The organism is Burkholderia sp. 22088 (assembly GCF_052045915.1).
GTDB lineage: Bacteria > Pseudomonadota > Gammaproteobacteria > Burkholderiales > Burkholderiaceae > Burkholderia > Burkholderia cepacia.
This window is the reverse complement of record NZ_JBQEPY010000011.1, coordinates 218,999-274,780: the sequence shown is the minus strand read 5'-3', so window position 1 is coordinate 274,780 and position 55,782 is coordinate 218,999. Positions and strand designations below refer to the sequence as shown.

Here is a 55,782-nt window from a genome sequence, read left to right as displayed (position 1 = left end):
CAGAACCGGAAACTTGCCGGCGCGTCGCCTGCGCGCTTTCGGCTGCTGAGCGAATCATGGGGACATGACGACCGTTACCTGTATCACTACGGCAAGCGCATGCGCGGCGCGGATCCCGCGACGCTGCGTTGGGTCGGCGCGTATCTGGTCGACGCACAGCGCGTCTGGTACGGCGGGCGGGCACTGGAAGGCGCCGATGCGGCGAGCTTTGTCAGCGCGGATGAAGTGGCGCAGGATCAGGCGACCGACCGCGCGCGTCCCTACCGTTACGGCCATGCGGATGATCCCGGCCCGCGCGAGCAATGGGAACGCAACTGGTCGCCGTTCTTCGCCGCGCGTCCCGAATTGCAGGGGTACTGGTGGCATGCGCTGATCGGGCAGGCCGTGGCGGACGTATCGACGCGGGAACTCGGCGGCGGATACCGGGTGGTCGGCGATCAGGTGTACCTGCACGACCTGCCGCTGCTCGAACCGGACGCGGGGACGGTCCGATGGCTCGGCGATTCATTCATCGCGGACCGCTCGCGGCTCTATTCGTATTCGGCGTACCACAAGGGCTTTCTTCGCGGAGGGCCGCTTCCGGGCGATCCTGCGCAGTGGCGGCATCTTGGCGGGCCGTGGTATCAGGCCGGCGATCATTGCTATCGGCAGCAATGGCGCGGCCATGCGGAGGCCGCGAAGGTCGACGGCAAGACGTTCGAGATCCTGAACGATACCTATGCGAAGGATCGCAATGGCGTGCTGTGCATGCTGGTACGCAAGCGCGGCATCGATCCCGCACGAATCGAAGTCGTCGGCGACGACCATCTGCGGGAGGGAGACCGGCTGTTCTATTTCGGCAAGGAAGTGAAGGCCAGGTTCGATGCCCCGACGGCCGAACCGGTCGGTCACGGCTTTCTGCGCGACGGGCAGGGGCGATTGCTGCACTACAACCAGCCGTATCGGCGCGGCGTCGACGGAGCGACGCTCACGTTCCTGTCCGAGTATTTCGCACGGGACCGCGCGCGGGCCTACGTCTATTGCAACGGCGCCGAACTCGTGCCGCTGCCCGGCGTCGATCCGGCCGCCTTTCATCTGGAGCAACCCGATATCGGCACGGACGGCAGTCGTCGCTACGTGTATCAGGCATGGCTGGCTGCGTGGCGCGCGCGTGACAGGTCACCGATGCCCGACTACGTGCCGCCGGACTACGTGGCGCCCGAAGCGGGAGCACGGGCCGATGCCGGACCGGCGCCCGAATCGGTGTCGGCGAACGGGTTCCGGCACGCGTCGCCCGCCGGGCCGGACGCCGCCCGCCGGGCGTGCGTGATCGAATGGGCGCGCGACGAGACGGGCGAACCGCGACTCGTCGTGGCCGGCGACGGATTCTGCGACATCTGGGATCTGGCGCAGCGGCAAGTGGTCGCGTCGTTTGCGCTGCCTCGTCCGTTCGTGCCCGACGAGACGGAGGCGACGGCCATGGACCGACTGCGCAACGTGCCGGTGAGCGCGTCGGCCGATGCGTCGTTGTCGACGCTGATTGTCGCGTACTGGGACAACACGACACTTTACCGGGTCGATGCCGCGAGCGGTGCAGCGGACGCGTGCTGGCGGGCGGACAGCCGTTATGACGATCCGGAACGGGTTCATCTGTCGCCCGACGCGCGCGAAGCGTGGGTGCGCATCCGCAACCGGCTCTATCGCGTGCCGCTCGCCGGCGACGGCACGCTCGACGTGCTCGATTACGATCTGGCCGACCAGCGTTTCCAGGACGCTCCGTTCGCGGTGAGCGCCAGCCGGCATCGCCGTGCATTCGCGCGGGACGCGGCACTGACGGTGCGCACGGACGGCGCGACCGATTGCGACATACCCGGCGCGGACAACGGTTTTCCATGCGCGTTTTCGGACGACGGCACGCGCGTGCTGGCGCGCGACGCGAAATTCGTGTTGCGCGAGTTCGACGTCGACAGCGGCAAGCGCCTCGCGTTGCATCGTGGCGGCTGGTGCGAGCGCAAGTGGTTCAAGAGCCAGGCCGGCTGGATCGGCGGGCGCCCCGTGTTCGTCGGCCTGCCGATGGGCGGGCAGGGCGAGGTCGACATCTGGGATGTGCTCGACAACCGGCTGCTGTTTCGCATCGAGGCCGCCGCACGCGTGCCCGAGCCGGACGCGGGCTGACACCGTCGCGACGCTGCGGCCGGTCGCGGGAAGAACGCCGGGCGATTCCGAAGCCGATGCGAGCGGCCGACGCGATCGCGCCGCGATACGGCGCATGCATCCTCCAACCCGACGACGACGGTGCAGCGCAGGCGGCCGGTGACCGGAGCAACCGGCCGCGTGTACTGAACGGCCGCGTGCCATCGCGGCCGGTGCAGGCTTACCGCGGAATGGTGTCGCGCGCCTTCTGCTTGATGCACGCGATCCGGTACACGCCGTCCTCGACTTCGACACCGTGCGTGTCGTGCGTGAAGCCCGGGAAGCGCAGGTCGTACTGCTCGAGCGCCTTGAGGTAGCCGAGCAGCGGGCCGTCGGCCGGCCCCGCGTTCTCGCCGGGCATCAGCAGCGGAATGCCGGGCGGATAGGGCACGACGCCCGTCGCGACGGTGCGGCCTTCCATCTCCGACAGCTCCAGCATCTCGATGTCGTTGTGCACGAGATGCTCGAACGCCTCGGCCGGGCTGTAATCGGGCTTCGGCAGCGTCGAGAAGCCGCGCGACATCATCTCGGTCGTCTTCAGGTCGCTCATCGCGCTGAACATCAGGTCGCACAGGTCGCGCAGGCCGAGCTTGCCGTAGCGTTCCGGATAGCGCGCGACGAGTTCGGGCAACGCCTGTTCTAGCGACACGTTCGCATCGTAGTCGCGCTTGAAGTCGAGCAGCGTGTTGACGAGCGTGCCCCACTTGCCCTTCGTCACGCCGAGCGAGAACAGGAACAGGATCGTGAAGTCGGTCGTCTTCTCGACGACGATCCCGTGCCGGTCGAGATACGCGGTGACGACCGATGCCGGAATGCCGACCGGCATCAGCCCGCCGTGCGATGCGACGCCCGGCGTGACGATCGACACCTTGATCGGGTCGAGCATGCAGTAGTCGTCCTCGATTTCGCCGAAGCCGTGCCACGTGTCGCCCGGATGCAGTACCCAGCACGACGGGTCGGTGGCGAGCAGCGTCTCGTCCGCTTCGTGGAAGCGCACGCGGCGGCCCGTCTTGCGATCGACGACGTTGTCGGGCTGCCAGCCGTTGAAGAACCAGTCGTTGTTTTCCGCGCATTCCGCATGCAGGCGCGCAAGCATCTGGCGGAACGCGACGGCCTCGCGGATCGCGTCGGTCGTCAGCGCCTCGCCGCCGGGGCCGTCCATCATCGCGGCGCTCACGTCGTTCGACGCGATGATCGCGTAGTTCGGCGACGTCGACGCATGCATCATGTACGCCTCGTTGAAGCGCGCATGCTCGATCGGGTTGCGGCCGTCGCGGACGTGGATGAACGACGCCTGCGACAGCGCGGCGAGCAGCTTGTGCGTCGATTGCGTCGCGAACACCGTCGGCTTGCTCGCGTCGTGCTGCGACGGATCGCCGTGCATCGCGTGACGGTCGCGGTAGATCGGGTTGAAGCGCGCGTAGCCGTACCACGCCTCGTCGAAGTGCAATCGGTCGACGCTCTGCCCGAGCAGTTCCTCGACGCGCGCGACGTTGTAGCAGAGGCCGTCGTACGTCGAGTTCGTGATCAGCGCATGCACGGGCGTCGGGTCGATGCCGTCGCGGCCGCGCACGAGCGGGTTCGCGTCGATCGCGAGCCGCACGGCGGCGGCCGTCAGCCGTTCCGGCATGATCGGCCCGATGATCCCGTAGTGGTTGCGCGACGGAATCAGGTAGGTCGGAATCGCGCCGGACATCGTCATCGCGTGCTCGGCCGACTTGTGGCAGTTGCGGTCGCACAGCGCGACCTGGTTGCGCGTGACGCTCGCCATCAGGATCACGCGGTTCGACATCGACGAGCCGTTCGTCACGTGATACGTGCGGTGCGCGCCGAACACGCGCGCCGCGTAGCGTTCGCTTTCGCCGATCGGGCCGGAGTGGTCGAGCAGCGAGCCGAGTTCGCCGACCGAGATCGACAGGTCCGAGCGGAACAGCGCCTCGCCGAAGAATTCGAAGTACGCGCGGCCGACCGGCGATTTCAGGAACGCGGTGCCGCCGGTGTGACCGGGTGTGTGCCACGAGTATTCGTACACGCGCGAGAATTTCGCGAGCGCGCGGAACATCGGCGGCAGCACGGTCTCGCGGTAGCGTTCGATCGCGGCGACGATCCGCCCGCCGATGAACGCGGTGGTGTCCTCCAGCATCCAGATGAAGTCGTCGGCCTTGCGCATCGCGTCGACGGGAATCGCGGATGCGCTGGCACGGCTCGCGAGCAGGAACACGGGCACGGTTGCATTGCGCGCGCGCATCGCGTCGAGCACGGCCTGCGCGGGCGCGTGGCCGGCGTCGTTGCCGAGTTCCCAGTTGAGCAGCAGGCACTGGATCGCCGGATCGGCGGCGACGACCGCGCAGGCATCGTCGGCGGACGTCGCGATCACGACGTCGACGAGCCGGGTGCGCAGCTCCTCGGCGAGCGCCGTCGCGGCGCGCCCGGTGGCCGTGCGTTCGTCGATGTCGTGCTGCACGAGCAGCGCCTTCATGCCGAGGCGGCGGAAGGCCGGTTGGGTCAAGGAAGCGGTCATGTGTCATTCCCCCGTTTGCTGGGTTGCCTGGACGCTCGCGGCAACGGCCGGCGAGCGCGCGTGAAGGGTGTCGGCCTGGTGACGGCCCACGGAAATCCAGAAGGTCGCGGCGAGCGCGGCGATGGTCACACCGAGCGCGAGATAGCGCACCCAGCGCGGCGAGCGGCCGCCCGGATGCACGTGGGTTTCCTCGATCTCGCGCTGGCGGTTGATCGACAGCTCGTAGAAGACGATCGTCGCGACGACGAAGATCAGCGACCAGCGCGTCTGCTGGCCGTCGGAGCCGACCATCGCCCACAGCGCGTAGACGGCGCCGATCAGGCCGACGATCGTGTAGAACGTGAACTGGTGCGACGGCATCTTGCCGTAGCCGAGCACCTTGATCGCGATGCACGAATAGATGTACGGCAGCAGCGTCATGATCACGGCGATTGACGCGATCTTGCCGAACTGCTCGCTGGCGCTCGGCGACATCGTCGCGAGCACCTGCACCGACATGATCAGCGCGACGATCGCGAGGCCGGCCGACGGCACGTTCTTCGAGTTGACGCGCGCGAACACGCTGGCGAACAGGCCGTCGTCGGCCGCGGCCTTCGCGGTCTGGCCGACCAGCAGCGTCCAGCCCGCGAGCGAGCCGAGGCAGCCGAGCGCCGCGCACAGCGCGACCGCGTTCGCGGCCGTATTGCCGAGCGCGAGGCGCGCGGCATCCGCGAACGGCGCGCTCGACGCGAGCAGCGCCTTGTTCGGGATCATCCCCATGATCACGGTCGAGCTGAGCACGTAGCAGACGGCCGCGAGCACCACGCCGCCGACGGTCGCGATCGGCACGTTGCGCGACGGGTTCTCGACGACGCCGGCCGACACCGATGCGCTTTCCACGCCGATGAACGCCCACAGCGTGAAGTTCAGCGTCGCGCCGATCGCGCTGAAGCTGTTGGTGCCCGACACGTTCCAGCCGGCGAAATACACGTCCTTGCTGAACCAGAACCAGCCGAACACGGCCATTCCGAGGATCGGCACGAGCGCGAAGACCGTCGTGACCGACTGCACGCGGCCGACGACGTTCGGCCCGAGGATGTTCGCGTACGTGAACAGCCAGATCACGAAGATCTGCGCGAGCGCGAACACGAGCGGGTCCTTCAGTACCGGGAAGAAATGCGTGAGGTAGCCGAGGCCGGCGACCGCGAGGCCGACGTTGCCGAGCACGTTCGCGAGCCAGTAGATCAGGTTGGTCTGGTAGCCCATGTACGGGCCGAACGACTTGCGCGCATACGCGTACGGGCCGCCGGCGGCCGGGTCGATCGCGGCGAGCTTCGCGAACACGAGCGCGAGCGACACGGCGCCGACGACGGTGATCAGCCAGCCGAAGATCGCGATGCCGCCGGTCGCGGCGAGGTTCGCGGGCAGCATGAAGACGCCGGAGCCCATCATGTTGCCCGCGACCATCAGCGTGGCGGGAATGACGCCGATTTTCGGCGCGGAAGCCGCGTCCGGCGTGGCGGCGGCGCGGGAGGAGGACGAGCTGGCATCGGACATGCGACGCTCCTTGAGAAGGCGTGTTTCGGTTGAGGTAACGCGGTGTGGCGCCAGTCGACGATTCCGGTGTGGTTCGTCGTTTTAATTGACGCGTTCATGTTATCGCTCGGGGCGATTATTAATAAGGGTAAACGCTTGTGTTTAATAACTTGAATATTGATCAATGTCATTGAAGCCGGTGAAACGGTGTTTGGCTTCGGGTTCGGCGGCCCGTGTGGAAAGGCCGGAGCGCGTTTTTGCCGATTCCGGTCCGGACGGGTTGGATCGTGCCGCGGAAGCTTCGACGAATAATCGCTTTTACTAACCGGTTAAATCAATTCGTGACGCAAATGGCGCGGAAATCGGAGTTTGAGTTTGTCGGTTATTATCGGGCGCATTAAATGCGTGCCGCCGGCGCGCGCGACCACCGCTTCTTCCCCGAGGATGATTCCGATGACGACGCTGCCTTCCCGTTTGCCGCTGATCCAGGCCCCGATGGTCGGTTCACTGAGCCCGCTCGCGATCGCCGTGTGCGAAGCCGGCGGGCTCGGCTCGCTCGCCTGCGCGGCACTGGGTCCGCAGCAATTGCGCGACGAGATCGCGGCGATCCGGGCGCGCACGCCCGCCCCGTTCAACGTGAACTTCTTCTGCCATACGCCGCCGGCACCCGATGCCGCGGTCGACGCGCGTTGGCGCGCGGCGCTCGCGGGCTACTACGCGGAAGTCGGGCTCGATCCGGCCGACGTGAAGGGCGGCCCCGGACGCGCGCCGTTCGACGATGCGATGTGCGCGGTCGTCGAAGAGCTGCGGCCGGCCGTCGTGAGCTTTCACTTCGGGCTCCCGGACGATCCGCTGCTCGATCGCGTGCGGCGCACGGGCGCGCAGGTCGTCTCGTCCGCGACAACCGTCGAGGAAGCGCGCTGGCTGGATGCGCGCGGCGTCGACGCGATCGTCGCGCAGGGCGCGGAGGCCGGCGGCCATCGCGGCATGTTCCTGACCGACGACATCCATGCGCAGCCGGGCCTGTTCGCGTTGCTGCCGCAGATCGTCGACGCGGTGCGCGCGCCGGTGATCGCCGCCGGCGCGATCGCCGACGGGCGCGGCATCGCAGCCGCGTTCGCGCTCGGCGCGCGCGCGGTGCAGATCGGCACCGGTTACCTGCTGACGCCGCAGGCCGGCCGCTCGGCGCAGCATCGCGCGGCGGTGCGCGCCGCGCGCGACGACGGCACGCGCCTGACCAACCTGTACACGGGCCGCCCCGCGCGCGGGCTGCTGACGCGCTTCATGCGCGAACAGGGGCCGATGAGCGCGCTCGCGCCGGCGTTTCCGCTCGCGACGGCCGTGGTCGATCCGCTGCGCGGCGCGTTCGAGCGGCAGGGCCGCGACGACTTCTCGGTGCTGTGGTCGGGCGAGGCCGCGGCGCTCGCGCGTGAAGAGGATGCGGGCGAGCTGACGCAGCGCCTGTGGCGCGATGCGCTGGCATGTGCGGCGGGGCTGCACGACGCGTTTCCGCAGGCGCGCTGAGCGACCGGGAAGGGGGCGCCGGCGCGGGAGCATCGGCGTATCATCTGGGTTTTCGTCAGCCCGATCCAGGCACCCCCCACCATGACCTCCGTCGACACTACCCCCGTCCTCGACCATGACAAGCTCGTTACCTTCATCGAGCGCAAGTGGAACGATGAAATCCTCCACGCACTGACCGACTACATCGCGATCCCCGCGAAGAGCCCTGCATTCGACCCCGACTGGGCGAAGCGCGGTTATCTCGAGCGCGTCGTCACCGATGCCGCGCAGTGGGCCGAGCGACAGCCCGTGAAAGGCCTGAAGCTCGAGATCGTGCGCCTGCCGGGCCGCACGCCGGTGATCTTCTTCGAATCGCCCGCCACGCGCTCGGGCAGCACCGACACGATCCTGCTGTACGGCCACCTCGACAAGCAGCCCGAATTCGACGGCTGGCGCGCGGACCTCGGCCCGTGGACGCCGAAGTACGAGAACGGCAAGCTGTACGGCCGCGGCGGCGCGGACGACGGTTACGCGATCTACGCGAGCCTCGCCGCGCTCGGCGCGCTCGACGAGCAGGGCATCGAGCGGCCGCGTTGCGTCGGCCTGATCGAGACCTGCGAGGAGTCGGGCAGCTACGACCTGCTGCCGTACGTCGACGCGCTGCGCGACCGGCTCGGCCAGGTGTCGCTCGTCGTGTGCCTCGATTCGGGCGCCGGCAACTACGACCAGATGTGGCTCACCACGTCGCTGCGCGGGCTGGTGTCCGGCGACCTGCAGGTCGAGGTGCTCGAGGAAGGCGTGCATTCGGGCGTGTTCGGCGGCATCGCGCCGTCGAGCTTCCGCGTGATGCGCCAGCTGTTCGAGCGCCTGGAAGATGCGAAGAACGGCAACCTGCTGCCGGGCGTGTTCCATTGCGAGATTCCCGACAGCCGCGTGCGCGAAGCCGACGCAGCCGCCGCCATCCTCGGCGACGCCGTGTGGAAGGGGCTGCCGTGGGCCTGCGGCGCGGACGGCAAGCCGGTGCTGCCGACCACCACCGATCCGCGCGAGGCGCTGCTGAATTCGACGTGGCGCCCGTCGCTGTCGGTGACCGGCGCGGCCGGCATGCCGGCGCTCGCGGATGCGGGCAACGTGCTGCGTCCGCGCACCGCGTTCAAGCTGTCGCTGCGCCTGCCGCCGCTCGTCGACGCCGCGCAGGCCGTGCAGCAACTGAAGGAACTGCTCGAACTCGATCCGCCGTATAACGCGAAGGTCACGTTCAAGCCGGACGCGGGTGCCGCGACGGGCTGGAGCGCTCCGGATCTCGCGCCGTGGCTCGCGTCGTCGCTCGATGCCGCGTCGCGCCGCCACTTCGGCGCCGATTGCGCGTACATGGGCCTCGGCGGCACGATCCCGCTGATGAACGTGCTGCAGGAAGGTTTCCCGTCCGCCCAGTTCATGGTGTGCGGCGTGCTCGGGCCGAAGTCGAACGCGCACGGCCCGAACGAGTTCCTGCACGTGCCGTACGCGAAGAAGCTGACGGCGGCGGTCGCGGACGTGATCGCGACCGCGCGCTGAGCGCCACGACTGCCCGACCCGACCCGACCTGACCTGACGGAACCTTGCCGATGACCGCCTTGCCGACGCCCGATACCGAACCGCTGCGCATGCGCGCCGAACCGCTGCATGCATTCGTCGCGGCACTCTGGGAACGGGCCGGCAGCAGCGAGCGGGAGGCACGGCTCGTCGCCGATCACCTGGTCGGCGCGAATCTCGCGGGTCACGATTCGCACGGGGTCGGGATGATCCCGAACTACGTCGCGTCGTGGCGGGAAGGGCAGTTGCAGCTGAACGGGCACGCGTCGATCGTCCGCGACGGCGGCGCGGTGCTGACGATCGACGGCGGGCGCGGCTTCGGCCAGGTGATCGCGTTCGAGGCGATGGTCGAAGGGATCGAGCGTGCGCGGCGCATGGGCATCTGCGCGATCGGGCTGCGCGACGTGCATCATCTCGGCCGCATCGGACACTGGGCCGAGCAGTGCGCGCGCGCGGGGCTCGTGTCGTTCCATTTCGTCAACGTGCCGGGCGACCTGCTGGTCGCGCCGCTGCACGGCACGGATCCGCGCTTCGGCACGAACCCGTTCTGCGCCGCGTATCCGCGTGCGGGCAGGCCGCCGCTGCTGCTCGATTTCGCGACGAGCGCGATCGCGTACGGCAAGACGCGCGTCGCGCACAACCAGCGCAAGCGCGTGCCGGCCGGGTCGCTGATCGACCATCGCGGCCAGCCGACCGACGATCCGGCCGTGATGCACGAGCAGCCGTTCGGCGCGCTGCTGCCGTTCGGGCTGCACAAGGGGTACGCGCTGGCGGCGATGTGCGAGATTTTCGGCGGTGCGCTCGTCGGCGGGCATACGACCTACGGCGACACGCTGCAGAAGACGAGCGCGATCGTCAACGGGATGCTGTCGGTGCTGATCGACCCGAAGGCATTCGATGCGGCCGATGCGGAGCGTGAGGCCGATGCGTTCGTCGCATGGGCCAAGGCGTCGCCGCAGGCCGGTGACGCGCCGGTACAGGTGCCGGGCGAGCCGGAAGAGACGAGCCGCGCGGCGCGCGGGGCCGGCGGCATTCCGGTCGATCGCGCGACGTGGCGGCAGATCCGCGAGAGCGCGGCGGCGGTCGGCTTCGACGACGCGGCGCTCGACGCGTGGACGCAGCGTTGCATGGAGCGTGCATGAGCTGGCAGTCGGAGAAGGCACACGGCGAGGAGATCGCATATCAGCTCGCGCCGCTCGGCAAGGTCGAGGTCGCGCGGTTCTTCAGCGGGGCGGCGATGCGGCTCGATGGCGTGATGTTCGGCTTCATGTCGCGCGGGTCGCTGTTCCTGCGTGTCGACGACGTGAACCGTCCGGCATTCGTCGCGGCGGGGATGGGGCCGTTCTCGTATGCGAGGCCCACGCGTACCGTCGCGCTGGAGGGCTACTACGAAACCCCGGCCGACGTGCTCGAGGATGCGGGTGCGCTGTTCGACTGGTGCCGCAGCGCGTATCGCGCGGCGCTGCTGGCGGGGCCGCCGAAGCGAAAGGCGAGGGTGGCGGAGAAGTCTGCGGCAAAGCCGGCAGTGAAGCGGGCAACGAAACCGGCGGCCAAGCCAGCGGCAAAGGCGGCAGCGAAACCGACAGCAAAACCAGCAACTAAACCACCGGCGAAGCGCAAGCAAACCTGATGCCGGTCGAGCGAAGCGACACTTTCGCAAATTTCGCTTCCCTTTCTTTCGATCTCGAACGTGCCGGGGCGATTCGCGCGACACGCGGCGCATGACGGGTGCCAGGCGGTGCGCCCGCGCAGGTGCGTAAAGTCATGCGGCTTGCCGCACCGCACATCCCCCGTGCTTCACAACGGCGGCCCCGGCGTTTATGATCGGCGCGGGTTGCACCCGTGACTGGCGCGACCCGCGCCGGCCTCGCCGCCGGCTCCAACGAACGGCGCATCGTATGCCGCGCGGGACATTTCCCCACCCATCATTCCAGACGGAGACAACCGATGCTCGTCCTGATTCTCGGTTTAGCGATCTTCCTCGGTGTGCACTCGATCCGGATCGTCGCGGACGGCTGGCGGTCGGCGACGATCGAGCGAATCGGCGAGAAAGGCTGGAAGGGCACCTATGCGATCGCATCGATCATCGGCTTCGTGCTGATCGTCTGGGGTTACGGCATCGCGCGCCAGGGCGCGACGCTGCTGTGGGTGTCGCCGGTCGGTGTGCGCCACCTCACCGGCATGCTGACCGCGATCGCATTCGTGCTGATCGCCGCCTCCTACGTGCCCGGCAACCGTATCAAGACGCTCGTCGGCCATCCGATGGTGGCCGGCGTGGCGGTCTGGGCGATCGCGCACCTGCTCGCGAACGGCACGCTGCACGCCGTCGTGCTGTTCGGCGCCTTCTTCGTCTGGTCGCTCGTCGATTTCGTCGTGTGGCGCGCGCGTGACCGCCGCGAAGGCGTTCGTTATCCGGCGGGCAGGCTGTCGGGCGACGTCGTGGCGATCATGGCCGGGCTCGTCGTCTGGGCCGTCTTCGTGCTGTTCCTGCACGGCTGGCTGATCGGCGTGCGGCCGTTCGGCTAAGCCGCCAGGCACTTGCGCGGCCGAGCGGCTGAAAAACTGAGCGGCCGAGCGGCCGAGAAGCCGAGAAGCCAAGCGGTTGAGCAACTGACTGGCCGAGCGGCGCCGGCCAGCGCGCCGCCCGCCGAGGGCGACGGTCAGCGCAGCTTCGCGCCGGCCGTTTCGCCGAGTTGCGCCGGCTTGCGGCGCAGGAAATACGCCGCGACGATCGCGAGCGCCGTCGATACCGTGAACCAGAACTGGAAGCGCGAATCCGGGTTGAATGCCTGCGAGCCGAGCACGGCGACGAGCGCCAGCAGCGCGACCCAGTTCGACACCGGATAGAACCACGCGCGGAACGCCGCCGGGTCGCGTCGCTCGTGCTTCGTCTGCCGGCGCATCGCGAAGTGCGCGACGATGATGAAGATCCACACGATCATCACGAACGCGCCGCTGCTCTTCGCGAGCATCAGGAACAGGTCGCCGCCGCTCACGAAGTGAACGCCGAGGATCGACACGCAGATCGCGAGGCACAGCACGAGCGCGTTCATCGGCACGCCTTTCGCGTTGGTACGGCCGAACATCGCGGGCGCGTGACCGCGCTGGCTGAGCGAGAACAGCATGCGCGAGTTCGAGAACAGGAACGAGTTCATCACCGACATGAACGACACGAACAGCACGATCTTCATCGCGACGGCCGCGCCCGTGAAGCCCGCCATGCCGAACAGCGACACGTACGGCGATTTCAGGTTGGCCTTGTCCGTCCACGGCATGCACAGGATCAGGATCGACACCGAGCCGACGTAGAACACCATCACGCGCACGATCACGCTCTTGATCGCGCGGATCACGTTCTTGCTCGGGTTCTCGGATTCGCCCGCCGCCACGGCCGCGATTTCGCTGCCGCCGAGCGAGAAGATCACGACCATCACGCCGGCAAGCACGGGCGAAATGCCGTTCGGCATGAAGCCGCCGTGATCCGTGAGGTTCACGAGCCCGGGCGCCGGAATGCGCGGCTGGAAGCCGAGCAGGATCGATGCGCCGAGCGCCATGAACACGACGATCGTCGCGACCTTCGCGAACGACAGCCAGTATTCCGCTTCGCCGAACGAGCGCACCGAGTACGCGTTGCTCGCGATCAGCGTCACGAGCATGAACAGTGCGCCGGCCCACACGGGCAGCCACGGCAGGAAATCGTTGAGGATCGCGCCGAGCAGGATCGCCTCGACGGTGATCGTCATCATCGACTTGAACCAGTACAGCCAGCCGACCGCGAAGCCGGCCCATTCGCCGAGATAGCTGCTCGCGTAGGTGGAGAACGAGCCGCTGTCGGGATTGCGGGACGCCATTTCGCCGAGCATGAACATGACGAGCGTGACGATCACGCCGCCGATCAGGTACGACAGGATCGCCGCGGGGCCGGCGGTCGCGATGATCGCGCCGGAGCCGACGAACAGGCCTGCGCCGATCACGCCGCCAAGCGCGATCATCGTGATGTGCCGTTGCTTGAGGCTTTGCCTCAAAGAATTGTCCTGCATCTCCTACCTCTAGTTATTGTTGGCCGGGAACGCATCGGGCAGCGGCGGCAACGTTCTGCCGCCGCAGGGGCGCCGATGTCGGGGGAGCGTGTGTGACGCGATGTGCCGGGCCGCCGGCGGTGAGTCGGAATGGCGGCCGCGAAGTGCCGGTCGGTGCCCGCGAGAGGGCGATGACGACGGCAACCCGGATTGTGGGCGGACACCGCCGTCACCGCAAACGAGATATGAGAAAGACGTCTTGCGGTTTGCTCATCAATTGCCGTGGTGGCGACAAGCGTGTGCGTGGGTCAGATCGGCTTGACGAACAACCCGATGGTCAGCAATGCGCCGATGCAGACGATCCCGATCCGCAGCACGCGTTCGTTCACGCGATGCAGCGCCCACGTGCCGAGCAGCCCGCCGACGACCGCGCCGCCGCCGAGCGCGAGCGCCTTGCCCCAGTGCAGGTGCGGCGACGTCAGGAACAGCACGACGGCCGATGCGTTCATCACGCCTGCGAGCGCGTTCTTCGTCGACATCGCGTGACGCGGCGACAGGCCGGCCATCGTCAGCACGGCCATCATCAGGAAGCCGAGCCCGCCGCCGAAGTAGCCGCCGTAGATCGCGATCATGAATTGCGAGAACGCGGCCGGGACGGTGCCGAGGTGGGCCGTGCCTTCGCCCGGCTTGCGGAAGAAACTGCCCCACGCGAATACGATCGTCGCGAACAGCACGAGCCACGGCACGAGGCGCGAGAAGATCGACGAAGGCGTCTTCAGCAACAGCAGCCCGCCGAGCGCGCCGCCGACCACGCTGATCGCGAACATCGCCCGAAACGACAGCTTGCCGACGCCGCGCACCATGTTGCGGCTCGCCCAGCCGGTCGTGACCTGAGCGGGAAACAGCGCGACCGTCGACGTGATGTTCGCCGAGAGCGGCGACATGCCCGACACGATCAGCGCGGGCAGTGTGACGAACGAGCCGCCGCCCGCGAGGGTGTTCTGCAGTCCGGCCCACAGGCCGGCGAGGATGACGAGAGCGAGCATGGGTGCGCGAACGGGGAGGTGGCTGGACGCCCGCTTGCCGGAGGCGGGCAGGCGCGGCGGACGCTCGATGGTAATGCAGGATCGCGGACGCAGGAAGGCAGGCCGGGCGTTCTGCGCGATGCGGTGCAGGTCGTGGTGTGTCGACGCGCTGTTGCGCGGCCCGTCGATGGCGGCCGCGCCGATTGCAATCCCGGCGGCGACACCCGGACGACGCATGTCCGCTCACGTGGGAGATCGCCATGGGAAGCCGGATTTAACGCTTCATTACGATAGGTTTACCGGAAAGGTGCTAAATTCGCGCATCGATATCTCGAAAAGTGGCGAGGGTAGACAGATGCTGAAGAAATGGGCCGGAATGGCAGCGATGGTCGGCGCGATGGTGGCGGTCTCGGCGCCTGCCGTGGCAGGTGACACGAACAACGCACTGGGCGGCGCGCTCGGCGGTGTCGCGGGCGCGGCGGTCGGCAACGCGGTCGGCGGGAGCACGGGCGCGATCATCGGCGGGGCCGTGGGCGGCGGCGCAGGTGGCGCGGTGACGTCGAACAAGCGCGAACGCACGGGCGCCATCGTCGGCGGCGCACTGGGCGGCGGCGCGGGCACCGCGGCGGGCCACGCGATGGGCGGCACGGCGGGCGGGCTCGTGGGCGCAGCCGTCGGCGGCGGCGCGGGGGCGGCGCTGGGCGGCCACGTGTCGCGCAACAACTCGCGCTCCGACGATTACTATCGCGGCGGCAAGCACAAGAAAAAGAAGCACCACAAGCACAACGACTGACCGGCGGTTCCCGACGCCTCCGATGGCGCCGGGTTACCGTGCGCGAACGGCAACGGCGGCGCTCGAGCCGCCGTTGCCGTTTTCGGTGATCAGCGCCCGGAGCACCAGGTCCGAGATCGTGCGATAGGCCGCGTCGAAATCGTCGCTCCCCAGCGCGCGCTTGCCGAGCACCAGCAGCATCTGCGACGCGAAATCCGCATACGACTGCGTCGCTGCCCAGATCAGGAAGAACAGGTGCTCGGCATCGACCTGCCGGACCTTGCCTTCGTCGATCCAGCGTTCGAGCACCCGGATGTCGTCCCGCAGCACCGGGATCAGTTGCTTGCGGATCTCCTTTCCGTAGGTCTTCGCGCCGCCGATGATCTCCAGCGCGAACACCCGTGATCCATGCGGGCGGTTCCGGGAAAATTCGAGTTTGGCGCGGATATAGGCCGACATCGCTTCCGCCGGCTCGCGCTCGGGCGCCGCGAACTCCCGCATCCTGCCGAGCCAGTCCCGCAGGACGTCGTCCAGCACGCGTCTGTAGAGCGCCAGTTTCGTCGGGAAGTAGTACATCAGGTTCTGCTTCGACAAGCCGGCCGCCGCCGCGATCGCCGCAACCGAACTCCCTTCGAATCCATACGTGGAAAACGATTCCTCGGCGGCGGCGAGAATGGCCGCCTCGAGGGTATCGCGCAGCGCTTCCCGCCGGCCGGGTGGCCGGGCGGGCGGTTCTGCGGTCGGCGCGGACGGGTTCATCGCTCGATCCTCCACCAGCATGTCGGGCCGGAGCCGCCGTCCGCTCAACGCGCGTTCGCTTCGGGATAGGTGATGTGTTCCGGCGCGCGCTGCATGATGACCTTCCCGCCGCGCAGCGACGTACGCACCCTGGCCTGCTTGCGAATCACTTCGTAGTCGCTATCGGCGTCGAGGATCAGCAGATTGGCCGGCCGCCCGACGGCGAGGCCGTACCGGTCGCCGAGGGACATCGCGTTCGCGCTGTGCTCGGTGACGAAATCGAGGCACCGCTGCAGGTCTTCGTATCCGAGCATGTGGCACACGTGCAGGCCCACGTCGAGAATGCGCAGGATGTTGCCGTTGCCGACGGGGTACCACGGGTCCTTGATCGAATCCTGCCCGAAGCACACGTTGATGCCGGCGCGATCGAGCTCCGCCACACGCGTGATGCCGCGCCGCTTCGGGTAGGTGTCGAAACGCCCCTGCAGGTGGATGCTTTCGGTCGGACACGAAATGAAATGAATCTCCGAGCGCTTCAGCAGCCGGAACAGCTTCGAGCAATAAGCGTTGTCGTAGGAGCCCATCGCGGTCGTGTGGCTCGCGGTGACGCGCTTGCCCATCCCGCGTACCCGCGCTTCCTCGGCGAGCACTTCCAGGAAGCGCGATTGCGGATCGTCGGTTTCGTCGCAATGGACGTCGACGAGGCAGCCCTTGCGCTCCGCGAGATCCATCAGGAACTTGATGGAGCTCACGCCCTGGTCGCGCGTGTTCTCGAAATGCGGAATGCCGCCGACGACGTCGGCGCCCATCTCGATCGCGCGCTCCATCAACGCGCGGCCGTTGTCGAACGACTCGATGCCTTCCTGCGGAAACGCAACGATCTGCAGGTCGATGAGATCGCGCGCCTCTTCCCTGACCTCGACCATCGCCTTCAACGCGGCGAGCGTTGGATCGGTGACGTCCACGTGCGTGCGCACGTGCTGGATGCCGTTGTCGCGCAGCATCCCGATCGTCGTGTGCGCGCGGGCTTTCGTATCGTCGTGCGTGATCGTGGCCTTGCGCTGCCCCCATCGCTCGATGCCTTCGAACAGCGTGCCGCTCATGTTCCATTCGGGTTCGCCGGCGGTCAGCGTCGCATCGAGATGGATATGCGGCTCGACCAGCGGCGGGATGACGAGATTGCTGCCAGCATCGATGACGTCGTTCCCTTGCGGCGTCAGCGGCGACGACTGGAGGTCGATCGCACGGATCGTGTCCGCATCGAGGTCGATCGTGAAGAGGCCGCTACGGCCGCGCAATCTGGCGTTGATGATCTTCATGTGGGTTCCTGTCGTTCGAGTGGGGCCGGAAGGGCGCGCAGCGGAATCATTCGCCCTGGACGGACGGCTCGCGCGAGAACGCGCGGGCAACCTGCAGCAGCACGATGTACGCGGCGGCGGACGCCGCGATGCCGACGATCGGCGCGATCCACGGCGAGGTGTAGGCGAGTATCGCACCGATCGCATAGGCGGCCAGGCCGACCAGGTTGAAGCGCGGCAGGCGGGCGGTCGCAAGCGACGGGTAGGTGCCGCGATGGCGGTACCAGTAGTCCGCCATGATCACGCCGCCGACGGGCGGAATGATCGAGCCGAGCAGCACGAGGAACGGAATCAGCAGCTCGTACATCCCGCCGACCGCGAGCACGATGCCGATCGCCGCCCCCACGAGGACGAGCGTGCGGCGCCGCTCGGTGCGCAGCAGGTGGCAGCCGGCGGCCGCCACGTTGTACATCGTCGGCCCCTGGATGGTCCAGAGATTCAGGCACAGCATCACGACCGCCGCGATCGACAGGCCCTGCAGCATCATCACCTCGACGATGTCGGCCTGCTGATAGACGATCGCGCAGTACGCGCCCGCGACGATCATCAGGCCGTTGCCCGCGAAGAACCCGATCATGCTGGCCGACACGGCGCTGCGCGCGCTGCGGGCGAGGCGCGTCCAGTTGGTCGCCTGCGTGGCGCCGCTCGCGAAGGTGCCGATGACCATCGTCACCGCGGCCGAGAACTGCATCGGATGCGTCGGCACGACGTGCTTGAGGCCGGCCCACCCGCCGATATCGCGGGTGGCGATCCACATCGACGTCATCAGCAGCACGAACATCAACGGCACGGACACGCGCGACAGCACGTCCATGCCGCGATAGCCGATGATGGCCGTGATCGAGAATCCGAAGCCGAACAGGATCATCAACGGCGTGGTCACCGACGCGGGCCAGCCGAGCAGCTTGACCAGCACGATGGCGACCGTCGCGGTGCCCCACGCGTACCAGCCGAGTTCCGCGAAGCCGAGCAGGAAATCGGACAGCTTGCTGCCGACTTCGCCGAAGCAGAAGCGGCCCATCAGCACCGCATTCAGGCCGCTGCGCGCGGCGATCAGCGCAAGCGACGCCGCATAGGCGGCGAGCAGCAGGTTACCGATCACGGCGATCTGGATCATGCTGACGACATCGAAGGCGACGCCGATCTTGCCGCCGGCGAACATCGTCCCGGTGAAGAACGTGAAGCTCAGCAGCACCATCGTGATCGATAGAAAGCCGGTGCGTTTCTCGAGCGGGACTTCGCTCAGCGCGAATTCCCCGTGGTTCGACCCGGCTGTCGGGCGTGCATCCTGGTTCGTGGGCATCTCGTTTTCCGTGGGCGATCGGGTTGTGGGCTGAAGGCGGTTGCGGAGGCCCGTGCACGGGCAGCGGACGGGCTGTTTCTGTTTTCAGCGCGTCATTCTCTCTGGCCAAAATTTTTACAAGCGTAAAAATTTGGTGTACGCGCGGCGGTCGCGAAGCGGCTGCCGGGAAAGGGGGCTCCGGTTGATTGCCCGGGGGCGCTTGGGGCGAAGTGATTGCGTGAACCGATGTATCCGGGGGTCGACGTGACCGGTGCATCGATCGAGTCGAAGCGCCGATCCCGGCGAATCGCTGGATTCGACCGGGAAAGAACGTGGCCTCGATTCAGGCCGACGAACTAAAGTTGCCCTATTTTGGAATGCTGGGGAAGGCAGGCGTATCAAGCTTCGCCGGTGCCGCACTCTTCCTGAGAGCGCAACTTTAGTTCCAAAATTTCGGAACTGAAGTTTGGACAAAGTTGATGCGTGAACTAAAGTTGCGCGATTTCTGCCATGCAGGCGAATGTGTTTGGCGGGAACTGGATTGTCTTGTGTGACGACATGTATCAGTTGAGGACACCGGCAACTGCGTTCACATTCGGTGAACGGTCCCTTGGTAGTTGGATTGGGAACATCCTATTTGTCTGATTAGTGGGTGCAACGTCTTGCGACGAAACGAGTCAGTCAGGGCCGTCTGACTACTGACATTGGTCTAGTTGACTGTTGCGGCGCGACTCGCGGAATCGACTTGGAGGTGGCGGCGGGCGATATCGATGCCGCTGAGGCTGTGGACTTTGCGGCCCAAAAGATCAATCTCTAAGCTAAGCCCTCCGGAATGCAGGCGGGATATTTCAATTTCCCTTCGTCATAGCAGTGATCTGGCCACCGTGTCTGCTCCACTAACGACATTTCGCTTTCCTCTAGTTGATGCACTTTCTGCATCACAAGGAGGTCCATAGAGGCGAATTGGTGGCAACTGCGGATCGAGTTGATTCGAATTATTCACGGAGCAGACTTTGCTCCGACTTTGTATAACAAAGGAAAAATAAAGCCGTGGCGTCAACTAAAGTTGGATAGCGTGTGCATTGCAGACGCATCGGTTCCTGAACGGACACAATTAGCAGTATCTACGAACTTCAACAAATACATGGATTACCTCCAAAGTAGTCCAAGATTTTGTCCGCATCCCCTCCGGACGCAGGGCCGCAATCCTGACCTTCAAACCGTCGTGCAAACGAAGGTTTGGCACCCCGGAGGCGTCCATGCGTGCTCGACGGAAGGCGAGCAGGACCTCAAGGCCGCACGGACGGCGCAAGCGCCAGGGCGGTTTCGAGCACGGCCCGTCCGAATGTGCGGGCGTATGCGGTCGCATCGGCGTCGTCACGCGGTCGGTCGGCGCTCTCCTTGAACGGCAATTCGATGGTCATCGCCAGCGCATCGAATTGCTCCGCGACCCACGGGATGCACTTCCTTGGGCTCGCGTGGTCAGGTCGGTCGACGGAATAGCCGCGCGCTGTCTGGAACACGGGGGAGCGTCGCAGCAGGTCCTCGTCGAACGTGCGGCGCAGGGCCTGCAAGCGTGGCGTCCAGGCGGGGCTGCCGTCGGCGCCCACCGAGAAGACGTGGGGCAGGACCTCGTCGCCATGGAAGTCGACGAGCAGGTCGAGTCCGAGCGCTTGCATGCGACGGCGCACGGCGGCCGTCTCGGGCGCATCAGGATACTCGCGGTCCCAGCAGCGGTTGAGGTTGGCGCCGCGCGCGTTCGTGCGCAGGTTGCCCAGGCGCACGCCGTCCGGATTGGCATTGACGACGACATGCACGGCTGAGCCACCGTTCTCCCAAACAGGACGCAGCTCGCCGCACAGCCCCTGCACGAGGCCCTCGAGGCAATAACCGCCCTGCGATTCGCCCGGATGCTGGCGAGCCATGAACCAGAGGCGAGTGCGTGGCGCATCGCCCTCGAACGAAAGCATGCGGATCGGCTCGCCGAGCGCGGAGGTCCCGAGGGTCTCCAGCGTTGCGCCTGCCTGCGTCGCCTGAGCGACGAGGTTGTCTTCGGCGACGCGGTCGAAGGTCGGAAAATAGGCAAAGCGCAGGCGCCGGGCCGGGCCGGGCGCGTGGAACGCGAGCGCATCGCCATCGAAGTCTGTTGGCAGGCGGCGCCAGGCCGCCGCCTCGCCGCCATCGGCGCGCATGCAGACGCGGTAATCGACCCAGCCTTTAGGGTAGGACGAGCCGGCCAAACCCTCGATGCGCACGTCGACGCCGCCGGGCGGTAGATCGACCAGCTCGAACGCGAACCATTGGGCGAATTCGGCGGCGTTGTCGCTGCGCAGACGCAAACGCAGGGGCGAGCCGCTGGTGGGAGAGGCAACGTGATCGATGGCGGCGGCTTCGAAATCGGTGTCGATGTGCATAGGTCTGGTGTTAGGACAGTGTCAGGGCCTGCAGGCTTACAACGCGACATTTTGCGCGCCGTTGATGCAGGCGTTTGTGGCACGGGACGAAGGTGCCGCAGCGGACGCGAGATCCGCCAGCAGCAGATCCACGACGCGGGCAGCGTGAGCTGCGTTCAGCACGAGGTTACTGGTGAGCAAGAACACGCCTTGCGTACTGTTCCCGATCGCGAATAATCGGTGCGCGCTTCCGTGAGCGCCGATCACGCGGTTGGTGTGCGGATCGACGTCGATGCCGCCGAAAGGGTGACGACGCGCGAGCCCCCCGGCGATCAGGCTCGGATAGAGCGGCCCGGCCGACGCGTCCGGGCCGCCCACCAGACCGGTGCAGTTCACGAGCACCGGCACGCGCAGATCCGGGGCCAGCGTCGGTCCCCCCGTTCCGAAGCGCAGCACGAAGGCCTCGCCGTCGTGAGTCACCTCCCATTGGTGTTGATTCCTGGCCGCACAACTTGCTGGGTTGTGTCGAGCGTGTGTGAGGCTTGACCGGATTCTCAAAAAATCCGCCGTATCTCGGTCTAAGCTGCTGATTTTAACGAAAAATCAATGCTCGGATCGAGCGGCAGAACAGGCCGCAGGAGGTCCAGCAGGTAGTCGCCGAGCCGGGGGTGTAAGCCGGCCCCAAGATTTGTTTGGAGTTCTTTCAATTTGGCAGACCAGCGGCTATTTGCGGGCGGCAAAGGCCTGATTCATCCCGCGCGCGCTGGACTTCGTCGCCATGAGGTTGCAAGTCGACGCCGGAACTCTGGATCATGGATCGGACGCCCCCTGAGGCTAGCCGCCGCAACGGAGCGTCGATTGTGCCTTGATCTGAGTGCTTGAGCCAAACACATAGTCGGGACGGTGCGCGGCGAATCCTGGCTTTTCTTGCGAGGTCGAGTTTGACACCCGAAGTTGCTCGATTCGTGCGAATTGTTAAATTGCACCGAAACCCCCTGAAAAGAGCGCAACTTTAGTTCGTCGGACTGATTCGTCAGACCAATTGGCGATTTTCCCGCCCGCTTGCTCCCGTGAAATTGTCATGCTAGTTTTTCATGAAATTTCTCGGCAAGAATTTCACGGGAGTCCGCATGTTCGTGCAGTCCGACCGTCACGTCGCAAGCTACTACGCCGGTACGTATCCGGAGACGATCCCGCATCGTCCGGAACTGGACGAGCGCATCGACGCCGACGTGCTCGTCGTCGGCGCGGGGTTCAGCGGGCTGCATACGGCGCTGCGCCTTGCGCTCGCCGGCAAGCGGGTCGTCGTGCTCGAAGCGAGCCGCGTCGCGTGGGCCGCGTCGGGCCGCAACGGCGGGCAGGCGCTGCTCGGCTGGTCGTGCGACATGCAGCCGCTCGAGGATTCGCTCGGCCGCGACGGCGCGCGCCTGCTGTGGGACAGCATGCGCTGGGCCGCGACCGAGGTGCGGGAACTGCCCGGGCGACATGGTTTCGACATCGACTATCGGCCCGGCAGCCTGTGGGCGGCGGTGCGGCCGCGTCGCGTCGCGATGCTCGCGCAGGCCCGCGACGAAGCGGCCGAGCGCTGGGGCTACGACCGGCTGCGCGTGATCGAGCGGGCCGACATGCCCGAATGGATCGGCGGCACGCGCTATCTCGCGGCGCTCTACGATCCCGAGGCCGGCCACCTGAACCCGCTGAAGCTCGCGCTCGGCCTCGCCCGGACGATCGAGCGCGCGGGCGGCCGCATCTTCGAGCAGAGCCGAGTGCTCGACTGCCGCGAAACGGCCGGGGGCCACGTCGCCCGCACGGCGCGCGGCGAAGTACGCGCGGACGTCCTCGTGCTGGCCTGCAACGCGTATGTCGACCGGCTCGATCGCGACCTCGCGCGCCGGCTGTTGCCGGTCGGCACCTACCAGGTCGCGACCGCGCCGCTCGCGCCCGACGTCGCGCGTTCGCTGCTGCCGCGGAACAGCTGCGTGATCGACAACCAGTTCGTGCCCGACTATTTCCGGCTGAGCCCCGACAACCGGCTGCTGTTCGGCGGCGGCTGCACGTATCTCGGCGGCATTCCGGCCGATATCGCGGCGGCCACGCGCCCGCACCTCGAACGCGTGTTTCCGCAACTGGCCGGCGTGCCGCTCGATTACGCGTGGGGCGGCCATATCGACATCAGCATGCGCCGCACGCCGGACATCGGCCGCCTCGGGCAGCGTTTCTGGCTGCAGGGTTTCTCGGGGCACGGCGTGCTGCCGACGCTCGCGGGCGCGCGCGCGGTGGCCGACGCCGTGCTCGGCGACGAACGCCTGCTTGCGCAGTACCAGCGCATCCGCAACCCGCGCTTCCCCGGCGGCGACCGGCTCGCCGCGCCGCTGGAAGCGGTCGGCAAGGCCTGGTACCGTCTGCGCGATACCGTTTGACTGCACCGGAACCCACCATGAACGAACAGGAAGAGATAGAAAGCCTGGCGATCCTGATCCGCGACCTGCGCAAGCATCGCAAGGTCACGCTCAACGATCTCGCGGAACGGATCGGCCGCTCGGTCGGCTTTCTGTCGCAGGTCGAGCGCGGGCTGTCGCGCCCGACGGTCGCGGATCTCACCGCGATCGGCGAGGCGCTCGGCGTGCCGACCACTTATTTCTACAGCCTGAGCAAGCCGCGCAGCGTGCCGTGGGTCACGCGGCCCGACGAGCGGCGCACCGTGTATTACGCGGCCGGCATTACCGACATCCTCGTGTCGCCGAACATGCGCTCGCGCTTCTCGATCCTCGAAAGCCATCTCGCGCCGGGCGCGAGCAGCGGCGAGCGGCCCGTCGACGACAGCGACGAGCAGGGCGGTTTCGTGCTCGAAGGAGAACTGACGATCTGGATCGACGGCGACGACACACCCGTCACGCTCGGCCCGAACGACGCATTCCAGCTCCCCGCGCACAAGCGCTTCCGTTATGCCAACCTGACCGACGCGCCGACGCGCGTGATCTGGGTATTCACCTGAGTGGTCGGCGGGGCGGGCGGCATGACGGGCCGCCCCGCCAAGCAGCCTGTTTGCAGTACTGATCGAGATGATGCATGCGACGTGATGCATGCGCGTGAATCCGGTTCGCCGCGCTGCGGCACCGCCATACAAGACATGGAAAGGATGAGACATGGCTGACGTCGTTCCCGCGCTGGTCGGTGAAGTCCGCGCATTCCGGCAGGCGCACCCCGAGATCCGTTATGTCGACCTGATCTGCCTCGACCTGCCCGGGCATTTCTACGGCAAGCGCTACCCGATTGACGCGCTCGAAAAGGTCGCGTCGGGCTCGTTGCTGAAGCTGCCGCAGAATTGCGTGCTGCTCGGCACGCAGGGCGGCCTCTACAAGATCGGCGACTACTGCTTCAACGACGGCGACCCGGACGCGCCGCGCCGGCTGATTCCCGGCACGCTGAAGCCCGTGCGCTGGGAGCGGCAGCCGCTCGCGCAGATGCTGATCAGCTCCGACGGCACCGATTCGCCGATCGAGTTCGAGCCGCGCGAGGTGCTCGCGCGCGTGCTGCGGCGTTTCGCGGCGCGCGGCATCCGGCCGGTCGTTGCATTCGAGCTCGAGTTCTACCTGTTCGCCGCGCAGCTCGCGGAAGGGATGCCGCAATATCCGCGCGACCGCCTGAGCGACGATCGCGACGATCAGCCGAACATGCATATCGAGCGCCTGTCGCGCTTCTCCGACGTGCTGCACGAGATGGTCGAGGCCGCGTGCGAGCAGGGCGTCGACGCGACGGTGATCACGGCCGAGCTCGGTCCCGGTCAGTTCGAGATCAATTTCGGCCACACCGACGATGCGTTGCGCGCGGCCGACTGGTCGGCGCTGTTCTGCCGCAGCACGCGCGGCGTCGCGTTGAAGCACGGCTATCGCGCGAGCTTCATGGGCAAGCCGTACCTGCATGCGCCGGGCAGCGGGATGCACGTGCACGTGAGCCTCTACGACGATGCCGGGCGCAACCTGCTCGCGGCGGACGGGCAGCGGCCGCTGCGGCACGCGGTGGCCGGATGCCTCGCGGTGCTGCCGCACTGCATGCCCGTGTTCGCGCCGAATCACAACGCGTTCCGGCGCTACGGATCGATGGTGAATGCGGCGAGCCGCGCGAGCTGGGGCTTCGAGGATCGCGATGCGTGCATCCGGATTCCCGAGTCGGATGCGCGCAACCTGCGGATCGAGCACCGGCTCGCGAGCGCGGACGCGAACCCGTATCTGGTGCTCGCCGCGATTCTCACCGGGATGGAGCATGGGCTCGATGCACGGATCGAGCCGATCGTGCCGCTCAACGAGGATCGCGGCAGCGGGATCGATTTCCCGAAGGAGATGCTGTCGGCCGTCGCGGCGATGCAGGATCATCCGGCCCTGCGCGAAGGGCTCGGCAGCGAGTTCGTGATGGTGTATTGCGAGAACAAGCGGCAGGAGGAGCTGGATTTCCGCAATGAAATCGGCGCGCGGGAGTATCGGTGGTTCTTGTGAGCGGACGCTGCCGCGCGCGCGTCTTATCGTCCGCGCATCTGCTCCATCGGCAGGTGCGCGCCCCACGCGCTCGTCAGGGCCTCGATTTCCGCAACCGGGTCGATCTGGTGTCGAGCGTTTTCGGCCACGCCGTCGCCGAACAGCAGGTGCGCGAAATCGCGTGCACGCTCGGTGATCGCCGCTGTTTTCGGGCGGCGCCGCAGCGTGAAAGACGAGAGCGCCGCATCGAGGTCGCTGTCGTTGCCTGCTCCGTGCTCGTCGAGACAACGGGCAAGATGCCACGCGTCCTCGAGTGCCTGGCAAGCACCTTGTCCGGAGGTCGGTAGCGGCGCGTGAGCGGCATCGCCGATCATCAGCACGTTGCCGCGATGCCACACGTCGACGGGATCGAGATCGTGCACGTGGATCTTCGTGATCGCGTCCGATGGTGTCGCACGTATCGCGTTCGCGACGGGTGCCGGCCACGCAGCGAAGCGCCGTTCCAGCATCGCCGCGGGATCGCTTTCCGTCACCTCGCCCGGATCGGCTTCGGGCCATGCCGCCGCCCAATACATCCGATGCCGGTCGAGCGCGACGATACCGAAGCGCTCGCGCACGCCCCAATAGTCGAATACCGACACCTCGTCGACCAGCGGCACATCACTTTGCGCGATACCGATCCAGTTGACGAATCCCTGGTAGACGGGCGCGTTGTGACCGACCACGTAGTGTCGCGCGACGGAATTCATGCGGCCGTCCGCGCCGATCACGAGATCGGGGGCGATCGTCGTTCCATTGTCGAAGTGAACGATGGCGCGGCCGTCCGTTCCGGTTTCGATGGCCGTCGCCCCGTGGCCGAAGCGGACGTCGATGCCGCGCGCGGCGAGGTGCCGTGCCAGCACGGCCTGCAGGTCGCGCCGCAGGATCGAATACGTCGGGAAACCCATGCGGCGGTCGAGTGCGCGGATATCGGTCGCCTTGAGCGCGGTGCCATGCCGGTCGATGCGCCGCATCGCGTGCAGGTGGCCGCCAACCTCGACGATGTCCGGCAGCAGGCCGAGTTGCTCGAGCACGAAGCCGGCATTCGGCCACAGCACGACGCCCGCGCCCATCGTCGATTCCGACGGCCGGCGTTCGTACAACCGGATCCGGTGGCCGCGCCCGGCGAGTGCGAGTGCGGTGCTCATGCCGGCAACGCCGGCGCCCAGAATGGCGATTTCCATCGTGCTCCTTCCTTGTGTCGTACGCGTGCTCGCCGGGGCGCGGAGTTGCGCATCGGCGTCGCATTGACGGGATGAGCATCGTAAATTATGGTCTCCGGCGGGATAAGCTGTGAAAATCGGCACGCTTTGATACCTGAAATGGGCTAATGATGCGGAGCAAGCTGGATCTGAATGCGGTGCGTGTGTTCGTGTCGGTCGTCGACGAAGGCAGCTTCGCCGGCGCCGCGCGCGTGCTCGAGATGCCGGGTTCCAACGTGAGCCGTCACGTGGCGCAACTGGAGTCGAGGCTCGGCGTGCGGCTGCTCGAGCGCAGTACGCGGCACTTGCGCATGACCGAGGCCGGGCGTTTGCTGCACGAGCGCGCGCGACCGATGCTCGATGCGCTGACGCAGGCCGAATCCGAACTGACGTCGCAGCAGACGGAGCTGCGCGGCGTGCTGAAGCTCTGCGTGCCCGGCGAAATCGGGCCGCGCATGCTCGGGCCGATCGTCGCGGAATTCGCGAGCCGTCACCCGCGCGTCGAAATCGACTGCGATACGAGCCTCGCCGGTGTGTCGACGCTGCGCGACGATATCGACCTGTCGATCATCGTCAATCGCGGGAGGCTGGACGACAGCACGTTCGTCGTCAGGCCGCTCGTGAGTTTGCCGAGCGTCGTCGTGGCTGCGCCGTCGCTCGTCGCGCGGGTCGGGTTGCCGACCCGGACGGAACAGCTCGGGCAACTGCCGTGCATCACGACGTTGAGCACGCTGAAAGGGCGACCGTGGCAATTTGCCGACGGCGAAGGGTGGATTCACAAGATTCCGGTGGCGAGCCGGTATCGCGTCAATAGCGGCGAGATGGCAGGGCTGGCTGCGGTGAACGGGATCGGTTTTGCGATTCTCGTCGAGCGCATGTGCGCGGTCGAGCTGGCCGAGGGGCGGCTGGTGCGCGTGCCGCTGGAGATGACGCCTGCGCCGCTGGAGCTGTATGCCGCTTATGCGAGCCGGAATTCGGTCAATGCGAAGATCCGCGAGTTGCTGCAGATGATGCAGACGCGGCTAGTGGAATGGGGGACAAGCCTTTCATGACGATCGTGTCGCCGTCTTGGCGGGCCACACGTGCCGGTTCGTGCGCTTGCCCGGTGTTTCGTTATCGAGACTGATTGCTCGCGCCGTAAAGGGAATAAAACCGGTACGGCAGATCGGCCAGTTCGCTTTCGACGTGATCGTGCCGGCCAAGCGAATGAAGCCAATCGAGGAACGTGGCTTCGGTCATCACCGATCGTAACGTGTCGACCGCTGCGTCGCGATTCGCGGAAGGCACGAATTCAACGGGCGCGGTGTGGCGGTCGGTGGAGCCGCTCAAGTAGCGCGCGCCCTGCCAGTCGATGCGCGGATAGTCGCGGGGGCTGAATTCGGACGGCTGCCGGACACGGCCGCGGAGCATGTCGTCCGCCCCGACGAACCAGATCATCAACTGTGCACGCCAGAGTGGATCGTCGATGGCGAGCACCGATGTCAGGCACGGGCGAATTTCGTGCGTCTCGAGGTATTTGACGCAAAGGAACATCGATGACGAGAATTTTCCGCTGGCATTGAACCAGTCTCCGGTGCCGGATTGCCGGTCGTGATGCCGGTTGAAGCACGCAGCCGTATCGAGTGCGCCCGACGGCCAGCATTCGGGGTCCATCAGGCTTTGCCCGAGCGTATCGAGCACGTCGCGGCGATAACCCTGATAGGGTTCGGACGGGATGCGATCGGGATGCTGCGAAACGAACGCGGTGATCAGCCATTCCAGCAGCGCATGGTGTTGCCCTTCGTGGCAGCGCGGCATCAGTTGCACCATCAGGTAGTGATACCACTGCTGCCACTCGTCGCGTGGGCCGAATGAAGTCGTGCCGATCACGATTTCTTCGAGCGGCGTGTCCAGCCGTGCGATGTCGATCGACTGGAGGTCGTCCTGCAACTCGGCGAATGTCCGTCGCGAGTCGCCCATGAACCACGCCTCGCCCATCGGCGTCTTCGGGCGCGGAAACGCCGCGCTCAGTCTCGCCGATGCCGAAGCGGAGCGCCCGGCCCCGGGAATCCAGCGAAACGGGTCGGGCCGGGCCGGCATCAAGATGTTGCCGCCTCGCCGTGTGCCGTGCCCGGTAGCGCGCGCCAATAGCGCACCTCTTCGATAGGACTCCCGTCGATCTCGAACGTCTTGACGTCGTCTTCGGCGACGAAGCCTTCGCGTTCGTAGAACGCCCTGGCCCGACGGTTCTTGAGCAAGACCCACAGCGATACCCACGCATGGCCCATGTCGTGCAACGACCGGCATGCATGGTCGACCAGCGCCGCGCCGATCCCCTGGCCGCAATACGACGGATGCAGATAGATCGCTTCGATTTCTCCCCACGCACGATCCTTGTCGGTGTCGCGTGTCGGACCATAGGCGATCCAGCCTGCCGGTGTGTTGTCCGCGACCGACACCGCGAGTGCGACGTGCGGCCGCCCGGCGTCGAACGCACAGCGCCACGAGGCCGTGCGTTTCTCGACCGACAGGCCGGCGAGGAACGCCGCCGGCATGATGTCCGTGTAGGTCGCCTGCCACGCTGCGACGTGGATGCCGGCGATGGCCGGCGCGTCGGCGGAGGTGGCCGTGCGGATGTCGATCGTCGTCGTGTTCGGTGTCATGCGTGCCTCGTCGAATCGTGTGCCGTTTGCCTCGTTGCCGCGCGCGGGATTCATTCCGCCGGATCCAGGCTGCTGTCGATCGCGAAACGGTAGCCGAGGTCCACTTGCGACGCGTCGCCCGGCGTATCGGTCCGCTTCAGCACGAACTCGAACGCGGGTTCGTACCAGCCGTTGCGCGGCACTTCGCCACCAAGGACTTCGACGTCATACCAGCCGTTGTCGAGGTCGATCACGGGCCGGCCCGGTTCGCGATAACGCGCAAGCAGCGCGTTCACCGATTCGTCGTTGAAGCGTTCGAGAATGCGCCACGTGTAAAGCATCACCGAACGGTGTTCGACGCGCAGCACGTATCCGCCGCGCCGATGCTGCAGACGGCTTTCGTCCTTCAGCAGTTCGGGCGTGTCGTCGTCCAGCGTGAAGATGACCGTATAAGGGTGGTTCTCGATACCGGCCAGCGGAATGACGACGCCTTCGAGCACGGCGTTGTCGCCGCTGTCGCCGGTCGTGAACTCGGACGCGACGTTGTCCGGCAGCCGATGGGTTTCCTTGTAGCGCTTCAGCAGCAGAAGATCGCCGACGAGGAAACAGTCGATCAGGTCGTTGAGGACTTCGGAGAATTCATGCCGCATCGTCGTGTCTTTCGAAGGCGGCGTGCCGCGACCTGCACGGCGGCACACCGCGTCCGGCGAGCTTACTCGCCGAGCCTGGACGTCACGCAACCCGTGCTCGAGCATTCGCGCTCACGCTCGCGCAGGAACGACAGCCGCGACTGCGTCATGTCGTTCGCGCACTGGATATCCACGAGGTAGCTGTTGTTGCGCGTTTCGCTGCACTGCGCATCGCGTTGCTTCAGCCATGCGAGCTGGCCGGCTTTCAGCGCGGCCTGCTGGTCGCCGCTCAGTTGCTTGCGCAGGCGGCCGTATTCGTCGTTCAGATCGCGATCGGACTGAGAGAACTGCGTGCTGGTGCAGTACACCTGGTCGAACGCGCTGCGTGGCTTCCCGCAGCCGGCCGCGTGCGCGGCGAACGGAACGGCAAGCGCGAGCAGTGCGCAGGATGCGAGCAGATTCTTCATTTTCATGGTGATGCTCCTGACTGGGTAAAAACCGTTGGGCCCGATGGGCGATTGCATCGTCTATTGCGGCGCGGTGCACGCGTCGATCCCGCCCGCGATCGCGGCGGACAGCTTCTGGATCGTCTCGCGACGCGCAAGCCGTGCTTCCTCGTCGGGGTTGACGATCACGCCGGCCTCGACGAGCACCGCCGGAATCGGCGCGGTGCGCAGCACGACGAGATCGTCGAAGCGGTGAATGCCGAGTGCCGGGTCGATCAGCGGGCGGTTCTCGCCGCGGATCGGCTGCGCGTGATACAGCGACGGCCGTTCGCCGGCCGCGACCAGCCGCTCGGCGATCGCCTTCGCGCAACGCAGGCTTTCCGCATAGTGCGGATTGCGTTCCGACACGAACACCGAGAAGCCGCGGAATTCGCGCTGCCGGCCCGCGTCGATGAACTGCTGCTGCATCGAGTCGTGATGGATCGACACGAACAGGTTCGCGTCGGGCGCCTGGGTCGAGCGCTGGTCGAGCGAGATCTCGCGGCCGTCGGCCGACGTGCGCAGCACGCGGTCGCCATGCGCGGCGAGTTTTTCGGCGACCGCCGCGGACAGGTCGAGGTTGTACAGGTATTCGACGCGGCCGCTTGCGCCGGTGGAGCCCGGGTGAGCGGGCGTATGGCCGGTGTCGACGACGATGTAGCGCCCGGAGGCGGGCGCGGTGCCGGCGGTGGCCGCGGTGTCGGCCGCATGCAGCGCCGGCGGCGCGCCGAGCAGCGCGGTGCAGGCGAGCACGCGTGCGGCGGCGCGCACGAACGGGCGAAGGCGTCGGATGGTTCGGTTCGTCATTGTTGTTGTCGAGGAGGGCATACGGCGCGTCGGACGGCGCGGCACCGTCGGCCTGCTCAATGCAGTCGGAATGTCGCGCGATTATAGCGGCTGGCGGCGGCGCCGCAATGACGGATGACGCCGGTCAGGCCAGCACGCGCCGGGCGGCGAGCATGCCCCAGTACGACGCTTCCTCGAACAGCGACAACCCGGACAGGTCCGCATGCGCGAACACGACGGGGCCGTCGGCCTCGCGCAGCGCGAGCAGCCCCGGCCGGCTCAGGAAGCCGACGTCGGGTGTCGCCATCGCATGACCGCGCACGGTGATCTCGAGCGCCGTCGCGTGCTTCCAGAGTTCGCGTCCGTAGACGGCCTGCAGGTCGATCGCCGCCTGTTCGCGCAACGCATCGGGCCTGGCCTGGGCAAGCCAGCGGCGCGTGTCGTCCGGCGTTTGCGCACTCAGCGCCTGATAGGCGGAGAACACCGAACGCGTCGGCGGCGACATCCGGATCAGCTGGTGCGTCGACACGACATAACCGAGCGCCGCGCCGTCGTAGACGACGTTGTCCCACGCGAGCGGCACGCCCGCTTCCTCGGCCGGCATGCCGTCGAGCAGGAAGTTGGACACGAGCCACGGCGCGCGCGGCGGCAGGTCGCGCGCGGGGTCGAAGCCGTATGCGCCGAGCTGCGGAAACACGCGCGCCGCGACGAACAGCGGCATCGCGCTCACGACGCGCCGCGCCTTCAGCATGAACGTCGACAGCGCACCGTCGTTGCCGACGCGCGCGCACAGCACGTCGACGCCGCCCGCGCGTTCGATCGCGCGCACCGCGAAGCCGTCGCGCGACCACGCGCCGGAACCGGTGCGCGCGGTGATCGAATCGCTCAGCTTCGTCACCATCGTGTGCAGCCCGTCGGGCCAGGTCAGCACCGCGCCGTCGCTCGCATCGCCCGCGTGGCCGCCGCGCGACGAGAAGTAGTGCAGGCCGGCCCACGCGGACACGCGCTCGTACCCGGCGCCATAGTCGTCGCGGCAGCAATAGTTCAGGTACCAGTGCAACGCCTTCGCCGTGTAGCCTTCGTCGAGCAGCCACTGGCGGAACGAGCGCCGGTCCAGCGCGCGCCAGCGCGGGTCGCGCGACGATTCGGCGATCGGGATGCAGAACACCTTGCGGCCGTCGGCGCCGCGCGCGGTGCGCAGCCCGTCGGTGTAGCCGAAGAACTTCGCCTGTTGCGCGAGTTCGTCTGCGCCGAGGCCGGCGGTCGGCACGATGCCGTCCTGCCACTGGTCGGCGATGAAGAGCCGTTCGTCGGGCGCATGCACGAGCGCGCGTTCGTCGTACACAGGGCGTGCGGAGAACGGCGCGGATTCGATCACGCCGAGATCGGCGAGCATGTCGCGCAGGTGCGCGGATTCGAGCGACGGCAGCGGCAGGTAGTGCGCGCCCTTGGGATAACCGAGATCGCCGAAGCGGCCGCCGGCGGCATTGCCGCCGAATTCGGGGCCCGCGAGCACCGTGAAGCGCGTGTGCCCTGCGCGCGCAAGCTGCCATGCGCACGACAGCCCGGCGGCACCCGCGCCGAGGATCGCGACGTCGGTTTCGATCGTGCCGGAAGGCGGCGGCAGCGTCGCATGGTCGCGCAGCGCATGGCCTTCGCGCATGCCGGGGTAGCCGACCTGCGGCGTCGTCTCGATCCAGCCGGTGCGCCCGCAGGCGGCGAGCGATGCGGCGGCCGACGCGACGAGGAACGTGCGGCGGTTCATCAGCGCAGCACGTGCTTCCAGTCGTCGTCGAAGCGGCGCACGAGCGGCTGGTCGTTGAGTTCGTTCGGCGACATCGGCAGCGCCGGCATGTCGGCCGGGAAGTGGAACATCTCGGCGGCCGTTTGCGCGTCGAGCCAGCGGGTGGGCACGGAGTAGTGCGTCGGGACCGTGAAATCGCGGCGCTTGCCGGCGATCACGAAGCCCCAGTCGCCGAACGACGGCACGTAGCAGTGGTACGGCCACGTGTTGAGCCCCGCTTCGTGCAGCGTCGCGATGATGGTCCAGTACGCGTGCGGCGCGAAATACGGCGACGTCGACTGGATCACCGCATAGCCGTTCTCCGACAGGTGGCGCGCGAGCAGCCGGAACACGGGCACCGAATACAGCCGGCCGAGCCCGAAGTTGGTCGGGTCGGGGAAGTCGACCACGATCGCGTCGTACACGTCGGCGTTCGATTCGAGCCAGCGTATCGCGTCGTCGTTGATCACGTGCACACGCGGGTCCTTCAGCGAGCCCTGGTTCAGCTTGACGAGCGGGGCGGACGTCGAGAACAGCTTCGTCATCGCGGGGTCGAGCTCGACGAGCGTGATCTGTTCGAGGTTGCGGTGCTTCAGCAGTTCACGCACCGCGAGCCCGTCGCCGCCGCCGAGCACGAGCACGCGCTTCGCCCACGGCAGTGCCTCGATCGTCGGGTGGATCAGTGCCTCGTGATAACGATGCTCGTCGCGCGACGAGAACTGCAGGTTGCCGTTCAGGTACAGCCGCATGTCGTCGTGCCATTGCGTGAGCACGATGCGCTGGTACGGTGTCGTTTCCGAATAGATCGTCTCGTCGCCGTACACGCCGTGTTCGGCCCAGTGCGTGATGCGGTCCGACAGCACGAAGCCGGCGACGAGCAGCCCGATCACGAGCGACGCGCGCATCAGCTTGCCGCGCACGTTGCGGATCTCGTCGCGGAACAGGTGCGTCGTCCACAGCGCGACGAAGGCGTTCAGGAGCCCGAACAGGAAGCTGGTGCGCAGCAGGCCCAGGCGCGGCGCGAGCACGAGCGGGAAGATCAGCGACACGGCGAGCGAGCCGAGATAGTCGAAGGTCAGCACTTCGCTGACGGTATGGCGGAATGCCTGGCGACGCTGCTGGAACGCGCGCATCACGAGCGGGATCTCCATCCCGATCAGCAGGCCGAGCGCGAGCACCCATGCGTAAAGCGCCGCGCGGAACGGCGCGGCGAGCCAGGCGAACACCGCGAACAGCAGCGCGGCCGACACGCCGCCGAGCAGGCCGACCAGCAACTCGATATCGACGAAGCGGTCGAGCACGTCGTCGTCCTCGACGAACTTCGCGAGCCACGAGCCGATCCCCATCGCGAACAGGTAGCTGCCGATCACCGACGAGAACTGCAGGATCGAATCGCCGAGCAGGTAGCTCGACAGGGCGCTGCTGATCAGTTCGTAGCCGAGCCCGCACGACGCGAGCACGAGAATCGACAGGACGAGCGCACGCTTATGCAGCATGGCGCATCCGTTGTGCAGTGTTCGGCAATGTGGATATACTGGCGCGGAATTTTGTCCGGTGGCCCCGCGCGGGCCGGCCGGCGACGGGGCGGCGAACCGAGCACAAAATCCGAGGGAAAGAATGAATAGTGCCTATCTCTATGCGGTTCATTTACTGTCGGCGTTCGTGCTGCTTCTTGTGTTCGCGGCAGTGTACCTGAAGGTCACCCCGTTCGACGAACTGGCGCTGATCCGCGACGGCAACGCGGCCGCGACGCTGTCGTTCGGCGGTGCGCTGATCGGCTTCTGCCTGACGCTCGCGTCCAGCATCGCGCACAATTCCACATTCGGCGAAGTCGTGATCTGGGCCGTCGGCGCGATGGTCGTGCAGCTGATCACCTATGCGGCGCTGACGCGCCTGATGCCCGGCATGAATCATGCGATCGAGGATCGCAACGTCGCGATGGGCGGCCTGATGGGCACCGCGTCGCTCGTCGTCGGCATCATCAATGCCGCCTGCCTGACCTGACGCGCCACGCGTTTCGAGGAGACCGACATGAGTCTGGGATCGTTTATCCGCAAGCAGTTCATCGACGTCCTGCAATGGACGGAAGACACCGACGGCGTGCTGGCCTGGCGCTATCCGATGGAAGACCAGGAAATCCAGTACGGCGGCAAGCTGACCGTGCGCGAAACGCAGGTCGCGATCTTCGTCAACGAAGGCAAGGTGGCCGACGTGTTCCAGCCGGGGCTGTACACGCTGGAAACGAATACGCTGCCGGTGCTCACGTACCTGAAGAACTGGGACAAACTCTTTCAGTCGCCTTTCAAGTCGGACGTCTATTTCTTCAGCACGCGGCTGCAGCTCGGCCGCCGCTGGGGTACCGCGCAGCCGGTGACGATCCGCGACCGCGAATTCGGTTTCGTGCAGGTGCGCGCGTTCGGCATCTACTCGTACCGGATCGTCGACGCGGCCGCGTTCTATCGCGAGGTCAGCGGCACGCGCGCGCAGTACACGGTCGACGAGGTCGAACAGCAACTGCGCAACCTCGTCGTGACCGCGATGAGCACGACGTTCGGCTCGGCCGACGTGCCGTTCGTCGACATGGCCGCGAACCAGTCGCTGTTGTCGCAGCGTGTCGCCGACGCGCTGGCGCCTGTGTTCACGCGCTACGGTCTCGCGCTCGACGCATTCGCGGTCGAGAGCGTGTCGCTGCCGGCCGAGCTGCAGAAGGCGCTCGACCTGCGGATCGGCGCGGGGATGGCCGGCGATCTCGCGCGCGCCACGCAATACCAGACCGCGCAGGCGATTCCGCTCGCCGCGCAGAACCCGGGCGGCCTCGCGGGCGTCGGCGCGGGGCTCGCGGCGGGCGCGGCGATCGGGCAGGCGATGGCCGGGCAGATCGCGGGCGCCGCGCAACCGGCGCCGGCCGCACCGCCCGCGCCCACTGCAGCGCCGGTGGCGGCCGCGCCGGCGGAAGGCACCGACTACGTGCAGCGGCTCGAACAGTTGAAGGCGCTGTTCGACAAGGGCCTCGTGACCGAAGACGAATATTCGCGCGCGAAGGCCGAGATCCTCGCAAAGCTCACCCGGTAAGCGCCGCGCATGTTCAGTACCTCGTGCCCCCAGTGCGGCGCGCCGGTCGAGTTTCGCTCGGCGGCGGCGGTGATGGCCGTCTGCGCGTTCTGCCGCAGCACGCTGCTCAAGCGCGGGACCGACGTCGAGCGGATCGGCGAACTGGCCACGGTGCTCGACGATGCGTCGCCGATCCAGATCGGCACGGCCGGGCGCTACGGCAAGCGCACGTTCACGGTGCTCGGGCGCATCCAGATGACCTACGACGCCGGCGTGTGGAGCGAGTGGTATGTCGTGTTCGACGACGGCACGTTCGGCTGGCTGTCGGATGCGTCGGGCCAGTACGCGGTGACGGTGCGCGAGCCCGACGATGCGTCCGGCGGCGCGTGGCCCGCGTTCGGCACACTGGAGCCGGGCATGCGGATCGACCACGGCGGCCGCGCGTTTCTCGTGTCCGACGTGCGCACCGCGCGCTGCACGGGCGGCGACGGCGAGCTGCCGTTCCGCGTCGATGCCGGCTGGGAGGCGCGCGTCGTCGACCTGCGGACCGGCAACGCATTCGCGACGTACGACTATTCCGACGCCGATTCGAACGGCGGGAGTCCGGCCGTCTATACGGGCGAAGCGCTGGAGTTCGACGCGCTCGCGTTCACCGGGCTGCGCGATACCGACAACGACACGCGCGAGAAGCGCGGTGCGGAGATGGTGCCGTTCGCGTGCCCGAACTGCGGCGCGCCGCTGTCGTATGCGCCGAACCTCGCCGACTACGTGGTGTGCGGCAGTTGCCATGCGGGCGTGCAGTGCACGGCCGAGCAGCAGACCGTGTTCGCGGCGCAGCGCAAGCTCGAAGCGGTGAAGGGGGCGCTGGAACTCGGCGCGATCGGCACGTTCGACGGCGTGAAGTACACGGTGATCGGGATGATGCGCTGCCGCGTGCCGGGCGACGAAGAGACGTGGGACGAATACCTGCTGCTGAACCCGAAGCGCGGTTTCCTGTGGCTCGTGCAGAGCGAAGGGCGCTGGGAGCGTGTGCAGGTGCTCGACCAGTGGCCGACGATCGGCAGCGCGTCCGACGTGACCGACGGCGGCAAGACCTACCGCCTGCGTGAGGAATACGACTCGGAGGTCGTCTACGTGGTCGGCGCGTTCAACTGGCGCGTGCGGGTCGGCGATCGCACGTCGATCATCGACTATGGCTGGCAGAAGGACAAGCTGACGCGCGAGCGCAGCGACGCGGAGATCGTCTGGTCGCGCGCGCGGCCGCTGTCGGGCAGCACGCTCGCCGAACGCTTCGGCACGCCGGCGCTCGCGACGGCAGCGGCCGCGGCGGCAACGGGTGCCACCGCGTCGACCGGCCTGTTCGGCCGGAAAGGTCCGCACAGTTTCGCGCCGCTGCCGCTCGTGTTCAGCGCGCTGCTCGTGATCCTGAACATGGGCTCGCTGTTCTCGTTCAGCGGCCGCTCCGTTTACGTGCTGGTCGGCCTGCTGGTGCTGTGGCTGCCTGAATGGCTGTGGAAGAGCTTTGCGTCGGACGGGGGCAACGCGTGATCCGGTACATCCTCTACGGTGTCTACGGCCTGATCGTCGTCACGCTGTTCAGCTGCGCGTCGATCGGCGGCAGCGGTTCGGGCGGCGGTGGCTGGGGCAGTTCGTCGGCCCGCAGCGGCTACTCGTCGTACGGGTCGCACAAATGACCGCGCGCGACGGGATCGCGCCGCCGCGCGCGACGTTCGGCTCGCACGTGCTGGCCGACCTGGCCGGCATCGACGCGGCGTTGCTGCGCGACGCCGCACGGCTCGAGACGCTGCTCACCGAAGCGGCGCGGCAGGCGGGCGCGCGCGTGATCGGCGCGCATTTTCATCATTTCGGCGGCGAGCATGGCGTGACGGGTGTCGTGCTGCTCGCCGAATCGCACATCACGATCCATACGTGGCCCGAGCATCGCTTCGCGGCCGTCGACGCGTTCATGTGCGGTGCGGCGCGTGCGGCCGAGGCGGTCGATGCGATTGCCGCTGCGCTCGGCACGCAGGCGCAAGTCCGGCAGCAGGTTGCGCGCGGCGGCGCGGCGACGTGAGCGGTCGTTCGACTCTCGTTGCCGAAATGCAAAACAGCATCCGATTCTCCGCGTTGCTCGGCTGGGCACTGCTCGCCGGCCATGCTGCCGGGACGTCACCGAGATGACGCATCGCTGCCCGGCGAGTCGTATCCGGGATGCCGGACACCGTGACACTCCGGCCGCTAACGATCGAACCGGAACGTCGACACACTGTGCAGCGTCGCGTCGTCGGTGCCGACGATTCCCTGCGTCCCCGCGACGGCCGAGCGCTTGCCGTTGCTCAGCACGGCCCAGTAGCATTCGCCGCCGGCCGCGTGGAAGCCGGTTTCCGGATCGCTGATGCCGCACACGATCGTCGCGCTCATGCCGTGCCAGCCGGGACCGGAGAAGCGCTCGACTTCCTGCGGAATGCCGGGGCCGTACGACGTCACCCATTTGCCGTCATCCTGCTTCACGAATCCCGCTTCCTTTTCCGCGACCGGCTCCAGCGCGCCGTCGACGATCTCGAACGAGATGAACCTGCTGCTGTAGGTCATGTTGCGGCCGACGATCGCGACGCAATGGTCGCTGCCGCCTTCCGGGCACGGCTTCTTCACCTGCCGGTTCGCGAGGTATTCGAACGAGATGCCGAGCGCCGGGTCGTGGTAGGTCTTCCAGCCCGCGTGTTTCACCTGCTTCAGCGCTGCCGTGCGATCACGGTACGCGGTGGCGATGCAGGCGGCGTCGGCGCAGGCATCGCGCTGCGTGAGCCATGTGCGTTGCGACCGGATCACGGCCTGCTGATCGGCGGCGATGCCGACTGCATCGAAGTAGGCGTTCGACAACGCACTGTCGGCCGAGACGAGCGTCTTGTCGGCGCAGATCAGGTGCTCGGTGCGCGTCGTCGCACGCGTGCAATCGATGCCGTCGGCGTGGGCCGACAACGAGAGGCCGATGGCGGCCAGCGCGAGACCGGGGCGGATGCCGAACACGGACGACTCCTCAACGGGTTCGAACGGCGGCCGTCATGCCGCCGTCGGGTGACACAACGGCGCACGCGGTTCGCGAAGCGTTGAACCCGTGCGCCATGCAGCGGGATACGACAAGGCGAAATCAGCGATTGATTTCGTCCGCCGAGATCAGCTCGGCCACCAGCACCGGCGCGGGCCCCCGCAGGTAGTACTCGTGCTCGAGCGGCTCACGCAGCTTCATGAACGTTTCCGCACCGACCTGCATCGTTTCTCCCGCATGCATGCGGGCGCCGCTTTCCAGCAGGTAATGCATCACGCTGTTGAAGATGCCCGAATAACGCTCGCCTTCGTGATGACCTTCCGCGAGCGCGGCGAAATCCGGCAGGCCGAACACGTCGGCGCCATAGGTGCGCATCCATACGCCCTGGACGCCTTCGACCTCGTATTTCACGAAGCCGCAGAAGAACAGGTTCAGCGGGATATTTCGCAGCACTTCGAGGCTTTCGTCGCCGAGTTCCTTCGCGTTGAAAACGCCCGCGGGCAGCGACGTGTGCGCGTGCTCGTTCAGCACCGCGAGGCCGTTCTGTTCGGCCAGCGCGCCGGCGACGGCCGCCAGTGCGACGTACTGGTCGAGCGGATTCGTTTCGTGCCCCGCGTAGTAGAGGATCACGTGGCTGCGGCTCGCGCGCACCTGCTGTTTCAGGTCCTGCCCGTAGTGGGCGGGCGCGACGCACGCTTCCAGCGCGTCGGACGGATAGGGCGCGTCGAAGCCGACGAGCCGGACGACGTGGTTGCCCCAGCCGGCGAGCCCGAACACCTGCGAGAGCGTCGGCTCGGTTTCGACGCGCGCCTGCTTCATGCTCGGGTGGTACGCGCGCAGTGCGGTCGTCAGCGCGGCGATATCGACCTGCAGCGGGCCGTCGAAGACGACCGCCACGCTCAGCGGATTCTCGACGTCGGGTGCCGCGGCCAGCGCGACGGGGTTTTCGGGTACTTCCTTGCGGCCAAAGAATCGGGATATCAGGCTCATCGGATTATGTTCGTGTCGAAGCCGTTTCAGGGAGGGGGCCCCGTTCTCTCGGTCGGGGCGCGCCGTCAGGGTGACGGCCGCCCGTAGTTTCCACGGGTTCGGCGGATCTGGCAAATGCGCGGTGAACGCGTGGCGGTGAGGCGACGGCGCGTTCGAATGCATTCGGCAGGCGGGGGGCAGACACGCCGGGCCGTGCGGCCCGCGCTCGCCGGTCAGTGCGGCAGCGCTTCCGCTTCGGCCCAGCGCTTGAACGAATCGAGACGCCGGCGCGTCTGCACGAGATAGAACGCGCCGATCAGCGGTTCGAGCAGCCAGCGCAGCCAGGCCGGCTGGGCGCGGAAGTGGTACGTGAATTTCACCTCGGTCGTGCCGGGCGTGTGCTCGGTGAAGTTCCAGCTGCCGCTGAAGCGTTCGAGCACTTTCGGGCCGTCGACCATTTCGACGGCCGCGACCTGCGGCGGACGGTACGAGATGTAGCGCGACACCATCGTCGCGCCCGACTGGCTGCGGCAGAACGCGTCGACGCCGACGTCGGCCGTCATGCCGTCGAGCAGATAGGCATCGGTGAGGAAGCTGTCCCACACGAGCCGCCGCGCGTAATCCTGCGACCACGTGAAGAGGCGCCTGCGATCGACGCCGACGGTCCGGCTGACTGAGATCCTCATGATGGCGGGTGCAATGGCGCGGATTGGGATGGAACCGAGTGTAACCCGCCGATTCAGGACATTTCTTCATACTTCGTCAAGTCGAGCAAGGGCTCGATTGACGCCCTCCGGGATTTCCCCTAGGATTCACACCAACCCTTCGGGAAAGACCCGAAGCGTTTCAATCTCTTGAGGGAGCCTCATGAGTACGCAACAGAACCGGCGCTTCGACGCGCTCGTTTTCATTGGTCGTTTCCAGCCTCCGCATCGTGGTCACCTGAACGTGCTGAAGTCGGCACTGAGCCGGGCCGAGCGCGTGTGCGTGCTGATCGGGTCGACCGACAAGCCCCGCACCATCAAGGATCCGTTCTCGTTCGACGAGCGCCGCCAGATGCTGGCTTCGCTGCTCGACGCGTCCGAGCGCGACCGCGTGACGATCGCGCCGTTGCAGGATTCGACCTACAACGACGGCGACTGGGTGCGCTGGGTGCAGGACGCCGTCGCGTCCGCGCTCGGCGACGTCGCGCAGCGCAAGGTCGGGCTGATCGGCCACGAGAAGGACGCCACGTCGTATTACCTGCGGATGTTCCCGCAATGGGAGCTCGTCGACGTCGACGCGACGGAAGACATTTCCGCCACCGAGATCCGCGACCAGTATTTCGCCGAACGCACCAACAGCTTCGTGCAGTGGGCCGTGCCGGAACCCGTGTTCGGCTGGCTTGAGCGTTTCCGCACGCAGCCGGAATTCGCGCAACTGAAGTCGGAAGCCGAATTCATCGCCGCGTATCGCAAGGCGTGGGCGGCAGCCCCGTATCCGGTCACGTTCGTGACGGTCGACGCGGTGGTCGTGCACTCGGGCCATATCCTGCTGGTGCGCCGCCGCAGCGAACCGGGCCGCGGCCTGTGGGCGCTGCCGGGCGGGTTCGTGAACCAGGACGAGCGGCTCGACGCGGCCTGCATCCGCGAGCTGCGCGAAGAGACCGGCCTGAAGCTGCCGGAGCCCGTGCTGCGCGGCTCGATCAAGGATCGCCAGGTGTTCGATCACCCGACGCGCTCGTTGCGCGGCCGCACGATCACGCACGCGTGCCTGTTCAATTTCCCGACCGGCGAGCTGCCGCGCGTGAAGGGCAGCGACGACGCCGACAAGGCGCGCTGGGTGCCGCTGAACGAATTCGCGCAGATGCGCAACGTGATGTTCGAGGATCACTTCGACATCGCGTACCACTTCCTGGGGAAGCTGTGATCCGCTGATTCCCCGCATTCCGGTCCGCCGCGACAGACGCGGCGGCACTTCAACGGCCTAGAGGAGCTCTAGCCATGCAAAACGATCTCGGCGGCTTTGCCGCGGTTCTTGCCAATCCGATCCTCAACACGGATTCGTACAAGGCTTCCCACTTCCTGCAATATCCGCCCGACGCGCAGGCGATGTTCTCGTACGTCGAATCGCGTGGCGGCCGCTACGACCGCACGGTGTTCTTCGGATTGCAGATGTTGCTGAAGGAATATCTCTGCAAGCCGATCACGCACGCGATGATCGACGAGGCGCGCGATTTCTTCACGGTGCACGGCGAACCGTTCAACGAAGCAGGCTGGCGTTATATCGTCGAACGCTACGACGGTTATCTGCCGGTGAAGATCCGCGCGGTGCCGGAGGGTTCGGTCGTGCCGGTGCACAACGTGCTGATGACGGTCGAATGCGACGACCCGCAGGTGTTCTGGCTCGCGTCGTATCTCGAGACGATGCTGCTGCGCGTCTGGTATCCGGTGACGGTCGCGACGCGCAGCTGGTACCTGCGGCAGACGATCCGCCGCTTCCTCGAAAAGACCGACGACGACCTCGCGCAACTGCCGTTCAAGCTGCACGACTTCGGCGCGCGCGGCGTGTCGAGCGCGGAGTCGGCCGCGATCGGCGGCGCGGCGCACCTCGTGAACTTCATGGGCTCGGACACGGTGCTCGGCGTGCTGGCCGCGAACCGCTTCTATCGCGAGCCGATGGCCGCGTACTCGGTGCCGGCGGCGGAGCACAGCACGATCACGTCGTGGGGGCGAGAAGGCGAGGCCGACGCGTACCGGAACATGATTGCGCGCTTCGGCTTGCCCGGCGCGATCGTGTCGGTCGTGTCGGACTCCTACGATCTGTTCGCCGCACTCGACCTGTGGGGCGGCGAGCTTCGGCAGGCCGTGCTCGATTCGGGCGCGACGCTGGTCGTGCGTCCCGATTCGGGCGACCCCGTGAAGATCGTGCTGCAGACCGTGCGTGCGCTGGACGCGTCGTTCGGCTCGACCGTGAACGGCAAGGGGCGGCGCGTGCTGAACCGCGTGCGCGTGATCCAGGGCGATGGCGTCGACGAGCTGTCGATCGAAGCGATCCTTTCCGCGCTCGACGACGCGGGTTACGCGGCCGGCAATGTGGTGTTCGGCATGGGCGGCGCATTGCTGCAGCAGGTGAACCGCGATACGCAGCGCTTCGCGATGAAGTGCTCGGCGATCCGGCGCGGCGGGGAGTGGCATGACGTTCGCAAGGATCCGGTCACCGATCAGGGCAAGCGCTCGAAGAAAGGGCGGCTCACGCTGCTGCGCAATGCTCGAACCGGCGAGTATCGGACGACGACGCTGCCGGTTGCGTGGGACGACCGGATGCTGGAAGGCGAATGGGAAGAGGCGCTCGAGACGGTGTTCGATACGGGGCGCCTGCTCGTCGATACGTCGTTTGCGCAAGTGCGGGCGAGGGCGCACGCAGGGGAGCTGTGACGCGGGCGGCGGGGTATCCCGCCGCATCGTTCGCGTTCAGGCGGTGTGGGCGACGGGCGTGCACGGCGCGGCGTCTGCGTCGGCTTCTCCCGTCAGTACGTTCGCAGGCGCCGACACGAAATTGATGTCGCCTTCATCGAAACCATCGAGCGCGCTCGCCTGCCGTCACGATTCGCGGGCGAGCACGTGCCCCGCCGTGTCCGCCGCCCGCACCGCCTCCATCGCCCGCGCCAGCGCATCGAACACCGCCGGCCCCTTGCAGCGCGACACGTTGAAGCGCATGAACGAGGTCGCGCCGTGCGACGCACTGAACACGTTGCCCGGCGCGAGCACCACATCGTGATCGAGCGCATGGCGTGCGACACGCGCGGCGTCGAGCCCGTCGGGCAACTCCGCCCACACGAACAGGCCGCCGCGCGGCTCCGTCCAGATCCCGAGGCCCGCGCGTGCGAGGCGCCGGATCGTCTCGCCCATTGCATCCGCGAGACGCGCGCGCAGGCTGTCGAGATGGCGCCGGTACGTGCCGTCGACGAGCAGCCGGTGCACGACGTTCGCGCCGATCTGCGCATGGCCGAACGACGTCGCGAGCTTCAGGTCGACGAGCGCATCGATCCATTCCGGGCGCGCGGCGACGTAGCCGCAGCGGACCGCGGCCGACAGCGTCTTCGAGAAGCTGCCGATCGACACGACGCGCGACAGCCCGTCGAAGGCCGCGAGGCGCGGCGCGGGCGTGCTCTCGAAATCCGCGAAGATGTCGTCCTCGACGATCAGCAGGCCGTGCTCGGCCGCGAGCGTCAGCAGGCGGTGCGCGACGGGCGGCGCGAGCGTCGCGCCGGTCGGGTTGTGCAGTGCCGCATTGGTGATGTACAGGCGCGGCCGGTGCTCGGCCAGCACCTGCTCGAAGCGCGCGAGATCGGGCCCGTTCGGCGTGTACGGCACGCTGACGATCCGCGCGCGATGCGCGCGCAGCAGCGCCTGGAAGTTGAAGTAGCACGGATCGTCGAGCACGACCGTGTCGCCCGGCTCCAGCAGCAGGCGGCACACGAGGTCGAGCGCATGCGTGCCGCCGTCGGTCAGCATGATCTGCGCGGGTTCCGCGTGGACGCCGTGCTGCGCGAGCCGCCAGGCGAGCTGCTGGCGCAGCGCGGGCAGGCCGAGCGGCGTCGCGTAATCGGTCAGCGCGTCGGATTCGTCGCGCGACACGGCGCGCAGCGCGCGGCGCAGGCTCTCGTCCGGCAGCCACGACGGCGGCAGCCATCCGCAGCCGGGCTTCACGGTCGTCGGCGCGGCCTCGAGCGACTGGCGCGACAGCCACAACGGATCGAGCTCGCGATCGAGACGCGGGCCGAGATCGGCGAGCGCGAGCGGCGGCGCGTGCCCCGACACGTAGAAGCCCGAGCCGCGCCGCGCGACGAGCACGCCTTCGCTCGCGAGCCGCTCGTATGCGTCGACGACGGTCGATTTCGACACGCCCAGCCCGTCGGCCATCATCCGGATCGACGGTACGCGCGCACCGGGCATCAGCGCGCGGCTCGCGATCCGCGCGCGCAAGGTGTCCATCACGGTTTCCACGCGCGTGCGCGACGGCGCGGGCGGAACTGGAAGCGGGGCGGAATGGCTCATCGCGAAGAATGAACTGTACGGACGGTTGTCTAGTACAGTTTGTCGGAATTGTATTGGGCTGTAGCTTACGCGCTTTTCACGGGCGGCGGATCATCGGTGATCCACTTTCCCCGTTCAGGATTTCCCGTGCAAAAGACGACCAACGGATGGCTCAGCGGCCTGCTGGGCGTGATCATCTTCAGTGGCTCGCTGCCCGCGACGCGTATCGCGGTGCAGGGGCTCGACCCGCTGTTCCTCACGTTCGCGCGCGCGACGATTGCCGGCGCGCTCGGCCTGCTGCTGCTCGTCGTGCTGAAGCAGCGGCGGCCGACCCGCGCCGAGGCCGTGTCGCTGGCCATCGTCGCGCTCGGGGTCGTCGTCGGTTTTCCGTTGCTGACGGCGCTCGCGCTGAAGCATGTGACGTCCGCGCACGCGATCGTGTTCGTCGGGCTGCTGCCGCTCGCGACCGCGCTGTTCGGCGTGTGGCGCGGCGGTGAGCGGCCGCGGCTGCCGTTCTGGATCTTCTCGATCGTCGGCAGCGGTGCGGTGGCTGCGTTTGCGTTGCGCAACGGCGGCCAGGCGTCGGTGGTCGGCGATGCGCTGATGCTGGCCTCGATCGTCGCATGCGGGCTGGGCTACGCGGAAGGCGCGCGCCTGTCGCGCCAGCTCGGCGGGTGGCAGGTGATCTCGTGGGCGCTCGTGCTGTCGCTGCCGCTGATGCTGCCGCTCACGTGGCTCACCTCGCCCGCGTCGTTCGACGGCGTCGATGCCGCCGCGCTGTGGGGGCTCGCGTACGTGTCGCTGTTCAGCATGCTGATCGGCTTCGTGTTCTGGTATCGCGGGCTCGCGCTCGGCGGGATCGCGGGCGTCGGCCAGTTGCAGCTGCTGCAGCCGTTCTTCGGCCTGCTGCTGGCGGCCGGGCTGCTGCACGAGACGGTACCGCCGTCGATGGTCGTCGTGACGGTCGTCGTGGTCGGCTGCGTGGCGGGCGCGAAATACTTCTCGAAAGTGGCACCCGTGCGGCGCGCGGGCTGACGCGCGCGCGTGGTGGAGGGAACGGGCGCGACCCGCCGCAGGTCGCGCCCGTTCGCGCTCAATCGTCCGGGGTGCACACGCGCAAGCGGTGGCCGTCCGGGTCGAGCGCGACGAACGTCAGGCCGAACACGGCCGTCATCGGCGCCTGCTCGAACGTCACGCCGAGCGCCTTCCACGCTTCGTACAGGCGCCGCACCTCGTGGTCGTCGTCGACCATGAATGCCAGCTCCGAGCGGTGGCCGGCGCCGCCCGACACGAAATCGCGTGCACTGGTCGACCACAGTCCCAGGTGCAGCCCGTTGTCGAACGTGAATGCCGCATAGGTGGGAAACGCGGCGACGGGCGGGCGCCCGAACAGGCGCGCGTAGAACTGCGCGCTGCGGGTCGGGTCGTCGACATACAGAAGAACGAGATTCGGAGAGGTCATGCGGGGCCGTCCTGGGATCGATTAAGATGCGTCCCATTCTATGAACGGATGCTGTCAGAAAATGGCAGCATGGAACGATGACGCGTGCCGAACGATTGCTCGCGCTGCTGCAGGTGCTGCGGCGCCACCGCCGCCCGGTGAGCGGCCGCGTGCTGGCCGGGGAACTCGGCGTCAGCCTCCGTACGGTCTATCGCGATATCGCGTCGCTGCAGGCGCAGGGCGCGGACATCGACGGCGAGCCCGGTGTCGGTTATGTGCTGCGTGCCGGGTTCATGCTGCCGCCGCTGATGTTCTCGCAAACGGAACTGGAAGCGCTGATGCTCGGTTTTCGCTGGGTCGGGAAGTTCGCGGATGCGCAGCTCACGACGGCTGCGTCCGACGCGCTCGCGAAGATCTCCGCGGTGTTGCCCGCCGAGCTGCGCCGCGAGATGGAATGCACGACGCTGCTCGTCGGCCCGCGCACGATCGTGGATCGGGAAACCGTCGACATGGGTGTCGTGCGCACGGCGATCCGTACCGAAAGCAAGCTCGGGATCCGCTACCTGGATGAAGGCCGGAAAACGGGCGGCGAACGGATCGTGTGGCCGTTCGCGCTCGGCTATTTCAATGACGTGCGCATCCTGGCGGCGTGGTGCGAAGGCCGGAACGATTTCCGGCATTTCCGGACGGATCGCATCGTCGCGCTCGAACGGCTGGACGTGCGCTATCCGCGGCGGCGCACGGCGTTGCTGAAGGCGTGGCGTGCGGCGGGCGCCGACGTGCGCGTGACGGTGAGGTGAGGGGCGAGGTGCGCAGGCCGCGCACCCCGTTCCGTCGTGCCGGCCTTACTCGAACGTTTCGAGGGCGAGCAATTCGTCGATCGTCTGCCGGCGGCGGATCAGCCGCGGCGTGCCGCGATCGACGAGCACTTCCGGCGCGAGCGGCCGGCTGTTGTAGTTCGAGGACATCGACGCGCCGTACGCGCCCGCGTCGTGCAGGAACAGCAGGTCGCCGATCTGCGGCTGTGCGAGCTTGCGGTGCGTGACCACGCCGCCCGCGTCCTGCGTGAACACGTCGCCCGATTCGCACAGCGGCCCCGCGATCGCGAGGTCGACCAGCGGCCGTCCGGCCGGCAGCGCGCCATCGTGCGCGTGCACCGACACCGCGTGGTAGCTGCCGTACATCGACGGGCGCATCAGGTCGTTGAAGCCCGCGTCGATCAGCACGAAATCGTGCTTCGGCCGGCGGTTGACGGCCTGCACTTCGGTGACGAGCGTGCCGGCTTCGGCGACGAGGAAGCGGCCCGGTTCGATCTCGATGCGTACCGGGTGGCCGAGATGCCGTTCGATCCGCTTGCGCGCGGCGTCCCACTGGCTGAAGTAGTGACCGACGTCGACGCGCGGCTCGCCGTCGCGATACGGGATCGACAGGCCGCCGCCGGCCGAGATCGCGTCGATGTCATGGCCGAGCGACGTGACGAGGTCGACCATCGCATCGCATACCTGCGACAGGTGGCCGTAGTCGACGCCCGACCCGATATGCATGTGGATGCCGACCAGCTTCAGCCCGTACTGGCGCACGATCTCGATCGCGCGCGGCACGTCGTCGATCCAGATGCCGTGCTTGCTCTGCGGGCCGCCGGTGTTGGTCTTGTTGCTGTGGCCGTGGCCGAAACCGGGGTTGACGCGCAGCCACACGCGGTGGCCGGGCGCATGCTCGCCGATGCGCGCGAGCATGTCGAGCGAACCGGCGTTCACGGTCACGCCGTGCTTCAGCACCGCCGCGAGCGTCGGGCGGTCGATCAGGTCGGCCGTGAACACGACGCCTTCCGGCTCGCCGGCCGGGCTGAACCCGGCCGCGAGGCTGCGCTCGATCTCGCCGAGCGACACGGCATCGACGCACGCGCCTTCCTCGCGCATCAGCTTCAGGATATGGACGTTCGAGTTGGCCTTCTGCGCATAGCGGATCACGTCGAACTGACGCAGTTGGGCGATGCGGTCGCGGATGACGTCGGCGTCGTACACCCACAGCGGGGTGCCGTATTGCTGCGCGAGCGTCGCGAGCTGGCGGGAATCGAGGGACATGGCGGATGAATCGGGTCGAATGAACGGATAACGTGAATGATGCGCCTGTTTATCTATGCAGTAAAATGCCTATTTATCGAAATTCGATTCACATCTGATATAGACGATCATGCTCACGCACCGCCATATCGAGGTCTTTCGCGCGCTGATGGTCACCGGCAGCACGACGCGCGCGGCCGAGATGCTCTATACGTCGCAACCGACGATCAGCCGCGAGCTCGCGCGCATGGAGCAGGTCGTCGGCTTCGCGCTGTTCGAGCGCGCGCACGGCCGGTTGCGGCCGACGATGGCCGCGCTCACGCTGTTCGACGACGTGCGGCTCGCGTATGTGGGGCTTGAACGCGTCGCGGCCACGGCCGCGCGCCTGCGCGAGTTTCGCGACGGTCAACTGTCGGTGATCGCGCTGCCGGCGTTCTCGCACGCGATCCTCCCCGGCGCGGCGCGCCGGTTTCGCGACGCCCATGCGGGCGTCAGCCTGTCGGTCGAAACGCAGGAATCGCCGATGCTCGAAGAGTGGCTGACCGCGCAGCGTTACGACCTCGGGCTGACCGAGCACGACGTCGCGCCGGCCGGCACCGTGCTTACGCCGCTGCTCGAAGTCGACGAAGTATGCGTGCTGCCCGACGGCCATCCGCTGCTCGCGCAGGACGCGATCGATCTGCCGGATCTCGCCGATCGCCCGTTCGTGAGCCTGTCGCTGAACGATCCGTACCGCATCCTGATCGACGAGGCATTTGCGCAGCTCGGCGTGGCGCCGCGCTCGGTCGTCGACACGCCGTCGGCCGTGTCGGTGTGCGCGTTCGTGCGGCAGGGGCTCGGCGTCGCGATTGTCAATCCGCTGACCGCACTCGATTTCGTCGGGCGCGACCTGCACGTGCGGCCGCTCACGCGGTCGTTTCCGTACCGCGTCAGCGTGATCGTGCCCGAGCACCGGCCGAAAAGCCTGCTCGTCGATGCGTTCACCGATGCGCTGCGCGGCGAGGCGAAGGCGATCCGCCGCCGGTTGGCCGCGGTCCTCGGCTGAGGCGGCCGTATGATTGGGCGTTTCGCCGCCATCGCCGTTTTTTCGTCTTTTCCGGAACCGCTCATGACCGATGCTTCCGCTTCCCTCGAACAACCGATTCTCACCGGCGAACGCGTCGAACTGCGGCCGCTCGAACGATCCGATCGGCAGGCGCTGCTGGACGCTGCCGCGGACGGCCGGTTGTGGAACCTGAAGGTCACGGTCGTGCCGGGCCCGGACACGATCGACGCTTACATCGACACGGCATTGCAGGGGCGTTCGGCCGGCACCGTGATGCCGTTCACGATCGTCGCTCGCGCGTCGGGCCGTGCGATCGGCAGCACGCGTTTCTGGAAGATCGATCGCAAGAACCGCAAGCTCGAGATCGGCCATACGTGGCTGAGCGAATCGGCGCAGCGCACGCGTGCGAACACCGAAGCGAAATGGTTGCTGCTGGGTTATGCGTTCGACGTGCTGCAATGCGTGCGCGTGCAGTTCACGACCGACGAGCTGAACGAGAAATCGCGCGCGGCGATCCTGCGGCTCGGTGCGAAGCAGGAAGGCATCGTGCGGCACGAACGGATCATGCCGGATGGCCGCAAGCGCAATTCGGTGCGCTTCAGCATCATCGACGACGAATGGCCGGAGGTGAGGGCGCGGTTGATGGCGAAGCTCGCGACATAACCTGTCGCGTAAGACGCCTGGTGTGCGTCGCGTCGCCGGAGGGGGCGGCGACGCGACGGCAGGGGAAGAAGCCGTGCGCCGCGCACGACGCGCGGCGCGGCGGCGCGTTACTGCGCCGATGCGAGGTGGTGGCGCTCCGCGAGCTTCTGCGCGTCGGCGTAATGCTTCTGCAGGATCGGCAGCGACTGGCGTGCGACTTCCTTCAGCTTCGTGTCGCGGCCCGATGCGATTTCGGCCTGGAAGGCCGAGATGGCCTTCTGCTGGCCGGCGAGCGCGACCTGCTCGATGTACGCCTTGTCGAACTCGGCACCGCGCAGGGTCTTGATGCTGTTCAGCACGGCTGTGTCGGGGTCGTTGGCGGGTACGTCGACGCCGCGCGGGCTGGCTGCGCGCATCGCCTGGATGATCTTTTCATCGTCGGCCGACACGCGTTGCGCGAACGCCTTGACCTGGCTGTCCGACGTGCGCGAATCGGCGATGCGCGCCGCGTCGTGCTGCGTCGACACCGTTTTCGTGCCGTCCGTGATGAATGCCTGGTCGGCTTCGTGGATGCGCGTCGCAGCGGCGGCCGGTGCGGCCGGTGCAGCCGGTGCCGGTTGTGCGGTTTGCGCGGTCGCCGTCACGGCGACGAGAAGCAGGCCAGCGGCAGACAAAGCAAGGCGCGAGACGTGGGGAAAGCGGTTCATGGGACCTCCTTTCAATCGGGGCTCTGGTTGAAAAACGGATCGGGTGATCCGTCGCTGTGCGAGAGACCGGGCGCGCCCGGGCCGGATTCGACCGCCGCTCTGCCGCGGCGCCGGTCGAAGTGTTTCCCGGCCCGACTGATTCTAGGAGGGCGATCCGGTAGCAGGTGCAACCGCGCTGTGGTTTGTGTAACGGTTGGTAAGACGAATCGATGAGCATGCGTGTCGGCAGGTATTGCGTACCTGTCGCGTGCGTGGCGGCGGCAATTTTTGCGCGCATGCGGCGTGCGGGATGCACGTGGGTGTCATCTGGCAGTCATCGTCACGCCGCGGTGACGTGCGCGTCGAGCGTCGACGCTGGCCGGCTCGCGATGCGCGCGAACGCGTCACACGCGGTCGAGCAATGCGTCGAGACGCGGCAGCAACGGCGTCGCGCAATGTGCCTGCAACGCGTCCGGCGCGGTGTAGCCCCACGCAACACCCTGGAATGCGATGCGCGCGCGTCGTGCCGCGTCGGCGTCGCGGATTTCATCGCCCACGTACAGCACTTCGTCGTTGCGCAGGCCGGCTTCGTGAACGAGTGCGCGCAGGCGACGTGCCTTGCCGAACAGCGGAATGCCGCACGCGAAATGTTCGACGCGGCTGCTGGCGTGCGGGCCGAGCCGGTCGCGCACGATCTCCTCGGTGTTCGACGTGGCGATCGCGATGCGGATGCCGCGCGCGGCGAGCGCGTCGAACGTTTCGCCGACACCGGGGAACAACGCCACTTGCGCGACGCGCGGCCGCATCAGGCGACGCATGTCGATCGTCACGCGCGGCACTTTCCACATCGGCACGTCGAGCGCGCGAATGATGTCGCGCGCCGACATCCCGCGCAGTGCCGGGCGCAGCTCGGGCGTGGCGTCGCGAAAGCCGTGCATGCGCGACGCTTCCGACAGCGCTGCGAGAAAGCTGTCGAGCGAATCGGCGAGCGTGCCGTCGAAGTCGAATGCGATGAGGCGGTAGGGCATGAAGCAGCGTGGCGGGTTATCGGGCAGACGACATTGTCACCGAATCGGAGCCCGTCGCCCGCATGGTTGGTTGCGCCCGCGGCGAAACGAGAGGGTCGAGCAGATTCTTCGCGTCGTTCGGATGATCGGTGCTGTCCCTTGTTCCTCGCTGCGCGGCGCGGTATCGTCGACGCTTCGCTTTCCACCACTCTGACCGGAGACCGACGTGCCTGCTGCCACCCCCGCCACGCTGAGATTTTCCACCGACAAGCGCGAACTCGACGTCGACGCGATCTTCGACTTCCTGCATCGCGACGCGTATTGGTCGCAGGGTATTCCGCGCGACGTGGTGGAGAAGGCGATCGAGGGTTCCCTGTGCTTCGGCGCGTATATCGGCGACCGGCTCGTCGGCTTCGCGCGCCTTGTGACCGATCACGCGACGTTCGCGTACCTGTGCGACGTGTTCGTGTTGCCGGCCGAACGCGGCAACGGCTACGGCCGCGCGTTGATCGACCACGTGTTCGCGCAGGAGATGGTGCAGGGCCTGCGCCGCATCATGCTCGTGACGTCCGATGCGCACGAGCTGTACCGGCCGGTCGGCTTCGGGCCGTGCGCGAACCCCGAGCGGGTGATGGAGATCCGCCGCCCGGACATCTACGCGAAACGCTGACGCGCGGCGCAGCGCATACAATACGCGCTTTCCGTTTTTGCCGAAGAGAAACCGATCATGACCGAACAGGAAGCCGAACAGCTCGCGACGCATCGCCACTACAAGGGCGGGCTGTACCGCTACATCGGCATTGCCCGCCATTCCGAAACCGAGGAATCGGTGGTCGTGTACGAACACCTGTGGCCGCATGCGCGCGGGTTGTGGGTGCGGCCGGAAGCGATGTTCAACGGCAACCTCGAAGACGGCACGCCGCGTTTCCGCAAGCTGCGCGACTGATCCTCGGCCGGCCGCGTAAGCCGGCCTTGCGGGCCGGCTGCGCGAGCCGAATGTCGAGCCGAATGTGCGGGTATCAGTCGCCGGCCAGCGCCTTCACCAGTTCCGGCGGTGCGTGCCGGGTCGTGACTTCCGGCGTGCCGTGCCATGCCGCGAGTTTCTTCACCGCCTTCGCGACATCGGCGGCGAGCCCCGTGCCGAACCGCACGCCCGGCTCGACATGCACGGCCTTCAGTTCGAACGTGCGGAGCGTGCGATGCGCCTTCGCGTCGACGCGCCCGACCAGCCGGCCGCGATGCAGCACGGGCAGGCAGAAATAGCCATAACGCCGCTTGTGCTCGGGCGTATAGCATTCGATCGTGTAATCGAAACCGAATAGCGTCGATGCACGCCGCCGGTCCCATACGACCGGGTCGAACGGCGACAGCAGCGTCGTGACCGTCGAGCGCAGCGTGTCGGCCTCGGCGGCCGGCAGCAACGCTTCGAGCGAGCGATGCACGTAGGCCGGCTCCTTCCAGTCGTCGATCGCCACCGGGATCAGGTCGCCCGCGTCGGCGAGCTGCTCGAGCTCCGCGCGGTACGAGCGGCGCGGCAGCCGATAGTAGTCGGCCACCCAGTCCGCACGCACGACGCCGAGTGCACGGCACGTGTAGTCGAGCAGCGCGGGCAGCACGGCTTCGCGCGGCGGCAGGTCGCGCGTGTCGTCCCAACCGGGCAGCACGCGCTCGCGCACGTCGTACACGCGCTGGAAATTGCGGCGTTCCGACACCATCAGGTCGCCCGTCGTGAACAGCACTTCCAGGTGGCGCTTCTCGGGCTTGCGATCCCACCAGCCGTTGCCCTTCACGCCATCCTCGCGGACGAAATCCGCCGACTTCACCGGGCCTTCTTCACGAATCCGCGCGAGCAGCCGCTCGATCTCGGGACGATTCTGTTCATGCCATTCGGCCGCATATTTCCAGCCCATCCCCGACGGATCGAGCATCTTGTAGCGCATCAGGCCGAACTGCTCGACCGGCAGGAAGCACGCTTCGTGCGACCAGTATTCGAACAGGCGCGCCTCGGCGAGATGCTCGTCGAGCCACTGCGGCGAGAAATCGCCGAGACGGCTGAACAGCACGAGATACGGGCTGCGCGCGACGACGTGAATGGTGTCGATCTGCAACTGCGCCATCCGGCGGATCGTGTCGAGCACGTCGGCTTTGGTCGCCTTGCGGCGGGGCGGTGTCAGCAGGCCCTGCGCGGCGAGATGCAGGGCGCGGGCGGCGGCGGGCGAGAGCGTAAGCATCGGAGGGGCGGCCGGGAGTGATGGTCGGGAACCACTTTAGCGCGAAAGCGGCGCGCGCGTGCGACGTGCCGATGCAACGTGTCTGACAATGGTTGACAGATACGTTTCGCAAGTTTCCCTATAGTGCAGTCCATGGCGCGACGAAATGTGCGCGCAACGATTCCGCTTCCGACGCACATATGTCCATGGCACGCAGGAAGCGAATCCGGGATTCTCAACCCCCATCGGGAGACCCGGAGCCCTGAGCGGACATCCATGCGGCTGTGCACCGGCCCCGTGTGGATGTCCGCTGATTTTTTTGTTTTTTCCGGTTTGCTTCGCGGGCGGTTTTCCCTGCTGCCCGTTCTGCCCCGTCGCTATTCCCGCTCGTCCGACTGATTGCTACTGGCGCTTGCCGCGCGCGACTTCGTCGCCGGCGCCGGGCGGCAGCCGCCGCGTGATCGGAATCGATGCGAACGAGCACAGCCCGACCACGACGAACGCGGGCCAGAAATCCGACCACACCATCTTCTGATGACCCTGCAGCCAGTGCGAAACGTGCAGCACGAGGCCGGCCACCGTCACGCCGAGACCGAGCGACATCTGCTGCACGACGCTGCCGAGGCTGGTCGCGCGGCCCGCGTCGCGCGGCGAGATGTCCGCATAGATCATCGAGTTCAGGCTCGTGAACTGCAGCGCGGGGAAGATGCCGCCGACGAGCACGATCAGCCAGATCGCCCAGGTCGCCATGCCGGGATGGAACACGCCGTACGCGGCGATCGCGAGCCCCGCGAATGCCGCGTTGTAGATCAGTACCGTGCGGAAGCCGAAGCGGCGCAGCGTATGGGTGGCCGTCGAGCGGCTCATCGCGCCGCCGAACGCGGACGCGCACGTGATGAGCCCCGAATGGAACGCGCTCATGCCGAGCCCTTCCTGCAGCGCGAGCGGCAGCAGGAACGGCACCGCGCCGAGGCCGATGCGGAACAGCGACCCGCCGACGACGCTCGCGTGATACGTCGGGATCTTGAGGAAGCTGAGGTCGAGCACCGGGCGTTCCTTGCGGCGCGCGTACGGCACGTAGAGCGCGAGCAGGGCGGTGCCGGTCACGCACATGGCGAGGGCGTTCGAGCGTGACGTGAGCGCACCGTCGATCAGCGTAAGGCCCATCAGCAGCAGTGCGGCGCCGCTGGCCGACAGCAGGAATCCGAACCAGTCGAGCGGGCCCGGGTCGGGCTCGTGCGTGTTCGCGATGTGCTTGCTCGCGAGGTAGATCCCGTAGATGCCGATCGGCACGTTGATGAAGAAGATCATCCGCCAGTGCAGGTAGGTCGTGATGAAGCCGCCGACGAGCGGCCCGACCGTGGGCCCGAACAGCGCGGGAATCGCGAGGTAGTTCATCGCGCGCACGAGATCGGAGCGCGGCACGGCGCGGAAAATGATGATGCGGCCGACGGGCACCATCATCGCGCCGCCGACGCCCTGGATGAAGCGCGCGAACGTGAGCACGCCGAGGGAATTGGACGCCGCGCACATCAGCGAGCCGACGACGAAGATGCCGATCGCGGTGCGGAACACGGAGCGCGCGCTGAAGCGGTCGGCCAGCCAGCCGCAGATCGGAATGAACACGCCGAGCCCGACCACGTAGGCCGTGATCGCGATATTCAACGTGACGGGGTTGTGCCCGAAGTCCCTCGCCATCGCGGGCAGGGCGGTG

The 55,782-nt window shown here is 67.2% G+C and carries 51 protein-coding genes (2 of these 51 only partly in view); 24 read left to right on the top strand and 27 right to left on the bottom strand.

The annotated features are described in order from the left end of the window. On the top strand, positions 1-2,154 hold the 3' portion of the coding sequence (locus tag ACTJLD_RS22715) for a DKNYY domain-containing protein (protein ID WP_440659726.1). The gene continues 273 nt to the left of window position 1, outside the view; 2,154 of the gene's 2,427 nt are visible here — the last part of the coding sequence; the start codon falls outside the window, past its left edge; its stop codon occupies positions 2,152-2,154. A 199-nt stretch (positions 2,155-2,353) separates the two neighbouring features. Here the strand turns inward: ACTJLD_RS22715 and ACTJLD_RS22710 are convergent, their stop codons facing one another. Both ACTJLD_RS22710 and adiC read right to left on the bottom strand, forming a co-directional pair. Next, positions 2,354-4,693, bottom strand: a complete 2,340-nt coding sequence (locus ACTJLD_RS22710; protein ID WP_060086242.1) for an Orn/Lys/Arg decarboxylase N-terminal domain-containing protein — start codon at positions 4,691-4,693, stop codon at positions 2,354-2,356. Positions 4,694-4,696: 3 nt separating this feature from the next. Continuing rightward, a complete protein-coding gene (gene adiC, locus ACTJLD_RS22705) occupies positions 4,697-6,229 on the bottom strand; it encodes an arginine/agmatine antiporter (protein WP_060086243.1) in 1,533 nt (510 codons plus the stop codon). Positions 6,230-6,661: 432 nt separating this feature from the next. Between adiC and ACTJLD_RS22700 the strand changes: the two genes are divergently transcribed. From ACTJLD_RS22700 to ACTJLD_RS22680, 5 genes are all read left to right on the top strand, one after another. Continuing rightward, a complete protein-coding gene (locus ACTJLD_RS22700; protein WP_440659725.1) occupies positions 6,662-7,732 on the top strand; it encodes an NAD(P)H-dependent flavin oxidoreductase in 1,071 nt (356 codons plus the stop codon). A gap of 81 nt (positions 7,733-7,813) precedes the next feature. Further along, a complete protein-coding gene (locus tag ACTJLD_RS22695) occupies positions 7,814-9,268 on the top strand; it encodes a M20 family metallopeptidase (protein ID WP_060066666.1) in 1,455 nt (484 codons plus the stop codon). A 50-nt stretch (positions 9,269-9,318) separates the two neighbouring features. Continuing rightward, positions 9,319-10,428: a malate/lactate/ureidoglycolate dehydrogenase gene (locus ACTJLD_RS22690; protein WP_321879062.1), complete on the top strand. Its 1,110-nt coding sequence runs from the start codon at positions 9,319-9,321 to the stop codon at positions 10,426-10,428. Further along, complete coding sequence (locus ACTJLD_RS22685; protein ID WP_440659724.1) at positions 10,425-10,916, top strand: TfoX/Sxy family protein; 492 nt, start codon at positions 10,425-10,427, stop codon at positions 10,914-10,916. The genes ACTJLD_RS22690 and ACTJLD_RS22685 overlap by 4 nt, the downstream gene beginning before the upstream one ends. Positions 10,917-11,233: 317 nt before the next feature. Continuing rightward, complete coding sequence (locus ACTJLD_RS22680; protein WP_440659723.1) at positions 11,234-11,812, top strand: NnrU family protein; 579 nt, start codon at positions 11,234-11,236, stop codon at positions 11,810-11,812. Positions 11,813-11,946: 134 nt separating this feature from the next. Here ACTJLD_RS22680 and ACTJLD_RS22675 read toward each other — a convergent pair whose 3' ends face one another. Both ACTJLD_RS22675 and ACTJLD_RS22670 read right to left on the bottom strand, forming a co-directional pair. Continuing rightward, positions 11,947-13,326, bottom strand: coding sequence for an amino acid permease (locus ACTJLD_RS22675; protein ID WP_060086247.1), 1,380 nt, complete (start codon positions 13,324-13,326; stop codon positions 11,947-11,949). 287 nt (positions 13,327-13,613) lie between these two features. Next, on the bottom strand, positions 13,614-14,351 hold the full coding sequence (locus ACTJLD_RS22670) for a sulfite exporter TauE/SafE family protein (protein WP_027789570.1): 738 nt from the start codon (positions 14,349-14,351) through the stop codon (positions 13,614-13,616). Positions 14,352-14,685: 334 nt separating this feature from the next. On the opposite strand from ACTJLD_RS22670, the gene ACTJLD_RS22665 reads away from it, so the two are divergent. Then, complete coding sequence (locus ACTJLD_RS22665) at positions 14,686-15,123, top strand: hypothetical protein (RefSeq protein ID WP_049097299.1); 438 nt, start codon at positions 14,686-14,688, stop codon at positions 15,121-15,123. A 33-nt stretch (positions 15,124-15,156) separates the two neighbouring features. On the opposite strand, the gene ACTJLD_RS22660 is transcribed toward ACTJLD_RS22665, so the two are convergent. The 5 genes from ACTJLD_RS22660 to ACTJLD_RS22640 form a co-directional block, all read right to left on the bottom strand. After that, positions 15,157-15,861, bottom strand: coding sequence for a TetR family transcriptional regulator C-terminal domain-containing protein (locus ACTJLD_RS22660; RefSeq protein ID WP_440659722.1), 705 nt, complete (start codon positions 15,859-15,861; stop codon positions 15,157-15,159). 44 nt (positions 15,862-15,905) lie between these two features. Further along, complete coding sequence (codA, locus tag ACTJLD_RS22655) at positions 15,906-17,159, bottom strand: cytosine deaminase (RefSeq protein WP_226215908.1); 1,254 nt, start codon at positions 17,157-17,159, stop codon at positions 15,906-15,908. A gap of 46 nt (positions 17,160-17,205) precedes the next feature. Next, on the bottom strand, positions 17,206-18,501 hold the full coding sequence (gene codB / locus ACTJLD_RS22650) for a cytosine permease (RefSeq protein WP_059650142.1): 1,296 nt from the start codon (positions 18,499-18,501) through the stop codon (positions 17,206-17,208). Between the two features lie 1,268 nt (positions 18,502-19,769). Continuing rightward, a complete protein-coding gene (locus ACTJLD_RS22645; RefSeq protein WP_060086253.1) occupies positions 19,770-20,894 on the bottom strand; it encodes a M14 family metallopeptidase in 1,125 nt (374 codons plus the stop codon). Positions 20,895-20,930: 36 nt separating this feature from the next. After that, positions 20,931-21,353, bottom strand: coding sequence for a hypothetical protein (locus tag ACTJLD_RS22640; protein WP_060173323.1), 423 nt, complete (start codon positions 21,351-21,353; stop codon positions 20,931-20,933). Between the two features lie 650 nt (positions 21,354-22,003). On the opposite strand from ACTJLD_RS22640, the gene ACTJLD_RS22635 reads away from it, so the two are divergent. From ACTJLD_RS22635 to ACTJLD_RS22625, 3 genes are all read left to right on the top strand, one after another. Then, positions 22,004-23,293, top strand: coding sequence for an NAD(P)/FAD-dependent oxidoreductase (locus tag ACTJLD_RS22635; protein WP_440659721.1), 1,290 nt, complete (start codon positions 22,004-22,006; stop codon positions 23,291-23,293). A 17-nt stretch (positions 23,294-23,310) separates the two neighbouring features. Next, positions 23,311-23,868 (top strand): helix-turn-helix domain-containing protein, encoded by a 558-nt coding sequence (locus ACTJLD_RS22630; protein ID WP_021163465.1) that lies wholly within the window; start codon positions 23,311-23,313, stop codon positions 23,866-23,868. Positions 23,869-24,019: 151 nt separating this feature from the next. Beyond that, positions 24,020-25,366 (top strand): glutamine synthetase family protein, encoded by a 1,347-nt coding sequence (locus ACTJLD_RS22625; RefSeq protein WP_119338089.1) that lies wholly within the window; start codon positions 24,020-24,022, stop codon positions 25,364-25,366. 23 nt (positions 25,367-25,389) lie between these two features. On the opposite strand, the gene ACTJLD_RS22620 is transcribed toward ACTJLD_RS22625, so the two are convergent. Continuing rightward, positions 25,390-26,568 carry an FAD-dependent oxidoreductase gene (locus ACTJLD_RS22620; RefSeq protein WP_119338090.1) on the bottom strand — a complete coding sequence of 393 codons (1,179 nt, stop codon included), beginning with the start codon at positions 26,566-26,568 and terminating at the stop codon, positions 25,390-25,392. 149 nt (positions 26,569-26,717) lie between these two features. Here ACTJLD_RS22620 and ACTJLD_RS22615 point away from each other — a divergent pair, with 149 nt between their 5' ends. Beyond that, a complete protein-coding gene (locus ACTJLD_RS22615; RefSeq protein ID WP_119338094.1) occupies positions 26,718-27,638 on the top strand; it encodes a LysR family transcriptional regulator in 921 nt (306 codons plus the stop codon). 61 nt (positions 27,639-27,699) lie between these two features. On the opposite strand, the gene ACTJLD_RS22610 is transcribed toward ACTJLD_RS22615, so the two are convergent. The 7 genes from ACTJLD_RS22610 to ACTJLD_RS22580 all read right to left on the bottom strand — a co-directional run bounded on the left by ACTJLD_RS22610 (position 27,700) and on the right by ACTJLD_RS22580 (position 34,386). Then, positions 27,700-28,545, bottom strand: a complete 846-nt coding sequence (locus ACTJLD_RS22610; protein ID WP_440659720.1) for a hypothetical protein — start codon at positions 28,543-28,545, stop codon at positions 27,700-27,702. A 119-nt stretch (positions 28,546-28,664) separates the two neighbouring features. Further along, positions 28,665-29,228: an N-acetyltransferase family protein gene (locus ACTJLD_RS22605; RefSeq protein WP_440659719.1), complete on the bottom strand. Its 564-nt coding sequence runs from the start codon at positions 29,226-29,228 to the stop codon at positions 28,665-28,667. A 50-nt stretch (positions 29,229-29,278) separates the two neighbouring features. Beyond that, positions 29,279-29,857 carry a hypothetical protein gene (locus tag ACTJLD_RS22600; RefSeq protein WP_440659718.1) on the bottom strand — a complete coding sequence of 193 codons (579 nt, stop codon included), beginning with the start codon at positions 29,855-29,857 and terminating at the stop codon, positions 29,279-29,281. Positions 29,858-29,919: 62 nt separating this feature from the next. Continuing rightward, on the bottom strand, positions 29,920-30,309 hold the full coding sequence (locus ACTJLD_RS22595; protein ID WP_059698594.1) for a lysozyme inhibitor LprI family protein: 390 nt from the start codon (positions 30,307-30,309) through the stop codon (positions 29,920-29,922). Between the two features lie 54 nt (positions 30,310-30,363). Next, a complete protein-coding gene (locus ACTJLD_RS22590) occupies positions 30,364-31,128 on the bottom strand; it encodes an N-acetylmuramoyl-L-alanine amidase family protein (protein WP_091918972.1) in 765 nt (254 codons plus the stop codon). A 124-nt stretch (positions 31,129-31,252) separates the two neighbouring features. Continuing rightward, positions 31,253-32,872, bottom strand: coding sequence for an FAD-dependent oxidoreductase (locus ACTJLD_RS22585; protein ID WP_440659717.1), 1,620 nt, complete (start codon positions 32,870-32,872; stop codon positions 31,253-31,255). Then, positions 32,872-34,386: a polyamine aminopropyltransferase gene (locus ACTJLD_RS22580; protein WP_440659716.1), complete on the bottom strand. Its 1,515-nt coding sequence runs from the start codon at positions 34,384-34,386 to the stop codon at positions 32,872-32,874. Before ACTJLD_RS22580 ends, ACTJLD_RS22585 begins: the two co-directional genes overlap by 1 nt. A 121-nt stretch (positions 34,387-34,507) precedes the next feature. Between ACTJLD_RS22580 and ACTJLD_RS22575 the strand changes: the two genes are divergently transcribed. Genes ACTJLD_RS22575 through speD form a run of 5 tightly spaced genes read left to right on the top strand, consistent with a single transcriptional unit; the run spans position 34,508 to position 38,015 of the window. After that, complete coding sequence (locus ACTJLD_RS22575; RefSeq protein ID WP_027789557.1) at positions 34,508-34,894, top strand: DUF350 domain-containing protein; 387 nt, start codon at positions 34,508-34,510, stop codon at positions 34,892-34,894. Between the two features lie 27 nt (positions 34,895-34,921). Further along, positions 34,922-35,962: an SPFH domain-containing protein gene (locus tag ACTJLD_RS22570; protein WP_059698600.1), complete on the top strand. Its 1,041-nt coding sequence runs from the start codon at positions 34,922-34,924 to the stop codon at positions 35,960-35,962. A 9-nt stretch (positions 35,963-35,971) separates the two neighbouring features. Then, the gene (locus tag ACTJLD_RS22565) at positions 35,972-37,489 is read left to right on the top strand and encodes a DUF4178 domain-containing protein (protein ID WP_440659715.1); all 1,518 of its coding nucleotides are present in this window, start codon (positions 35,972-35,974) and stop codon (positions 37,487-37,489) included. After that, entirely contained in the window at positions 37,486-37,635 is a 150-nt protein-coding gene (locus ACTJLD_RS22560; protein ID WP_153489189.1) for a hypothetical protein, read from the top strand. Before ACTJLD_RS22565 ends, ACTJLD_RS22560 begins: the two co-directional genes overlap by 4 nt. Then, positions 37,632-38,015 (top strand): adenosylmethionine decarboxylase, encoded by a 384-nt coding sequence (gene speD, locus ACTJLD_RS22555; protein WP_059686731.1) that lies wholly within the window; start codon positions 37,632-37,634, stop codon positions 38,013-38,015. Before ACTJLD_RS22560 ends, speD begins: the two co-directional genes overlap by 4 nt. Before the next feature lie 164 nt (positions 38,016-38,179). Here speD and ACTJLD_RS22550 read toward each other — a convergent pair whose 3' ends face one another. From ACTJLD_RS22550 to ACTJLD_RS22540, 3 genes are all read right to left on the bottom strand, one after another. Beyond that, the gene (locus tag ACTJLD_RS22550; RefSeq protein ID WP_440659714.1) at positions 38,180-38,968 is read right to left on the bottom strand and encodes a lysozyme inhibitor LprI family protein; all 789 of its coding nucleotides are present in this window, start codon (positions 38,966-38,968) and stop codon (positions 38,180-38,182) included. A 121-nt stretch (positions 38,969-39,089) separates the two neighbouring features. Continuing rightward, a complete protein-coding gene (locus tag ACTJLD_RS22545) occupies positions 39,090-39,977 on the bottom strand; it encodes a DUF4261 domain-containing protein (protein WP_272546347.1) in 888 nt (295 codons plus the stop codon). Positions 39,978-40,189: 212 nt separating this feature from the next. Continuing rightward, the gene (locus ACTJLD_RS22540; protein ID WP_027789550.1) at positions 40,190-40,642 is read right to left on the bottom strand and encodes a type II toxin-antitoxin system RatA family toxin; all 453 of its coding nucleotides are present in this window, start codon (positions 40,640-40,642) and stop codon (positions 40,190-40,192) included. A 181-nt stretch (positions 40,643-40,823) separates the two neighbouring features. Between ACTJLD_RS22540 and ACTJLD_RS22535 the strand changes: the two genes are divergently transcribed. After that, entirely contained in the window at positions 40,824-41,864 is a 1,041-nt protein-coding gene (locus ACTJLD_RS22535; RefSeq protein WP_027789549.1) for a bifunctional nicotinamide-nucleotide adenylyltransferase/Nudix hydroxylase, read from the top strand. A gap of 74 nt (positions 41,865-41,938) precedes the next feature. Beyond that, entirely contained in the window at positions 41,939-43,372 is a 1,434-nt protein-coding gene (locus ACTJLD_RS22530; RefSeq protein ID WP_440659713.1) for a nicotinate phosphoribosyltransferase, read from the top strand. Positions 43,373-43,537: 165 nt separating this feature from the next. Here the strand turns inward: ACTJLD_RS22530 and ACTJLD_RS22525 are convergent, their stop codons facing one another. Beyond that, a complete protein-coding gene (locus tag ACTJLD_RS22525) occupies positions 43,538-44,995 on the bottom strand; it encodes an aminotransferase-like domain-containing protein (RefSeq protein ID WP_059698613.1) in 1,458 nt (485 codons plus the stop codon). A gap of 126 nt (positions 44,996-45,121) precedes the next feature. Between ACTJLD_RS22525 and ACTJLD_RS22520 the strand changes: the two genes are divergently transcribed. Further along, positions 45,122-46,009, top strand: a complete 888-nt coding sequence (locus tag ACTJLD_RS22520) for a DMT family transporter (RefSeq protein WP_060086264.1) — start codon at positions 45,122-45,124, stop codon at positions 46,007-46,009. Between the two features lie 58 nt (positions 46,010-46,067). Here ACTJLD_RS22520 and ACTJLD_RS22515 read toward each other — a convergent pair whose 3' ends face one another. Next, entirely contained in the window at positions 46,068-46,436 is a 369-nt protein-coding gene (locus ACTJLD_RS22515) for a VOC family protein (RefSeq protein ID WP_059525640.1), read from the bottom strand. Positions 46,437-46,513: 77 nt separating this feature from the next. On the opposite strand from ACTJLD_RS22515, the gene ACTJLD_RS22510 reads away from it, so the two are divergent. Beyond that, a complete protein-coding gene (locus ACTJLD_RS22510) occupies positions 46,514-47,215 on the top strand; it encodes a helix-turn-helix transcriptional regulator (protein ID WP_333998914.1) in 702 nt (233 codons plus the stop codon). A gap of 45 nt (positions 47,216-47,260) precedes the next feature. On the opposite strand, the gene lysA is transcribed toward ACTJLD_RS22510, so the two are convergent. Next, on the bottom strand, positions 47,261-48,499 hold the full coding sequence (gene lysA, locus ACTJLD_RS22505) for a diaminopimelate decarboxylase (protein WP_027789542.1): 1,239 nt from the start codon (positions 48,497-48,499) through the stop codon (positions 47,261-47,263). A gap of 109 nt (positions 48,500-48,608) precedes the next feature. Between lysA and ACTJLD_RS22500 the strand changes: the two genes are divergently transcribed. Both ACTJLD_RS22500 and ACTJLD_RS22495 read left to right on the top strand, forming a co-directional pair. Further along, a complete protein-coding gene (locus tag ACTJLD_RS22500) occupies positions 48,609-49,523 on the top strand; it encodes a LysR family transcriptional regulator (RefSeq protein ID WP_059698619.1) in 915 nt (304 codons plus the stop codon). A 63-nt stretch (positions 49,524-49,586) separates the two neighbouring features. Next, positions 49,587-50,186 carry a GNAT family N-acetyltransferase gene (locus ACTJLD_RS22495; protein ID WP_334010471.1) on the top strand — a complete coding sequence of 200 codons (600 nt, stop codon included), beginning with the start codon at positions 49,587-49,589 and terminating at the stop codon, positions 50,184-50,186. Positions 50,187-50,293: 107 nt separating this feature from the next. Here ACTJLD_RS22495 and ACTJLD_RS22490 read toward each other — a convergent pair whose 3' ends face one another. Continuing rightward, a complete protein-coding gene (locus tag ACTJLD_RS22490) occupies positions 50,294-50,872 on the bottom strand; it encodes a DUF4142 domain-containing protein (protein ID WP_027789539.1) in 579 nt (192 codons plus the stop codon). Positions 50,873-51,255: 383 nt separating this feature from the next. Then, positions 51,256-51,879, bottom strand: coding sequence for an HAD hydrolase-like protein (locus ACTJLD_RS22485; protein ID WP_059587015.1), 624 nt, complete (start codon positions 51,877-51,879; stop codon positions 51,256-51,258). A 205-nt stretch (positions 51,880-52,084) separates the two neighbouring features. Here ACTJLD_RS22485 and ACTJLD_RS22480 point away from each other — a divergent pair, with 205 nt between their 5' ends. Together ACTJLD_RS22480 and ACTJLD_RS22475 are read left to right on the top strand one after the other, a co-directional pair. Continuing rightward, a complete protein-coding gene (locus ACTJLD_RS22480) occupies positions 52,085-52,528 on the top strand; it encodes a GNAT family N-acetyltransferase (protein ID WP_027789537.1) in 444 nt (147 codons plus the stop codon). Between the two features lie 57 nt (positions 52,529-52,585). Next, a complete protein-coding gene (locus tag ACTJLD_RS22475; protein WP_226134167.1) occupies positions 52,586-52,804 on the top strand; it encodes a DUF1653 domain-containing protein in 219 nt (72 codons plus the stop codon). 73 nt (positions 52,805-52,877) lie between these two features. Here ACTJLD_RS22475 and ACTJLD_RS22470 read toward each other — a convergent pair whose 3' ends face one another. Together ACTJLD_RS22470 and ACTJLD_RS22465 are read right to left on the bottom strand one after the other, a co-directional pair. Beyond that, positions 52,878-54,089 carry a winged helix-turn-helix domain-containing protein gene (locus ACTJLD_RS22470; protein WP_060086268.1) on the bottom strand — a complete coding sequence of 404 codons (1,212 nt, stop codon included), beginning with the start codon at positions 54,087-54,089 and terminating at the stop codon, positions 52,878-52,880. 381 nt (positions 54,090-54,470) lie between these two features. Then, positions 54,471-55,782 carry the 3' portion of an MFS transporter gene (locus ACTJLD_RS22465; protein WP_174392515.1) on the bottom strand. 77 nt of this gene lie beyond the right edge of the window, so the window shows 1,312 of its 1,389 coding nt (coding positions 78-1,389); its start codon lies off the right edge, out of view; the stop codon is at positions 54,471-54,473.

Bases quoted from the DNA above. Each gene is read 5' to 3' on its own strand.
- ACTJLD_RS22700 (WP_440659725.1), top strand. From the start codon at position 6,662: ATGACGACGCTGCCTTCCCGTTTGCCGCTGATCCAGGCCCCGATGGTC.
- ACTJLD_RS22630 (WP_021163465.1), top strand. From the start codon at position 23,311: ATGAACGAACAGGAAGAGATAGAAAGCCTGGCGATCCTGATCCGCGAC.
- ACTJLD_RS22625 (WP_119338089.1), top strand. From the start codon at position 24,020: ATGGCTGACGTCGTTCCCGCGCTGGTCGGTGAAGTCCGCGCATTCCGG.
- ACTJLD_RS22675 (WP_060086247.1), bottom strand. From the start codon at position 13,326: ATGCAGGACAATTCTTTGAGGCAAAGCCTCAAGCAACGGCACATCACG.
- ACTJLD_RS22710 (WP_060086242.1), bottom strand. From the start codon at position 4,693: ATGACCGCTTCCTTGACCCAACCGGCCTTCCGCCGCCTCGGCATGAAG.
- codB (WP_059650142.1), bottom strand. From the start codon at position 18,501: ATGCCCACGAACCAGGATGCACGCCCGACAGCCGGGTCGAACCACGGG.
- ACTJLD_RS22620 (WP_119338090.1), bottom strand. From the start codon at position 26,568: ATGGAAATCGCCATTCTGGGCGCCGGCGTTGCCGGCATGAGCACCGCA.
- ACTJLD_RS22510 (WP_333998914.1), top strand. From the start codon at position 46,514: ATGACGCGTGCCGAACGATTGCTCGCGCTGCTGCAGGTGCTGCGGCGC.
- ACTJLD_RS22695 (WP_060066666.1), top strand. From the start codon at position 7,814: ATGACCTCCGTCGACACTACCCCCGTCCTCGACCATGACAAGCTCGTT.
- ACTJLD_RS22565 (WP_440659715.1), top strand. From the start codon at position 35,972: ATGTTCAGTACCTCGTGCCCCCAGTGCGGCGCGCCGGTCGAGTTTCGC.
- ACTJLD_RS22680 (WP_440659723.1), top strand. From the start codon at position 11,234: ATGCTCGTCCTGATTCTCGGTTTAGCGATCTTCCTCGGTGTGCACTCG.
- ACTJLD_RS22670 (WP_027789570.1), bottom strand. From the start codon at position 14,351: ATGCTCGCTCTCGTCATCCTCGCCGGCCTGTGGGCCGGACTGCAGAAC.
- ACTJLD_RS22580 (WP_440659716.1), bottom strand. From the start codon at position 34,386: ATGCTGCATAAGCGTGCGCTCGTCCTGTCGATTCTCGTGCTCGCGTCG.
- speD (WP_059686731.1), top strand. From the start codon at position 37,632: ATGACCGCGCGCGACGGGATCGCGCCGCCGCGCGCGACGTTCGGCTCG.
- ACTJLD_RS22545 (WP_272546347.1), bottom strand. From the start codon at position 39,977: ATGAGCCTGATATCCCGATTCTTTGGCCGCAAGGAAGTACCCGAAAAC.
- codA (WP_226215908.1), bottom strand. From the start codon at position 17,159: ATGAAGATCATCAACGCCAGATTGCGCGGCCGTAGCGGCCTCTTCACG.
- ACTJLD_RS22570 (WP_059698600.1), top strand. From the start codon at position 34,922: ATGAGTCTGGGATCGTTTATCCGCAAGCAGTTCATCGACGTCCTGCAA.
- ACTJLD_RS22595 (WP_059698594.1), bottom strand. From the start codon at position 30,309: ATGAAAATGAAGAATCTGCTCGCATCCTGCGCACTGCTCGCGCTTGCC.
- ACTJLD_RS22635 (WP_440659721.1), top strand. From the start codon at position 22,004: ATGTTCGTGCAGTCCGACCGTCACGTCGCAAGCTACTACGCCGGTACG.
- lysA (WP_027789542.1), bottom strand. From the start codon at position 48,499: ATGTCCCTCGATTCCCGCCAGCTCGCGACGCTCGCGCAGCAATACGGC.
- ACTJLD_RS22515 (WP_059525640.1), bottom strand. From the start codon at position 46,436: ATGACCTCTCCGAATCTCGTTCTTCTGTATGTCGACGACCCGACCCGC.
- ACTJLD_RS22645 (WP_060086253.1), bottom strand. From the start codon at position 20,894: ATGCACATCGACACCGATTTCGAAGCCGCCGCCATCGATCACGTTGCC.
- ACTJLD_RS22615 (WP_119338094.1), top strand. From the start codon at position 26,718: ATGCGGAGCAAGCTGGATCTGAATGCGGTGCGTGTGTTCGTGTCGGTC.
- ACTJLD_RS22495 (WP_334010471.1), top strand. From the start codon at position 49,587: ATGACCGATGCTTCCGCTTCCCTCGAACAACCGATTCTCACCGGCGAA.
- ACTJLD_RS22575 (WP_027789557.1), top strand. From the start codon at position 34,508: ATGAATAGTGCCTATCTCTATGCGGTTCATTTACTGTCGGCGTTCGTG.
- ACTJLD_RS22490 (WP_027789539.1), bottom strand. From the start codon at position 50,872: ATGAACCGCTTTCCCCACGTCTCGCGCCTTGCTTTGTCTGCCGCTGGC.
- ACTJLD_RS22605 (WP_440659719.1), bottom strand. From the start codon at position 29,228: ATGACACCGAACACGACGACGATCGACATCCGCACGGCCACCTCCGCC.
- ACTJLD_RS22685 (WP_440659724.1), top strand. From the start codon at position 10,425: ATGAGCTGGCAGTCGGAGAAGGCACACGGCGAGGAGATCGCATATCAG.
- ACTJLD_RS22600 (WP_440659718.1), bottom strand. From the start codon at position 29,857: ATGCGGCATGAATTCTCCGAAGTCCTCAACGACCTGATCGACTGTTTC.
- ACTJLD_RS22610 (WP_440659720.1), bottom strand. From the start codon at position 28,545: ATGGGCGACTCGCGACGGACATTCGCCGAGTTGCAGGACGACCTCCAG.
- ACTJLD_RS22690 (WP_321879062.1), top strand. From the start codon at position 9,319: ATGACCGCCTTGCCGACGCCCGATACCGAACCGCTGCGCATGCGCGCC.
- ACTJLD_RS22540 (WP_027789550.1), bottom strand. From the start codon at position 40,642: ATGAGGATCTCAGTCAGCCGGACCGTCGGCGTCGATCGCAGGCGCCTC.
- ACTJLD_RS22660 (WP_440659722.1), bottom strand. From the start codon at position 15,861: ATGAACCCGTCCGCGCCGACCGCAGAACCGCCCGCCCGGCCACCCGGC.
- ACTJLD_RS22500 (WP_059698619.1), top strand. From the start codon at position 48,609: ATGCTCACGCACCGCCATATCGAGGTCTTTCGCGCGCTGATGGTCACC.
- ACTJLD_RS22585 (WP_440659717.1), bottom strand. From the start codon at position 32,872: ATGAACCGCCGCACGTTCCTCGTCGCGTCGGCCGCCGCATCGCTCGCC.
- adiC (WP_060086243.1), bottom strand. From the start codon at position 6,229: ATGTCCGATGCCAGCTCGTCCTCCTCCCGCGCCGCCGCCACGCCGGAC.
- ACTJLD_RS22485 (WP_059587015.1), bottom strand. From the start codon at position 51,879: ATGCCCTACCGCCTCATCGCATTCGACTTCGACGGCACGCTCGCCGAT.
- ACTJLD_RS22535 (WP_027789549.1), top strand. From the start codon at position 40,824: ATGAGTACGCAACAGAACCGGCGCTTCGACGCGCTCGTTTTCATTGGT.
- ACTJLD_RS22665 (WP_049097299.1), top strand. From the start codon at position 14,686: ATGCTGAAGAAATGGGCCGGAATGGCAGCGATGGTCGGCGCGATGGTG.
- ACTJLD_RS22525 (WP_059698613.1), bottom strand. From the start codon at position 44,995: ATGAGCCATTCCGCCCCGCTTCCAGTTCCGCCCGCGCCGTCGCGCACG.
- ACTJLD_RS22470 (WP_060086268.1), bottom strand. From the start codon at position 54,089: ATGCTTACGCTCTCGCCCGCCGCCGCCCGCGCCCTGCATCTCGCCGCG.
- ACTJLD_RS22530 (WP_440659713.1), top strand. From the start codon at position 41,939: ATGCAAAACGATCTCGGCGGCTTTGCCGCGGTTCTTGCCAATCCGATC.
- ACTJLD_RS22590 (WP_091918972.1), bottom strand. From the start codon at position 31,128: ATGACGAACCGAACCATCCGACGCCTTCGCCCGTTCGTGCGCGCCGCC.
- ACTJLD_RS22475 (WP_226134167.1), top strand. From the start codon at position 52,586: ATGACCGAACAGGAAGCCGAACAGCTCGCGACGCATCGCCACTACAAG.